Source organism: Advenella sp. FME57, assembly GCF_014897675.1.
Classification (GTDB): Bacteria; Pseudomonadota; Gammaproteobacteria; order Burkholderiales; family Burkholderiaceae_B; genus Advenella.
Window position 1 is genome coordinate 115,344 of the sequence record NZ_JABUXU010000007.1, and the last position, 57,671, is coordinate 173,014.

The window sequence follows — 57,671 nt, forward strand, 5'->3', positions numbered from 1 at the left end:
CGCTTGAATCTCTTTTGCAACGCAGTATGCAAAGCTCGTTTCACCCGGTACCGATCTATCGGGCCGGGGCCTCCAGCCGTTTTTTTGCCGTGGCCCAACTGCCTCCTGCCGGCTCCACTCAATTGTCCTTTCACCGCGCGTCATCCAAACCTTCGTCCCTGCCAGCACAGGACAAAGTGGCCGAGCCCGCCAATCTGTCTGCCAGAACCGGCAAGCAGGGCAGCATCGCCTGCGTTGAACTTGGCGACCCCGTCTTGCGCGAACAATTCGAACTGGCACAGCGCGTCGTCAGCAAGGCAGTTCCAGTTCTGCTGTATGGCGAGACAGGATCTGGCAAGGAAGTGCTCGCCCGCGCCGTTCACCATCGCAGTCCCCGCCGCGATGGCCCCTTCGTCGCCGTCAACTGTGCATCCCTGCCCGAAAGCCTGATCGAAAGCGAATTGTTCGGCTACCGCGCAGGCGCTTTTACCGGCGCCCAGCGCCAGGGCCGCAGCGGCAAAATACTGCAGGCTCACGGCGGCACGCTTTTGCTTGACGAAATTGGCGATATGCCTTTGGCATTGCAGGCACGCCTGCTGCGCGTACTCGATGAACGCAAGGTCACGCCACTCGGTGCAGAGGCATCGGTCGATGTAGATATTCAATTGATCAGCGCCAGCCACCGGAATCTGACAGATCTGGTAGCCAAGGGCCAATTCAGGGAAGACCTGTACTACCGACTCAATGGGGTAGAGATACGCTTGCCGCCACTGCGCGAGCGCCAGGATAAACACCAGCTTATCGAGGCCATCCTCCAGGAAGAAGCCGGCAAACCGGTAGTACTCAGTGACCAGGCGCTGAAGATTCTCATGCAATACGTCTGGCCTGGCAATTTGCGCCAAATGCGTCACGTGTTGCGCACCATGGCTGTCCTGGCCGAGGGCACAACCATTGGCCTGGAGCATTTGCCAGGGCCGCTGGCTGAGCTGCATGCGCAACCGGCAGGCAATGGCGCCGCGCCAGTCGGACTGACAGACTGCCTGGCAATGGGCGATGAGCACGAACCTGTCAACCCCTTGCAGGAAAGTGAAAGAATCACCCTGATCCAGTTGCTGGAAACCCATCGCTGGAACATCAGCGATGTGGCGCGAACGCTGGGTGTCAGCCGCAATACCCTGTATCGCAAACTGCACCGGCACAACATTACCCTGTCAACCCAGGGTAACCCCACCACCATCTGAAAAGCGGTACAATCAATTTACTGCACCGCAACACCGGCCCCTAAGGCCGGTGTCTTTGTTTTCCGCATGATCTGCATTACAAACCGGTCCCGGGTTTACCAGCCTGTCGGGCCTCCAGTCGGTTGCACACCCCTACATTATTCATACACTACTTTGCCGTGACTGGCTGTTGACGCGCGCCTTCAGCGAATGTGGCGCGGCGACCGATGCCGCACGATCATTTATCTCAAGGACTATTCATGATGCAGGCCATCGCCCGCCTGAGCCAATTCATTGGCAAGACATTTGTCATATGGGTATTGCTATTTGCAATACTGGCTTTTTTCAACCCTGCCAGCTACGCCTGGTTGGGCAAGTATATTGTTCCCCTGCTCGGCATCATCATGTTCGGCATGGGCCTGACCATTTCCAAAAACGACTTTGCCGAAGTGTTCAAGCGCCCTGGTACGGTCGCCATTGGCGTACTTGGACAATTCATTATCATGCCGGGGCTGGCCTGGCTACTGGCCACCGGCTTGAACCTGAGTCCTGAAGTGGCCGTTGGTGTGATTCTGGTCGGTTGCTGCCCGGGTGGCACCGCTTCGAACGTCATGACGTTTCTGGCACGCGGAGATATTGCCCTTTCCGTAGCGATTACGTCTGTCAGCACCTTATTGGCGCCTATCGTCACCCCCGGGCTGATCTATATCATGGCCAGCCAGTGGCTGGACGTGAGCGCGGCGGCCATGTTCTGGTCAATCGTACAGGTGGTGATTCTGCCCATCGGGCTGGGGCTGATTGCGCAAATGTTGCTCAAGGAAAAAGTGCAGGCCGGCGTGGCTCTACTGCCCCTGGTCTCGGTTGTGGCCATTGTCGCCATTGTTGCGGCGGTGGTCGCTGGCAATCAGGAAAAAATTGCAAGCAGTGGCCTGGAAATTTTTGCCGTCGTTATTCTGCATAATGGCCTGGGCCTGCTACTGGGCTACTGGTTAGCAAAATTGTCCGGGCTGAGCGTCGCACAGCGCAAGACCCTGTCTATTGAAATAGGCATGCAAAATTCCGGCCTGGGCGCCGCACTGGCGACGGCCCACTTCTCACCGGCAGCCGCTGTGCCAAGCGCGATTTTCAGCGTCTGGCACAACATTACCGGGCCCTTGGTCGCAACCCTGTACCAGCGTTTCAAAAACGATGGCGCAACCTGCGAAACGTCGGAAGATAAGAGTCATTCGGCGCCAGGCGCCACAGCACCGGAGCGCGATTAAACGGCCAAAACGACTAGGCCAATAGACAACAACCCGGCAGATAGCGACCATCAGTCAGGGCCGGCAATAGGTTGTTGCCATGTACCCGGCCCAGGCTGAGCGTGTTTTGCTCAGACTGGGCATTTGCAGGATTAACCACTGCCACCGGCTCTTTGTATTTCGCATGCTGGCAGTGGCTACGCACCCGCCAGCCGTGCTCATACGGCGCCGCAAGACATGCCTTCGGCTTTCATATTCAGAGTGTGCCCTGTACCGCAATCACGACTGTGATTACGCGTTCTCTTTGTACGCCCTCTACTTTACATCTCTACTTTACATCTCTACTTTACATCTCTTCTTTAGATCTCTTCTTTACACATCTTCTATCAGCCGCTTTCCCAGCACCACAACCTCTGCCTGCTCGTAGCCCAGCGTTCGATAGAAATCCTGCACGCCATTATTGTCGTGCCTGATCATCAATTGAATTTTCGGGCAACCTTTGCTGCGCAGCCTTTGCTCTGCCTGCTGCACCAGGCTTTTGCCCACGCCCTGCGATTGATACTGCGGCAACACGGAAAGATAATAAATCCAGCCGCGGTGCCCGTCATAGCCCGCCATCACCGAGCCCAAAAGCTGCCCGTTAAGTTCGGCCACAATAAACAGCTCTGGCTCCTGCTGCAGCTTGCGCTCGATATCTTTATGCGGGTCGTTCCAGGGGCGGGTCAGGCCACAAGCCTGCCATAGCGCCACCGTCTGTTCGGTATCATGGGGAAGAAATTGTCTGAATTGAATCTGCATGTGCCTTGCACTCACGATTATTGGTTTGCTTCTGAAACAAAAGAATATCATAAGCGCTGCCGTGATCACCGCAAGCTATTGGTCATCAACACAATACCATTGCCAGCGCGATTGCCGGCAAGCCGCGCTGCGGGATCGGACACATGCAGCTTACCCATCGTTGCCGACCGCTGGCCGAATCATCTTGTTTGTTGATTAGCCGGGTATCATATGGGACTGGTAACGTAAGGGTGAGCAAGACAAATGAGAAGATAAGCTCGCAAAAACAGGAACAGCAATAATGGGCCGGCTACCTACCAGCGTACGCGCGGCGGGTCTTTCCATTCGCTGGCCAGGCCCAGTCTGGCCGACTGGGTCGCCGACAATTTCAGCTGCTTGAACAATGCCAGGGAAGCACGTTCAAAGTCAAAAGAGCGATTTACAATTCGGGTTCTGATACGTTGAGATTTATTTGAATCCGACACAGTCTTTCTCCTGTACAACGTTATACAGTTACGGGTGGTAACCGGCAGCTGACCACAACATACAGCCAAAGCCTGCACTGGGTATAGCAGCATTCGGATGCCTGATTGAGTTTGGTCAATATAGCATTGTCAACGTCAGGGCATCAAGTGCCCAGCTGATAGAATTTAGCCATTATTCTTATATCGTTATTCGTAATTTTTATCATTTATTTTGAAGGCATTTGCCACTACCCGATGGCCGCAGTGTATTGACGGATACTGCACCACGAGTACAGATACAGATTCAGGAGCCCCGCTCGTACATCGCTGCGATGCAGCAAGCTTTTTGAGACCGAGAAATTTGCGCTCCGGACTGATATTGATCGCACAAAAAGCGAATGACGATCTCGATATCGCTGCGCAGCAAGACAATCACAGTTGTTATATTGACAGCCCCGGGTCCAAATGTCGGTCCGCTGATACGGTGCCGTCAGGGGACATATGGAACCGGCTGACACTCAATTGTAAACTGGCGCATATTGCAGGCTGCGAAAACGTCGAGAACGAATCCAAGCCGCTATCCTTTTGATTCCAGTTCCAGTTGTGTTTTATACCCGCCAAGATTTTTCTGCTCTTCCTTTTCCAGCTTCGGATAGTTCAAATCCAGCGATTGCAATGTCTGCAGCACGGCGTCGGCCACAGCCAGACGTGCGTAAGGTTTATCGTTGCCCGGAATCACATACCAGGGCCCGGCTTTGCTCGCCGTGTTTTTGATGGTTTCCTCGTAAGCGTGCATATATTCGCTCCAGAATTTTCGCTCTTCCAGATCAGCGCTTTCAAATTTCCAGTTTTTTTCCGGATTATCAAGCCGCTCCAGAAAACGCTTCTTCTGTTCCTCCAGTGAAATATGCAGGAAAAATTTCAATACCTTGGTGCCGTTGCGGTCCATATGCTTTTCGAAGTGACAAATATCTTCAAACCGTTCATCCCAGATATTTTCTGTCAGACAGGCCTTGGGCAAATGCTGGCCGTCGAGAATGGTGGGGTGAACGCGTACCACCAGTGTTTCCTCATAATAGGAACGATTGAAAACGCCGATATTGCCACGCTGGGGCAAGCATTTGCTGGTACGCCACAGAAAATCATGTCCCAGTTCCTCTTCCGAGGGGCGCTTGAACGAATATACTTCACAGCCCTGTGGATTGACGCCAGAGAGCAGGTTCTTGATTGTCGAATCCTTTCCTGCCGCGTCCATGGCCTGAAAAATCAATAGCAATGACCAGCGATTATCGGCGTAAAGAACATTTTGTAAATCCGCAATGCCTTCCACATATTCCTGCAGCCGCTTTTGCGCACTTTTTTTATCAGGTTCCCTGTCGGGATCTGTGCTGCATTTTTTGAGACTGAATTTTTTTCCATTGGTAATGCGAAATTGATCCGAGAAACCGGTTTCGGGCAGTTCAGCCATCAAATGCTCCTTGAGGATTATGCAGGTATACAAGCTACGGGATAAAATCTGATTCTACTGTAACATCGCTTGCACCACTGCTGCGTTCACGGTCTTGACCAAGAATGGCTGGTGCCGGCACTGCGGCTGCCATGTGTATAAGTGCAATTGATCAAATAGTGATCAGAAATCGAAAACACTTTCAATATCATGTACTTGTCGATGTTTTACAGAATTATTAAAATCCTATCCACATCATTCTCAACATATTCTGTTGATAAGCGAGACTTCTGTCCACACGAGGATAAAGTTGTGGGTAACATGTGGTCAACGTGTGATTAAGTATTGAATAACTATGGCAACCGTAATCAAGCTGCTTTTGATCGTTATCATCCTCTGGTGGATTGGACGATTTTTCAGTCCAGCCCTGAACCGGCTATGGTCTCGCAGTATTGGGGCTGGTTTTGTGTGGATCAGGCAGAACGGGTCGTTGATGATGCGCTGGATTGTTATCGCAGGCGTGTTATTGGCGGTGTTCATTATTTATCAGTGGCAGTAATCAGTCCTGCCCTGCTGATATTTGTTCTACGACAATGCGGCCATGGCATCGACCCCAAACTATAGTAATGGGCTGCACATAACGACAGGACCTGTTTTTGCTGCCGCAAGCGACAGCTTAGGCACGATCATCAGATCAGAAGGCTTGCTCATCGACATCCCCCGGATGACGATCATGGCGCATACCAGAATGCCGGCGTACCCGTGCAATACGATGCGAAGACCGTAGCCGATACCCACACGGACTCAAACCCAAGCTCTCCTGCCGTCTGCTTGCCCAGGGCCAGAAGCCTTGTCACGGGCTGGCGCATGCACGGTGAGCCACGACTGGCGGGCGACAAGCCAATCGATGCACTGACCGCTACTGCGCCGTGCCAGGCAGAAAAAAACCGTGCACCGGTTACACCGGGCACGGCTTTCTACTTATCAACAAGGTCAAATGTCTATAAAAGCTTTATGACCTTTGGTAACGCTATCAAACACCGCCACGTGAGGCACGTTTGCGTTCGTGCTCCAGCAGGTGGCGTTTGCGCAGACGGATATTTTTGGGTGTAACTTCCACCAGTTCGTCTTCGTCGATGAACTCGACCGCGTATTCCAGATTCAGCTTGATAGGCGGTACCAGGCGCACGGCCTCATCGGTGCCCGACGCACGTACGTTGGTCAGCTGTTTACCCTTGATTGGGTTAACCACCAGATCATTATCACGACTGTGAATACCAATGATCATGCCTTCGTACAGGGCTTCACCCGGCGACACAAACATCCGGCCACGATCCTGCAATTTCCACAAGGCATAGGCAACCGCGTCACCATTGTCCTGGCTGATTAGCACACCGTTGCGACGCTCGCCGATGCTGCCTTCGCGTACTGGCGCATACTCGTCAAAAATATGGCTCATCAGGCCAGTGCCGCGGGTCATGGACAGGAATTCACTCTGGAAACCAATCAGGCCGCGCGCAGGAATACGATATTCCATGCGGGTACGACCACGTCCGTCCGACTGCATATCCAGCAACTCGCCCTTGCGACGACCAAGCTCTTCCATCACGCCGCCCTGATGATCATCTTCCAGATCAACCGTCAACAGTTCCATCGGTTCGTGACGTACGCCATCGATTTCCTTGTACACCACGCGCGGACGTGAAACGGCAAGTTCATATCCTTCGCGGCGCATATTCTCAAGCAAAATCGTCAGATGCAATTCACCCCGACCCGATACTTCAAACACCGTATCATCACCAGTCTCGCGAACGCGCAACGCGACGTTCGATTTGAGCTCCAGGTTCAGGCGGTCACGGATCTGGCGGCTAGTGACAAATTTACCTTCACGACCGGCCAAAGGCGAGGTGTTGACCATGAAGTTCATGGTCAGGGTAGGTTCGTCAATTTTGAGCATAGGCAATGGCTCAGGATGATTAGGATCACACAGTGTGCAGCCAATGCCGATTTCTTCAATACCATTAATCAGTACGATGTCGCCGGCATCAGCGCTTTCGACCTGTTCACGCTCCAGGCCCTTGAATTTCAATACCTGGTTGACCCGGCCCTTGCTCTGTTCGCCCTCTTCACCGAAGCGGACCATCACTTCCTGGCCCGGACGAATCCGCCCACGGTTGATACGGCCGACGCCGATCTTGCCGACGTAGCTGTTGTAGTCCAGCGAAATGATCTGCAACTGCAGCGGCGCTTCCTTGTCATCGTTACGCTGAGGCACGTATTGCAAAATCGCATCGAAAAGTGGACGCATATCGCCTTCGCGGACATCATCGGTCAGACCGGCGTAACCGGTAAGCCCGGAGGCATATACGATCGGGAAATCAAGCTGCTCTTCGGTCGCGCCAAGTTTGTCAAACAGATCAAAGGTAGTGTCGATGACGAAATCGGGGCGTGCGCCAGGGCGGTCAATTTTGTTGACAACCACAATCGGCTTCAAGCCCAGGGCCAGTGCTTTCTTGGTCACAAAGCGGGTCTGAGGCATAGGGCCTTCGACCGCGTCCACCAGCAGCAACACGCCATCAACCATGGACAGTACCCGTTCTACTTCGCCACCGAAGTCGGCGTGTCCAGGGGTGTCAATAATATTGATGTGTGTCCCTTCATATTCAACGGCACAGTTTTTGGACAGGATCGTAATGCCCCGTTCCTTTTCGATATCGTTCGAATCCATGACGCGCTCAACAACCGCTTGGTTGTCCCGGAACGTACCGGACTGACGTAAAAGCTGATCGACCAGCGTTGTTTTCCCATGGTCAACGTGCGCAATAATCGCAACGTTACGGAGCGCTCGGCTCATAATGTATCTTCCTTTTGTCGTATATTGGACGGCAGCAGGCCGTCCGGTATTTCATTTAGCGGTATCAGAGGTGTCAGCCTGTTTTCCATCTGTTCGAGTTCGTCTATCGTCGTGGCGCCGGTCAGATCGAAAGGGCCGACACGCGTCCTGCGCAAAGCGGTCAAGTGGGCGAAACAGCCCAGTGCCCGACCGATATCCTGAGCCAGTGTCCTGATATACGTGCCCTTGCTGCAATCGACAGCCAGCACCATCGACGTTTCGTCCAGCGCCTGCACCTGAAGGTCGTGGATGACCACTGCGCGCGGCTCTCTTTCCAGCACTATTCCCTGACGGGCATATTCATAAAGCGGACGCCCGTCACGCTTGAGAGCCGAATGCATGGGCGGAATCTGTAGTATTGAACCGCGAAACTGTGGCAATACCAAGTCGATTTTCTCACGGGTCACTGATTCGGCTGTCAGCTGTGCCTCTTGTACAACAGTGCCGGTCAAATCACCTGAATCGGTTTCCGCGCCAAACTGCAATGTCGCAATGTAGGACTTGTCGGCATCCAGCATGGTCCCGCAAATTTTTGTCGCCTTGCCAAAACAGCAAACCAGCAAGCCGGTCGCAAATGGATCCAGCGTGCCAGTATGGCCCCCTTTTTTCGCATCCAGCATGCGACGCACGCGTTGCAGCGACTGGTTGCTGGAATATCCGAACTGCTTGTCCAGCAAAAGGACGCCGTCGATATCCTGCCCGCGTTTTCTTCCCATCGCCTGCCCTGATGTTACTTGCGATCGTCTTTGGTGTCCGGTAGCGGATCGACGCTGTCCGGATAGTCTTCCGGCCGGTTGGCGCGGTCGATCAGTTGTGTCATTTCAATACCGCGCGCCAGCTGATTGTCATGAAAAAAACGCAGTGTAGGAACGGTATGGATATGCAACATCTTGAACAACAGAGAATGCAGCCAGCCCGCTTTCTCGTTAAGCAGCGCAGCAGCCGTCTCCGGCTCAGCGCCAAGTACTGTAAACCATACCTTGGCGTGCGCATAATCGGCCGACAAATCCACGCCGGTCAGCGTAATCAGACCCGCGCGCGACATGTCAAGCTCGCGCTGAATCAGCACTGCCAGATCTTTCTGGATTTGCTCGGCCAGACGAACGTTTCGATTTGCGCCGGAGGATTTATGACGGTTCATAATATTTTACAGTGAGCGGGCAATTTCTTTGATTTCAAAAATTTCAAGCTGATCGCCAACTTCGATATCGGAATTGTTGCGCAGCGTGATGCCGCAATCGAAGCCGGATTTGACTTCCTTGACGTCATCCTTGAAGCGTTTGAGCGAATCAAGATTGCCTGTCCAGTGAACAACGTTATTACGCAACAGGCGTACCTGTGAATCGCGGCGGACCAGGCCTTCGGTGACCATACAACCGGCCACCTTACCGATACGGGAAATACTGTAGACCTCACGGATCTCAACCATACCGATCACTTCTTCGCGCTCTTCGGGCGCTAGCATGCCAGACATCGCGTTGCGAACGTCATCGACGGCATCGTAAATGATGTTGTAGTAGCGAACGTCAATATCGTTGGCCTCGGCCAGTTTTTTGGTACTCTGGTCTGCACGGACATTGAACCCAATCACCACCGCGTTGGACGCGATAGCCAGGTTGATGTCACTTTCGGAAATGCCACCAACTGCCGCATGCACAACCTGGACACGCACTTCGTCGGTTGACAGCTTGGTCAGGGACTGCACCAGCGCTTCCTGGGAACCCTGAACGTCGGTCTTGACGATCAGAGACAGTGTCTGCATGCCTTCGCCAATGTTGTCGAACATGGACTCCAGTTTTGCTGCCTGCTGTCTTGCCAGTTTGACGTCGCGGAACTTGCCTTGACGGAACAGCGCGATCTCGCGCGCCTTGCGCTCATCGACCAGCACCAGCACCTCGTCACCTGCCCGAGGCACTTCGGTCAGACCCTGGATTTCAACAGGAATGGCCGGGCCGGCTTTGGTAATAGGTTTGCCGTTCTCGTCAAGCATGGCACGCACGCGACCAAAGCTTGCGCCGGCCAGCAATGCATCGCCACGATTGAGCGTACCGCTTTGAACCAAAATGGTAGCAACCGGACCGCGACCCTTGTCAAGGCGCGCTTCGATCACGATACCCTTGGCTGGCGCATCTACCGGCGCTTTCAGTTCAAGAATTTCAGCCTGAAGCAATACGTTTTCCAGCAACTCGTCGATGCCCTTCCCTGTCTTGGCCGAAACCGACACAAAGGGAACGTCACCACCATATTCTTCGGGAACCACTTCTTCAGTAACCAGTTCCTGCTTGACGCGTTCGGGGTTGGCTTCGGGTTTGTCGATCTTGTTGACGGCCACAACCATGGGCACACCAGCCGCTTTCGCGTGATGGATCGCCTCTTTGGTTTGCGGCATCACGCCGTCATCGGCCGCCACAACGAGAATGACAATGTCGGTGGCCTTGGCGCCACGGGCACGCATAGCGGTGAACGCCTCGTGACCCGGGGTATCCAGGAAGGTCACCATGCCACCTTCGGTCTGGACGTGATAGGCACCTATATGCTGGGTAATGCCCCCGGCTTCGCCCGAGGCCACTTTGGCACGACGAATGTAATCGAGCAGCGAAGTTTTACCGTGGTCTACGTGACCCATAACCGTCACTACCGGTGCTCTTGGCAGCAATTCTGCATCTGCACCTGTATCACCGATATCCAGGAACGCTTCGGGATCGTCAAGCTTGGCGGCAATCGCATTATGCCCCAGCTCTTCGACCACGATCATGGCGGTTTCCTGATCCAGGACCTGATTGATGGTGACCATCTGACCCAGTTTCATGAGTTCTTTGATCACTTCGGCCGCTTTGACAGACATCTTGTGGGCCAGATCGGCCACTGTAATTGTCTCGGGCACATGAACTTCACGCGCAATAAATTCGGGTGTGGACGGCTGATTGACCTGAGCGTGATGATGCTTATTACGACCACGTGATCCACCACGACCACCGGACGAGCGCCAGCCGTCTTCCTTGCCTGCGGGGCCGGCGCGTTTTTCAGCAACGGCTTTTTTCCCACGGGACTGTTCGTCAGACCATTTCTTGTCTGTTTCGGCAGGCTTGTGCGCACCTGGAGCGGCAAGGGTTTTGACATCCTTTTTCCCGGCCTTTTTAGTGGCATCTGCCCCTTCGGCAGTAGGCGTGGCACGCAGCACTTTACGCGGCTTATTCAACATGTCGCGCAGGGCGGCAGCCTCGGCTTCAGCCTGGCGGCGTGCTTCATCGCGACGGGCATCGGCGGCTTCGCTACGCGCAGCCACAGGTTTACGGGCGCCCGTTGCGGCACGAGATGTGTCTGGCTGACGCGGTTTGGCCTGCTCGCTGCGAACCGTTTCCGGCTTGGCCTGATCCTGGCTGCCTGTGTTGCGCGCTTCGGCGGCGGCCGGTGCATTATTAGCTGGCGATGGTGTCGCAACCGCAGCGGTTTCTGCAGCCGCAGGCGTTGCTGTGCTTTGGACTGATTCAGGCTCAGCAGCCTTTGCCGGCGTCGCTGCCGCTTGGTCAGCGGCCGCCGGTGCAGTCGCAGCAGGCGCCTGCGCCGCTGCGGGTTGCGCTTCTTGCGCTTCCTTCGCTTTTTCGCCTACGGATGCCTGGGCTGGCTCGGGCTGCGATGCGGCCTGTTGGCTGGTTGCTGCCGTTTCGGGTGCTGGCGATGCATTTGCTTGGACCGGCGCAGCCGCAGCGACCTGGGCATCGGCAACAGCCGGTGCGACAACCTGCTCAGAACCGACAGCTGCCTCAGGCTCATTTGTTACAGGCGCATCGGCGGCATCGGGCTTGGCCTCAGTGACATCCCGTTTGACGAAGACGCGCTTTTTACGCACTTCGACCTGAATGGTCCGCGAACGGCCGGAGCCATCCGCCTGACGGATTTCTGATGTTTCGCGACGTGTTACGGTGATTTTTTTTCCATCTTTTGCACCATGCGCACGACGCAGCGAGTCCAGAAGTTTCGCTTTGTCGCTTTCGGTCACGACATCTTCCACCGATTTCAGATTCACGCCAGCCGAGCGAAGCTGTTCAAGCAACACATTCGCTGGCATTTTGAGTTCGACGGCAAACTGGTTTACGGTATTACTGGGCATTAAGTTCTCTCTTCCCTTACAACGTTTCAATAACTGGCTGATGGCCACTGAGCAAAGTGTGAACTTCGTTATTCAGGGCTGGATCGACAAAGCCGCTGGCGTAGTGTGCATCGCCTGCACGGTGGCCAACCATGCCACGATACACACTCAACAGTGCTACTGCGCAATCACTTCTCTTCGTCATCAAACCAGTGCGCCCGGGCGCGCATGATAATTTCGCTGGCCTGTTCTTCTGTCATACCCGTGATTTCAGCCAGTTCGTCGGTCGCAAGTTCGGCCAGATCATCAAGCGTTGCCACGCCGGCGTCACCTAAAGTGGTAACCAGTTCCGGGGTCATGCCCTCAAGATCCAACAAATCCTGCGCTGTTTCAACCCGCTCTTCCTGGGCAATGGCCTCGGTCAGCAGGGCAGTACGTGCGCGATTGCGCAATTCGTTGACGGTTTCTTCATCAAAGCCATCAATTTCCAGCAATTCCTGGATAGGGACATAAGCCACCTCTTCCAGTCCGGTAAAGCCTTCATCAATTAGAATGTCAGCCACCTGTTCATCAACATCCAGGCGCTCCATAAACATGGCGCGCTGGCCTGTGCGCTCTTCCTGCTGGCGGTTCTGATTTTCTTCCGGCGTCATGATATTGATCTGCCAGCCGGTCAGATCAGAAGCCAGACGCACGTTCTGACCACGCGAACCAATCGCTTTGGGCAGATTTTCGGCGTCGACAACAACATCCATGGCATGCTTGTCTTCGTCCACAACAATGGATTCGACAGCGGCCGGCGCCAATGCGCCAATCACGAACTCGGCCGGTTCGTCGGCCCACAATACGATATCGACCTGCTCTCCGCCCAGCTCGTTACGTACGGCGGTAACGCGCGAACCGCGCATGCCGACGCATGTACCGATGGGGTCAATACGCTTGTCATAGGCCACAACTGCAATTTTAGCGCGAAGTCCGGGGTCACGGGCCGCCGCCTTGATTTCAAGCAAACCCTGCTCGATTTCGGGAACTTCGTTCTCAAACAGTTCACGGATAAATTCGGGTGCGGTGCGGGACAGCAGGACCTGCTGCCCTCTCGCCGTACGGTCAACCTTGGCTACCCAGGCGCGAACCCGGTCACCGACGCGCAGATTCTCTTTGGGGATCATTTCGGAACGAGGCAGACGCGCTTCAATCTTGCCCGTTTCAATAATAGCGTCACCTTTGTCAAGCCGCTTGATGGTACCGGAAATAATGGTCTCGCCACGATCCAGAAAATCGTTCAGCACCTGTTCTCTTTCCGCATCACGAATTTTCTGGATAATTGCCTGTTTGGCAGCCTGGGCTCCGATACGACCGAACTCGATTGGCTCGAGCGGCTCTTCAAGATATTCACCCTCCTGGACACCAGGCTGGATTTCCTGCGCTTCAGACAACAATTCCTGACGGTCCGGCTCCTGCAGGCCCGCATCATCGGGCACCACAAGCCAGCGTCGGTAACCCTCATGCGAGCCATTTGAACGATCAATAACGACACGAATATCGGCGTCGTCCTTGAAGCGCTTTTTCATCGCAGAGGCAAGCGCATTTTCAAGCGCACCAAATACGACCTCACGCGATACGTTTTTTTCACGTGCCAATGCATCTACAAGCAGAAGAATTTCGCGACTCATCGCTTTTTACCCTTGAAATCAAGAACCGGATCCAGCTTTGCTTTTTCGATATCGTCGAAAGCAAATTCAATTGTCTGTGTCTCGTTCTTTTTAATGTCAAATTCCAGACAGAATGTCTCTGTTGGCGCACCATCTGAACTATCTTTATGCCGCAGAATGCCGGTAAATACCTTGCGATTGTCCTGCGGTTCCCGTAATTTTACTTCCACACGCGCCTGCTGCGCGGCAAACCGGTCAAAATCGCGGCGTGTGCGCAACGGTCGGTCCACACCAGGGGAGCCCACTTCAAGCCGTTTATATTCGATGTTTTCCACCTCGAATACGCGCGAAAGCTGCCGCGACACCTGTTCGCAGTCTTCGATCGTAATTCCGCCCTCGCGGTCGATCGTGACCCGCAACAGCCCCAGTGCAGCCCGCTCGACGTCAACGAGTTCAACACCAAGGCCGGCGATTGCCTGTTCGGTAAGTGTGTATAAATCAGTCATACAATAAAAAATGGGCCTTTTCCAGCCCATTGTTGATTACAGTTATGCGCGCAAAAAAAACCGCAGATGCAGCAATTTGCAGATGCAGCCATTTTTTGGCAGCCTACCCGACATTTCCACCTGGCCAGACCCATAAAAGCCGCTTGCCTGCAAAAATAAGGTATACATAGCTGTTTCTGGTTATTGTTTTGGTACCGGGCGCGCCACAGAAAACCTTGCCGTTGCCGCCCCTTCGGTGTTGCATCTGGCCAAAGACCGTGCAAATCTACCTTGCGGCTAAACCACTGCACACACTGTGCAAAACACGCCATTTATGATGCCCTAAAGACAACCCTTAAAAGGCAACTATAAGACAAAAAAAGCACAAAACATTAACCAAGCAATTAGTTAATCAGAAATTATAACAGAATAATCAATACTTTACTATTTATTCGGCATAACATCAATTTGGCCCGCGACAGGTGCTCACAACAACTAACCATACCGCAGACCATGCCGCATCCGCCTATCGTCCGTTACGATTGCGACCAATAAACCCCAGTTGAGATTCATGCGCAGATGGACCAGAGGGCTGCCATTCGTCACGACTACGCGACGACGTCTGGCGGGTATTGGAACGCCCACTGGCGTTGCCGCCACGCCCACCGCCTTTTCCATTACGGGGCTGCTCGTTCTTGTCGGCGGTTCTCGCGCGACCTTCGCCACGCCCTTCAGCCGGCCCGCCCTGACGACGATTATTGTACAACCCGGTACCGGCACGACCCGGACGGGGTGCCCCAGCGCCAGGCGCTGCGGCACCGGCGCGACCATTGCCATTGTTGCGCCCATGAGCCGGACGTGCGCCCGGCGCATGGGATCGCGTCTTGACCGGCGTCTCAAAGCCCGGAGGCATGGCGTTATCATGGGAAATAGGCTGGCGGGGCCGACGGTGGTCTGAGCTATCTTCCTCTTTGACCAATCCGGTTTGAATCATCAGCGCACTGACCAGCGCCGGATCCAATTCTTCCCAGCGACCGCGCTTCAGATTGCGAGGCAGCACGATGTCGCCGAAACGGGTGCGGATCAACCGGCTGACCGTAACGCCCACCGCCTCGAACATGCGCCGCACTTCGCGATTACGTCCTTCCTGCAAAGTGACCCGAAACCAGCGGTTACTTCCTTCGCCGCCAATAAATTCCATACTGGTAAAGGAGGCAGCCCCATCTTCCAGCACAATCCCGGTAACCAGGCTTTCACGCTGAGCGTCCGTCATCTCTCCCAGCACACGCACCGCGTACTCTCGTTCGTTGCCAAACCGTGGATGCATAAACCGGTGCGCCAGATCGCCCGAGGTGGTAAATATCAGCAAGCCTTCGGTATTCAAATCCAGCCTGCCCACAGAAATCCATTTGCCGGTGCGCATTTTGGGCAAACGCGAAAATACAGACGCGCGACCTTCGGGATCGTCATGACTGACAATTTCCCCGGCAGGTTTGTGATACAAGATAACGCGCGGCGGACGCTTGGCATTGGGCCGCATCACCAACTGACCATTAACACGAACCTGATCCTGTGACCCGACTCGCTGACCAATGTGAGCAGGCTCGCCATTGACCGACACGCGGCCGGCGATAATCAGCTCTTCCATATCCCGACGCGAACCGACGCCCGCATCCGCCAGCACTTTGTGCAGCTTGGGATTGACAGCGTCGCTGTTGAGAATTTTATTCAGCTTCTGCTCAAGACGCGCTGTGCCATCAAGATAGGCCAGTGCCTGATCAGCATCCTGTTCATCCTGGGCTGCGGTAAACGGGCTACTGGCCTGTTCCTTACGATCCGGGCGGGCCTGCGGCGTGCGTCCCTTGCCACCGGGAGCCCTCGCACCCGGCGCACGACGCGGGCGCGGCTGCGCTTTCTTCGCTGGCGCAGCGTTCACTTCGGCTACCACCTCAGGCTGTTCCGCCTTTTCCTGTACCGCATCGGCGCGACGGCGACGAAACGGCGTGCGCAACTTGCGCCCCTTGCCCTTCTGACGCGCCTCGGCCTCGGGCGCAGCACCCGTTTGATCGACTCCCTTAACGGTGATTACTCTGGCGACAGAATCATTGTCGTATTCGTTTGAACGGCTTGAACGCGTTTCATTTGAATTATTTTCCGCATCAACGTGATCCGAACTATTCATTATGTTGGTAACTCCAAAAAACTATGTTTTATTCTTTAAATCGTCGTTTTGATTATCACTCGCCTCCCGATCTGATGAAATTTCATCAGCAGGATCAACGCTATGATCGTCTGGCTGTTCATTTTGCGATGTCGAATCTGGACTAAACCCAGCCGGCATCTCTTGGGCGGCTGATGCTGTCTCGTCTGCAGCAGCCATCTCTTCGGTCACATCGCCGTGGGCAACGCGCTCTTGAGTCTCTCCGGTATTCTGCGCTTGCGCGCCGGCAGCAGGAACCAACCCGTCTGCACCAATCTTGATCTCATCTGATACTTCGCTGATTTCATCCGGCCTTGCATCGGCCAATTCCGCTACATCACTGGGCGATTCCGCTTCCACATCCGACAACCGATCCGCTGACTCGTCGGACAAAGCCTGGTCATCAGCATTCTCGCTATCAGAATCGGCCAACGCCGCCTCAGACGAGGCTAAATCAACCTGCGTCGAGCCGGCCGCATCGGGCGTTGACTCGTCAGGTGCAGACTCATCGGAAATCATCTCTGATTCTACCTGCTCTTGTGCAGGTTGTTCCGAGGCCGTGATACTCATATCCAGCCCGGATAAATCCGGCATGCCAGCTTCGCCACTCTCCAGCACAGGCAGGTCATCAAGCGCTTTGAGCCCAAGATCATCGAGGAACTGCTTTGTCGTGCCCAGTAACGCCGGACGCCCGGGGGCATCACGATGTCCTAACACGTCTATCCAGCCGCGCTCTTCTAACGTTTTGATGATTTGTGATGAAACCGTGACCCCGCGAATATCTTCTATGTCTCCGCGAGTGACAGGCTGACGCCAGGCAATAATTGCCAAAGTCTCCATGACTGCCCGTGAATATTTGGGCGGCTTTTCTGGATTCAGGCGTTCTAAATACTTTTGCATCTCGGGCCGACTCTGAAAACGCCAGCCACTTGCCAATTCTAATAATTCTAAACCTTTATCTGCCCATTCGTCTTGCAATACCTGCAACTGTTGCTTAATTACATCATTGTCAATTTCGTCCAAATCAGTAAATAACTTGCGCAAACCCCCTATTTTCATAGGTTCGTCGGCGCACAGCAAGGCGGTTTCTAGGATTTTTCGAGATAAATTCTGGTCCATGACATGTCGCTTTGTATTATCAGACTTGCATCATAACTCAAAATGGGCTAATATTCTTTTCTTACACAGACGCGGGGTGGAGCAGTCTGGCAGCTCGTCGGGCTCATAACCCGAAGGTCGTAGGTTCAAATCCTGCCCCCGCAACCAGTTTTAAAAAACGGCCCAAGTGCATATTAAAAAGCATTTGGGCCGTTTTCATTTTTTTGCCCGGCTTTTTTTAAGCTCACCGAGCTCAAAGTATATCGCGCCCAAGAGCCCCCAAGATACCGTACCGTATAGGTTCCGCGGCAAATGCGTTCTCCGTAACTTCGGCATTCAGACGGATCAATAATTCATTAAACATCAGTTTTGCATCAGAGATCCGCACGATTGCCGTGCCTCCCAATGTCTGTCCACGCATCATTAACTGTTTTTTCAAGCTCGATATTCTTAAGTCTGCTTGCCAGACCTTGGGCTATTTCCAGGCGATGCAATCGTCTGCCGAGTAGTTTGATGACCGAAATGGACATTGAGGCCCAGGCGATGTAGACGCAGCAGCCGCAGAAAAACATCTGGAACAGGATATCAATAAGCAGGCACGAGCTTCCAAAAAAAGCCACATTGGATTAAAAACTTGAGTAAGTTTGCAACAACATCATTCAATACGCCCCGCTGCCGGTAACGGAAGTGCTGTTTTGTAGCGTACCTGCTTGAGCGCAAAACTAGATCTTATTTTTTCTATTTCTGGCATCGGCGACAACTGTTCTATGATGAAATGCTCCAGCGACTCAATATCCGGCACGGCCACCCGAATCAGATAATCGGCGTCGCCGGACATCAGATAGCACTCCATGACCTCGTCCCGCGAACAAATCCGCGACTCGAACGCCTGCAGCGACGTGCGATCCTGGCGTTTCAAACTGACCGAGATAAAAACGCTTAAATGCAAGCCCAGCTTCTGCGCATCCAGCAATGCGACATATTGCCGGATGATCCCCGCCGAATGCAGGGCCTTGACGCGCGCCAGGCACGGGGATGGCGACAGATGCACCCGCTTTGCCAGCGCCACGTTTGAAAGATTGCTATCGCTCTGAAGTTCTTTCAGTATTTTCAGGTCAATATCATCAAAGCTCATTATGCCGCCATAAGTTAATTTAAAAACATTTAATGCCGAATATGCCGCAATATTACAGCATAATCAGTTAAATATATTGTCTTCTATAAATTATAATGTAGCTATAACGGAGACAATACGATGAACGATTCCAACCTTGCATATAATCCCCGGCACTTGAGCTCAGGCACAGACGAAGACCCACTTGAAACCCAGGAATGGTGCGACGCACTTGCGTCAGTGACCGCCGCCTCGGGTCCTGGTCGAGCAAAGCATCTGCTCAATGTCCTGCTCGAGGCGAGCCGAAACCTGAACATTCCATGGCAGCCTGCTATCGGAACGCCCTATATCAATACGATCCAGGCAAGTGACCAGGATCCATTCCCCGGCAATCTGGAAATCGAAGAGAAACTGGCGTCCATTATGCGTTGGAATGCGCTGGCCATGGTGGTGCGCGCAAATGGCCAGTTTGCCGATCTGGGCGGCCATATTGCCAGTTACGCGAGCGCCGCTGATTTGTTTGAAATCGGCTTTAACCACTTCTTTCGTGCTTCCCAAAGTGGCCAGGCCAGTGATCTTGTCTTTTATCAGCCTCACTCATCGCCCGGTGTGTACGCGCGCGCTTTCCTGGAAGGCCGGCTGGATGAGCGCAATCTTTTGCACTATCGCCAGGAAATAAAAGCAAAACGCGCAGGCGTCATGGGCCTGTCCAGTTACCCTCATCCATGGCTGATGTCCGATTTCTGGCAATTTCCCACGGGTTCAATGGGTATTGGTCCGATCAGCTCGATATACCATGCCCGGTTTATGCGTTATCTGCAACACAGAGGCTTGCAAAACTGTGATGGCCGCACTGTATGGGGCGTATTCGGTGATGGAGAAATGGATGAACCTGAAAGCATGAGCGCCCTCACCCTGGCCGCCAGAGAGCGTTTGGACAATCTTGTCTGGGTCGTCAATTGCAATCTGCAAAGACTGGACGGCCCGGTAAGAGGCAACGGAAGGATTATCGACGAGCTGGAAATGCTGTTTAAAGGCGCCGGCTGGCACGTCATCAAACTGGTGTGGGGCTCAGACTGGGACCCACTGCTGGCGCGCGACGACGAAAAGGCTTTGCAAAAAATCTTTGCAGAAACGGTAGACGGACAATTTCAGACCTTTGCCGCCAAGGATGGACGTTACAACCGTGAGCATTTTTTTGGGCAGAACGCAGAACTGAAAAAACTGGCGGACGCGCTCAGTGACGAACAAATTGACATGCTCAAACGCGGTGGCCATGATTTGGTGAAAATCCATGCAGCATATAAATCGGCCGTCAATCACCCAGGGCAGCCTACCGTCATTCTGGCCCAAACGAAAAAAGGGTTTGGAATGGGTGATACCGGTCAGGGGAAAATGACCACGCATCAGCAGAAAAAATTAACGAAAGACGCGCTTCTGGCCTTTCGGGATCGCTTCCGCTTGCCCTTGACAGACACCCAGACCGAAAATCTTGAATTCTACAAACCTGACAGTACTTCCGCGGAGATGCAATATTTGCAGGAACGTCGAAAAATGTTGGGTGGCAGCATGATGAAGCGCAGCAAAACGGCCGTGCCGCTACCTGTGCCTGCCATTGAAAACTATGGACAATTTGCCATTGAAGCCAACGACAAGGTAATGTCGTCCACCATGGCATTTGTGCGGATGCTTGGCGGCTTAATGAAGGATGCGAAATTAGGCAAGCATGTGGTTCCCATCGTGGCAGATGAAGCACGTACGTTTGGCATGGCCAATCTGTTCAAACAGGTAGGGATTTACGCCAGTGCTGGCCAGCAGTATGAACCCGAAGATATCGATTCAATCCTCAGCTACCGCGAAGCAAAGGACGGACAGATTCTCGAAGAAGGAATCAGTGAAGCTGGGGCAATCAGCTCGTGGGTCGCAGCAGCGACCAGTTATTCGGTGCATGGCATACCCATGCTTCCCTTTTATATTTTCTACTCCATGTTCGGATTCCAACGGATAGGAGATTTGATCTGGGCTGCTGCAGACCAGCGGGCAAGAGGCTTTCTGCTTGGGGCCACGGCGGGACGAACCACGCTTGGCGGCGAAGGCCTGCAACACCAGGACGGCAGCAGCCAGCTTATCGCATCGACCATACCGAATTGCCGGGCGTATGATCCTGCCTTCGCTTTTGAAGTTGCCGTCATTCTTGACCATGGCATGCACGAGATGCTCGATGAGCAGAAAGATGTTTTCTATTACATGTCCCTGATGAATGAAAACTATGCGCAACCTACCCTGCCGGACGGCGTGGAAAGCGGCATTATCAAAGGCATGTACCGGTTTTCAGAACAGAACGTCGGTAAACCTCGCGCAACAGTGACGCTGCTGGGTTCGGGAGCCATTTTGCCTGAAGTGCTGGCAGCAGCACAGCTGCTGGCCCAGGACTGGAATATCAAAAGTGAAATATGGAGTGTTACCAGCTTTACGGAACTGGCACGAGAAGCAAGGCAGGCAGAACGATGGACCCGCTTGCATCCAGACCAGCCAGCGCGGACGAGCTACGTGGCCGGCTGCATAAGCGGTGATAATCCGGCGATTGCTGCCACGGACTATGTTCGGGCGCTACCACAGCTTATTGCGTCGTATATAAATTGCCCATACATCGTGCTTGGTACGGATGGCTTCGGCCGCAGCGACACGCGAGCCAGACTTCGGGAATTTTTTGAGGTCGACAAATATTCCATAGCGGTCGCAGCGCTCGGTGCACTTGCACGACAAGGAAAAATAAGCAGAACACTATGCGCTGAGGCGCTGACACGCTATGAAATCAGCGTTACCGACATGGCCCCATGGGACTGTTAAGTGATTTAATCTACAGCGGAGTAAATTTCGTGGTTCAGGCGGATCATGGCCATGAAACCTGTGTTCAAAAACGGGAACACGACATTTCTCCCATACACCATGGCAGTCGTGAACCCTGCGCTTGCGTAGAAAACATGTATCCGACACAGCATTTTTCACATCTCTCCAATACTCGGAAATTTACGAAATTCGAGCCTATACTCCTGCCGGATTGCCCCCAATTGGCTAGAATGTGGCATTAGTTCCATATTGGCCCAACACATGACATACGCCGTAAAAGAAATTTTCAAAACACTGCAAGGCGAAGGGGCGCAAGCGGGCCGTGCGGCTGTCTTCTGCCGATTCGCCGGGTGCAATTTATGGTCTGGTCGCGAGATCGACCGTGCCTCGGCGGCCTGTACGTTTTGCGACACCGATTTTGTTGGAACAAACGGCGTTGGTGGTGGTAAATTTGCCACGGCGGTTGATCTGGCCGCAACACTGGCCAAAACCTGGGGACCTGACGGGGCTTCACGTTATGTTGTGTTTACCGGCGGCGAACCGCTGCTGCAACTGGATACCGCCCTGATCGACGCCGTTCATGCCGAAGGCTTCGAGATCGCCATAGAAACCAACGGCACTCTTGCCGCACCGGCGGGAATCGATTGGATCTGTGTGAGCCCGAAGGGGAACAACGAGCTGGTTCAAACGCAAGGCGATGAACTTAAACTTGTCTTTCTTCAATCCAATGCCCCGCCCGAGCGGTTTGAAGCATTGGCTTTTTCACATTTTTTCCTGCAGCCCATGGACGGGCCGAATCGCCTGGCCGCCACCGAACATGCAGTGCAGTACTGCATGGATCATCCCAAATGGCGTCTGAGCGTGCAAACTCATAAATACATAGGCATCCCATGATTACTGTGACTCGTGCCCTGCACTTTGATGCTGGCCACCGCATACCCGATCACAAAAGCCAGTGCCGCAACATGCATGGCCACCGCTACACGCTTGAAATCACGCTCTCTGGCCCCGTTTCAATGGTTGATGGCGCCCCCGACCGCGGCATGGTGTTGGATTTTTCCGATGTCAAAGCCATCGCCAAGGAGCTAATCGTCGACGTCTGGGATCATGCCTTCCTGGTCTATAGCGGTGATACGGTCGTACGCAAGTTTCTGGACTCGATGGCCGATCATAAGACCGTTGTGCTGGATCGAATTCCGACTGCCGAAAATCTGGTCCAGATCGCATTCGATACCTTGGCCGCTGCTTATCTGGCGCAGTACGGGGACCGGCTCAAGCTGACGCACGCCAGACTATACGAAACCCCCAACTGCTGGGCCGACTGTTATGGCTCCGAAGCTTAAGGCACCAGTGACAAACAGGTAAGCTGGCATATATACATCCGACGCCCCCTGCCGCAGCATCCACTGTTCGCCTCACCTTTTGTGCAAGCGCATACTATACAATGCTGCGCTTGCACCGACTGTTAATGACTTGTATTAAAACCAGAGCCCGCCCTTTCGGCAGACCGCAAATTCACCAAATAAATGATGCCGGCGGTTACAAACAGCATAGCAGTCACTCCCATTATCACCCCGATAAAGGCGTAGTCAAACGAAGCAAAGGCGATTGACAGTAGCTGTTCGGCCTGTTCAGGCGGCAGTTGCTCTGCAACCAGATGCGCCTGATCCAGGCTGTCGCGCGCAATACCCGGTAGCAAAAAATCGGTGGGCAGTACCAATTTCATCGTATAAATCACAGACATGATACTGCCGAAAATAGTCACGCCCATCGCACCACCCAGTTCATAGGCCACTTCTTCTATTGAAGCGGCCATTCCTGCCCGGCTAGCGGGAGCGTTATTGATAATGGCCGTGGACGCACCGGTAATGGCCGCACCCGCGCCAAAACCAAAGACCGCCAGAGCCACTGACCACCACAGTATGGCGCCATCGAACATGAACAGATACCAAAGCGAGCCGACACCCGAGACCAGCAGTGAAAGCCATAGCAGACGAGCCGTGCCCAGCTTTGGCTGCAACGATCCCATCAGCGGTCCGGCAAAAAAAGCGGCAAGTGGAATCGGCAGAATAAGCAAACCGGCCTGCAATGGCGAGTAACCGCTAACCAGTTGCAACCGCTGGCTAAAGACAAGTTCGAATCCAATAAGGGTCGCCGACATAACAGATGCAGCGATAACACCAAGCAGAAACTGTTTATTGCGAAACAAGCCAAAATCAATCAAGGGTGCCGCGCTGTGCTTTTGCCGACGTAAAAAAATGATCAAAGCGCCAGCGCCCAGCCCAAGCGCGATGACAAATGCAATCCAATCAACTTGCGGTTTTCCCAGCTCCTTGATCGTATAGGTCAGGAAAATCAAGGCAACCATGATTTGCCCGGAACTGATCAGGTCCCATTCTCGCGTTTTGTTACCCGGCCGCTTTTCCAGAACGCGTGCACCCACCAAAAAGGCGATCAGGACCACCGGCACGTTGATCAGAAAGACCGAACCCCACCAGAAAAACTCCAGCAAAATACCGCCGACCACCGGCCCGAACGCAGCGCCTCCAGACGCGACGGCCGCCCAGATGCCAATGGCAAAGGCTCGTTCCTTATCATCCTCAAAGGTCAGACGAATAATGGACAATGTTGCCGGCATCATCATGGCAGCGCCCACGGCAAGCAATACACGGCTGCCGATCAGCACTTCGGAGCTGGGCGCGAAAGCAGCAACCACCGATGCCATGCCGAACACCAGCAAACCGTTAAGAAAAAGTTGCTTGTGTCCCAGGCGGTCACCCAACGTACCCAGACCAGGCAGTAGACCGGCAACCACCAATGGATAGGCATTGATGATCCACAGCTTCTGTGAAGCACTGGCCTGCAGGTCATGCGTCAAACGCGGCAATGCGGTGTAAAGCACGGTCAGGTCAATGACAATAAGAAACAGAGCGCTGGAGACGATAGCCAGTATCAGCCATCGGTTACGTGAATGTTTGACGGTTGCAGTCATGATAAAAAATCCGTTCGCACCGACAGCCATGAGTAAAGGCTGGGCGTGTTGCGAGTCACATACCGGATAGCGTCAACGTAGGCGTGCGATCCTGATCGATATGTTTGCTCTGTATGGAATCAAATTATTCCTTGTGGGAATTAAGGGATGTACTATAATATAAATCCATACGTATGGAAAGTAATTATTGATATGAAACAAAACAAACCACAGACCGCGGGCAGGCCGCGGTCAATTGATCGTGAAAAGCTGCTGGAGATAGCAGAGAAAATTGTCGCACAACATGGTGTTGCCGGTTTGACGATGGACGCGCTGGCCAGGGCCGCGAACGTTACCAAAGGCGGCGTGCAGTATTGCTTCGGTAATAAAGAGGGCCTGATCAAGGCGATGATCATGCGCTGGAGCGATCATTTCGACGCCGAGGTTGCGCAGGCGGCAGGTGGCAAAACTGACGCGCTCGCGCATGTACGCGCCCACATAAAGGTTACCCGCGAGGCCGATGTACAGGATGAGTCGCGTTTTGCCGCCATGCTTGCCGGGCTGATTCCAAACTCCGACCAGTTGGCCGAGACTCGCGCCTGGTACGCCAGACAATTGCAAGGACTGGATTTTTCTACAGCACAAGGACGCAATGCGCGACTGGCCTTTATCGCCAACGAAGGCGCCTTCCTGCTTCGCAGTTTCAACTTCTTTGATTTATCGCCACAGCAATGGCAGGCGGTATTTGGAGATATCGAACGCCTGCTTGAACGACCTGATTGATGGGCTATGTCCTGTTTAATCGTTTATTATGGGAACGAAAAAGCGTTGGTTTTTTTTGCGATAGAACGTCATTGACGCAACGCGCACGTTCATTCAGGAAAAAAGTTGCTCGACAAGCAACAATACCGCACAGGCGCCGACCAGAACCGGCATAAAAACAAATGGAAAACCATAACCCTCCCATAACTTGGGCACGCCATAGGGTTTGGAAGATGTGTCGTTTATCATGCCAATTTCCTTATATTGACCATTATCTGAATTCACTATTGTAGCCCAACCCATTTTTCCTGGGCTTGATGCCGGACAATATTCAAGGCCAATCAGGTGAATGGATTGTTCAAATACAGGGGGTTGCCGCCTCCCTTTGCACCAGACGCCTTTTTTCGAAAGCGCCTGTTCAACGACGGTGCCTGCCAAATAAAAAATAGGTCCTGTTGGAGGCTGCGCACTAAAACTGCCTGACCAATATAGGTGCTCACCTTTTCTTGCAGAAGTACACGAGTCAACGCGGCCGTTTTTTTTCTGGCAAATGCCATGGTTTATTATCGTGTCAGATCGGGCAGACGCGAGCACAATTGACTGGAAAAAGGCGCAAAAAAAGCCCGTCTTGTCAAACGGGCCTTATACAGCAGTGCCAGGCATTCGAAATTTAGCAGTTGCCTTTTTTGGCTTGTCCTGGGGGACAGAAACGGCCACCACCACCGCCCCGATAATGACCGCCCCCATCATAGCCATATGGATAAATACCGCCTGGATCTACTGAAACAGAGGGCCCCCGGGCCGTACAGCCAGTAAGGAAAACGACAGAAAGGCCAAAAAACGCAATCATTTTTTTCATTTTGGATTCCCGATGGATTAGATACGGTCATATTACCGACGAACCTGCAGCTATTGATATCATAACTGTAAATTTGATTTCACTTAGATACAATTGCCAATTTTAGGGTGAAAAAGCCACTATCGATCCGTTTTCATTATGAAAAAGCCCGCAACGATTGGGTTCATGTGCGTGAACTCCACCTGCGGGCAAGCGCCCTATCGTCAGCAGCGATGCCTTCCGGCGCACGCACCAGAATCACCACTCACGGGAAATCCCCTGCCAATAACGGACGACAGGAACCGTTGCATAGCCTTACCCTGACTACCAGGCCACATTAAAACCGGCAGCTGCGCCTATGCCACCAGCAGAGTCCCATGAGGTGTTCAGGCGGAGATTGCTGTTTTTTCCCGTTCTGAAGGTAACACCAGAGGCCAGTGCTACTTGATTCCTGTACGTTGCCATCGCCATTCCAAAAGAGGTGTTGGCATTCGCCGGTGGTGGCGTTAAGGTGGTCATTGCCATTGCGCCGGAAATACCCGCATTGGACCGTCGGCGGAATTTTTTTATTTGCGATTGCAATTGACCGACGCGCCGGTCCGTATATTGCCTGGACAGCTCAACGGCATTGTCCTGGGCCTGCTGGCTGCGAAGCTCTGTAAACGCGTTCGCCCTGGACAGGACTGCACGCCCTACTTTTTCGCTGTACAAATTGGCATTTTCCAGTGTGGCCTGGTTTTCTCGATCCGAGTACGATTTTGCCAGCGACAACAGCTTTGTATCGTGCTGCGCCCGCCCGGCTGCCACGATCTGCTCCACATGCTTTTTACCCTGAATAATGGTTTCGTTTTTTACTGCATCGCTATATGCGTTGGCGGCAGCAATGGCCTGATTCTTGGACAGATCGGAATAGGCCTTGGCTTGCGCCAACACCGGCGAGCCGGCCGGATCGATCATCCTGAGCAAATCATTTTTTACAGTATCGGTATAGGCTTGCGCCGCTTTTATTTGACGCATGGTGACGGCCTCGTCATCGCTTACACCATCGCGCAGTCCCGACAGTGTACGGGAACCAAAATTGACGTCGCCGGCACTATGCGATTGTGAACCCGCTCCTATGGCGATGCCACCATCTGAGGCAAAGGTTGTGGCAGGACCGATTATTTGAACTTTGGAACCAATTGCGATGCTATCTTTTCCGCGAGCGTTTGCGCCCCAACCGATGGCCACGGCGCCATCGCCAATGGCCTCGGCCTCGTGACCCAGCTGGGTGGAGCGCGATTCGCCCTGCTCTGCGCCCGCCTGCTGGCAAAATAGCAGCATGGAAGCAAGCGTGATTACGGTCACTTGCGGTAGAGTTCTCTTGAGTCTAAACATACAATCTTTCTCTCTCATTGAATCAATATATACGCCAGCGTGCCGATAACTGATCCGGCAATCGGATGCCGGATTCAGGTCTGGCAGCAGCAAAAATATTCTAGAGATTTGGAACAGATCAAAAAATCCGTAAATGCCGAAAGACGCGTACATTTACCCTGGAGAATCAGGATGTAATGATCACAATGACGTTGTCACATCACCGCCACAGAACCATGTCTCCCGCGGGCTCGGCTGTCAGTACGATCACACGCACGTTTGCCAAATCGGGAATCCGGTTGCCCGGCAGCGCTGCCGGTCATTAATTCAACGCCATCCGAAAGCAGGCCGCTTGCCTGTGCAATACATTGGTTATCATGTACACAAAACACTTTTTGCGCGGGAGCCTTCGCCCGCTCACCCCTCTAAAAGGAAATAAACTATGGCAGATGCAATGGAGCTTGATTTACGCGCACTGTTGTTCGATGTTTTTGGAACGGTCGTAGACTGGCGCAGCGGTGTCATCGGCGAAGTGACTGAGTTTGCACGCAGGCATGCACTGACAACCATTGACCCAGCGACTTTTGCCGACGTCTGGCGCAGTCATTATTCACCGTCAATGGAAGAGGTTCGCAGTGGCAGACGCCCCTTTACAAGGTTGGATGTGCTGCACAGGGAGAGTCTGGAGAAGACGCTGGCAACGTTTGACGTGCCCGTCGCCAGTTTGCCTGCGGATGCACTGGCCCAGCTTAATCTGGCTTGGCACCGGCTGGATCCGTGGCCCGACTCCGTGCCAGGGCTCACCCGGCTAAAAGGCCGTTATATTATTGCGCCGCTATCGAACGGCAATATTCGGCTGATGCTTGATATGGCCAAACGGGCCGGCCTGCCCTGGGACGCCATTCTTGGCGCAGAAACTGCCCAGGCATATAAGCCGGCACCGCAAGCCTATTTACGCACGGCAGAGATTCTGGATTTGCCGCCGGAACAAATTTGCATGGTCGCGGCGCACAACAATGATCTTGCCGCAGCACGCCTTTGCGGTATGCGCACGGCTTTCATTCCCCGTCCTACCGAGCACGGCCATCAGCAAACAAAAGACCTTGTGCCCGACCAGGATTGGGACGTCGTGGCGCGGGATATGCTTGACCTGGCGCAACAGTTCGGCTGCTCGCAGGAATGATCAGTCGCCATGCAAATAAATGAAACAGGCCGATGAGGCGTGCAATGAGACGTACTGATGAACCTTTGCAAATGAAACGCACAAATGAAACCCGGGCACGCACTCACGACATTATTGCGGATTCTTGTAACTATTTATATTCGGCCTTTATACACCTGCATTTGTGTCCCGCCTGGCAACACCGAAATCTGCAGCACGCCTTTGTATACCAGGGGTCTTCAGATTTCTGCATCAAACACAGTTGGAATAGCCACTTTTCCCGGATATATGCACTGCTATCGCGACCTTTTACCGCGCGTTACATCCATGACAGTTAGCATGCCATGGCGCATGCTACGCTAAAGACTCAAGTGATCAGAGTGCCAAACACTGATTTTCACATTAACTGAAACAGGAGCAAAGTATGAATAAAGATATTGCAGCCGGTAAATGGGAACAGGTCAAAGGCTCTGTGAAGCAGACATGGGGTGAGTTGACTGACGACGACGTCGCCCAGGTCAATGGCAGCGCCCAGAAACTGGCAGGCATCCTGCAGGAAAAGTATGGCCGCACCAAAGAGGAAGCAGAAAAGCAAGTGAGTGACTTCTGGTCTCGCCACAACAACGACCTTTGATCCGGCCTGCCCTGTTCGCTGATATACGCATCGCCCAGAAGCCATCGGCCTCAGTGGCCTGACGTGGTTGAGTTACTTGATGTTTAAATTACGTGACGTTGAGCGGCTTGGGCGTTCACAGGCTGCGTAGCAACCCACAGCAGCGAATAAACACGTTCAAGTAAGATACCGCATGCTTTGCCGCCGAGTAACTGGCGGTGTAAAGCGTGCGGTCATTTATTTTATAGCCCGTTTTATTGCTGGCCGATGCCCAAACCCATGGCGTGCTCTGCTGAAAAAAACATCGACAACATGCAGCCGCTTACTGTAGCGTTAAAATGCAACGATCAAGCCAAGCGATACAACAAAACAATGACGTGAAACAATAAAGCGAACCGGCCCAGTTGAAGCGATACATCAAAAGATCAATTAAAGCGAACACGCTCCGCACATGTGCGCTTGTCAGCAAATCGAAGCGAACAACTGCCTGAGCGAAATTATATAACGCACACTACGATCAAGCCTGGTGGTTATACCCGATAAAAATCCTCTGCCTGTGGCAATCCCGCGTGTTCCGAAGCGCCATCAAGAAACAGCACCATTGCAGTCCGGTCCTGCTCTTGCGCAGCCCGCAACCGCTGGGCGGGATATCGCTGTGCATGTACGATATTGAAAAGATACAGACCTGGATCGTCAACAAAGCGCAACAACGCCTTGGCCCTGATCAATGCTGCTCCCAGCCTGGCGAGCATCGCCTCCAGCGCCTGATTGAACACGCTGCGCCGCAGTGGTTGAGTAAACTCAAGCGTCACAATCCCTATGGCCGAATGCGACTGCACCGGTCGCAGCACTGACTGCGGCTTTTGTCGCTGAAGTCCCAGGTTTTGCGCCAGAGTCTGGTGGTCGGTATGGCTGACGCCGGCAAGCGAGCCTGTCAGGAAATTGGAAAACCCTGCGCCCTGCCTTGGCGATACCTGCAGTTTTGACAGCATATCTAGCGGATTTTCATTCGCAAAAAATTGCGGTAGGGTCATGGCCGGCGCATCAGTAACAGTTGATATATATTGCGCAACGCCAAGCGCCTGGTCACCTGCAATGCTATCTGTTCTGGACAGCAGGACCAGATCAGCCTGCACCAGTTGCCGGGACCATTCAACATAAGTGCTCTGTTTGTCGGCATTGACAACATCCACGATACAGATGCAGCCGTTGTAAAAGAAACGCTCCTTGAGAAAAAAATCACTATGCAATGTAAAACGCAATGCCGAGGGGTCTGCCAGACCGCTGGTCTCTACGATGATGCGATTGAAGCGGGGAATGGTTCGCGCCAGGGCATCGGTAAACAGACGCTGCAATGTCGCACTCATGGAGCCCTGCATCTGGCAGCACAGACACCCGCCTTCTAGTAGAATAGTGGAAGGCTGCACGAATGACCAGTTTGCCTGGTCAATCCCCAGTTGGCCGATTTCATTTACGATCACAACCGTATTGGCCATATCGGGTTGCTGTAACAGCTGGTTGATATAGCGGGTTTTTCCGCTACCCAGAAAGCCGGTAACAGCGGTAACGGCAACCCTGTGGTCGGAATCAAAAGCAGTCGTAGTCATACAAGGAGTCTGAAGTGGTGGTGGCAATAAACGGTGGTATGCAGTGTCATCTGAAGACGTAAACAACATGCAGGTGGAACTCCTGCACTCGCTGGCTGATCTGCCGGACTTTGACTGGCGTGCCTGGTCCAACGATAATCCGTTTATCTCTCCGGCATTTTTACGTGCCATGGAAAATACCGGCTGCGCCAGCGAGGACACCGGCTGGCAACCATGTCACCTGATTCTATACGATCAGCGTCGGCAGCCGGCCGGTTTCATGCCGATGTATCTGAAAACCCATTCCCAGGGCGAATTTGTCTTCGATATGGCCTGGGCCCGGGCTTTCAGCCAGTATGGCCTTGAGTACTATCCCAAACTACTGTGCGCGGCTCCGTTTTCACCGGTCACCGGCCCCCGCCTGATCGGACGCAACGCTCAGGCCAGGCGGGTGCTCGCCCAGGCGGCGATTGAGGTCGCCCGGCGCTTGAAAGTCTCGTCCATTCATGTACTGTTTCCCGAACAGGACGATCTGGCCGTGCTGCGCGAGTCCGGTTACATGGTACGAGAGAGTGTCCAGTTTCACTGGAACAATGCCGACTATGCCGATTTCGATGCCTTCCTTGCCAGTCTCACTTATGACAAACGCAAGAAAATTCGCCAGGAAGCACGCAAGGTGGCCCAGGCCGATATCACGTTTGAATATAAGCGCGGCAAACAGATTACCGCTGAAGATCTTTCGTTTTTCTTTTCCTGCTATTGCAATACTTATTACGAGCGTGGTCGCCAGCCCTATCTGTCAGAGGCATTCTTCAGCCAGTTGCTGCAGCATGCGCCGGACAGCCTGCTGCTTGTGATTGCGCAACGCCAGGGAGCCCCGGTTGCCTGCGCCATGAACATGATCGGCAACAATAAAATGTACGGTCGTTATTGGGGTGCGCACGAATATATACCCGGGCTGCATTTTGAAACCTGCTACATGCAGGGTATCCGCTATTGCATCGCCCACGGCATTGCCTTATTTGAGGGCGGGGCCCAGGGTGAGCATAAACTGTCGCGCGGGCTGCTGCCACAGGCGACCTATTCGGCACACTGGATCGCTCGACCCGAGTTTGCCGATGCCATACATCGCTTTCTGGATGAAGAAACAGTGCATGTTCAGGCCTATCTGGACGAGCTGCATGAGCATTCGCCATTCAGGAAACAGGACAGCACTCAAGTACGGCCTGCCCCACCGCTGCCCGAGTAGCTATCCGGTACCGGGGAAGGCTCGGCCCGCCTTGCCGGACCGTAGCCACAACGCATGCCAGGCAGCCATGTTCTGACACCCTGGCCTCTGGCTCGCATGGCACAAATAATGGCAGCTAGCCCCTGGGGTAGCCAGCGAGCTGCCCGCCCGCCTTCTTATTTGTCTTCTTTATCTTTGTCTTTGGCGTTGTCGTTGTCGGCCGGATTGAACGGAAAACCACCGAATATATTGCTGGTCTGGTTCTGCATCTGCTCCTGCATCTGCACGAACATGTTCTTGGATTGCTCAACGTAATTATTCATCATGTTGTTGAGCAGCGGCGCCTGAATATTCATGAATTGCGACCAGGCTTCGGCACCAAATTGCGGCGTGTAGACACCTTTTGACTGCTCGGCCAGTTTGTCCTGAATATCTACAAAGGCCTGCATGTTCTTTTCAAGATAGGAACCCATGACACCCTGCATGGCGTGTCCGTAGAAACGGATGATATGCGCCAGCATGGTGGAACTGAACATGGGCACGCCGCCAGATTCCGCTTCAAGGATAATCTGTAGCAAGATGCTACGCGTGAGCTCTTCGCCCGATTTGGCATCCAGCACCTGAAAACGGACATTGTCCAACACCAACTGTCTCACATCCTGCAACGTAATATAGGTGCTGGTCTGCGTATCGTAGAGCCGACGATTGGGATATTTTTTGATTGTGCGGACGGCGTCCGTGTCAGTTGCTTTTGCCATTACCTGTTTAACCTTTAAATAACTGTCTTTGTCCGGTTGAAGGACTTAACCCATATGCAGGCCACCATTGACCGAGAAGTCGGCGCCGGTGGAAAAGCCGGATTCGTCTGAAGCCAGCCATGACACAATCGAGGCAATTTCTTCGGGCGTGCCCAGACGACGAACCGGAATGGTGCCGACGATTTGCTCGAGCACCTCGGGACGGATTGCGCGTACCATGTCGGTTCCGATATAACCCGGGGAAACCGTGTTGACGGTGACCCCGCGACTGGCCACTTCCTGCGCCAGGGCCATGGTAAAGCCATGAATACCTGCTTTGGCCGTGGAATAGTTGGTCTGGCCAAACTGTCCTTTCTGTCCGTTGACCGAACTGATATTAATGATACGCCCCCAACGCTTTTCATACATATGTTCAATAACCTGTTTGGTCACATTGAACAGACTGTTCAGATTGGTGTCCATGACTGCACGCCAGTCATCAATGGACATTTTGCGAAAAACCCCATCACGCGTAATTCCGGCATTGTTTACCAGAACGTCCACGGGACCGTGTTCGGCCCTGACCTTTTCGAACGCAGTGACGGTGGAATCCCAATCGGACACGTTGCCTGCCGAGGCATAGAATGTATACCCCTGTGCTGCCTGTTCGTCAATCCACTGCTGGGCATTGCGTTGCGGACCGCAGCCGGCGATAACCGTGAATCCATCTTTGTGCAGGCGCTGACAGATGGAGGTCCCTATACCTCCCATCCCACCCGTAACATATGCTATTTTTTGTGTCATTTTGAACTCCTTAGGCTACTTTCACGGTAATAAAACGATGCATTGACCCGATCAGGCTTTGACTTTGACGTACTGCCCCGGCGCCGGAGCCAGCGGCGGGTAGGCGGCATTTCCCTGCGTTGCTTTGGCCTTTACCTTGCGCCCGCTGTGCCCTGCAAGCCAGCCGGTCCAGTCGGGCCACCAGCTGCCAGGCACCGATTGCGCATTTTCCAGCCATTGCCGGGCATCGGTCTGCTGCACCTGAATGGTATCACTGGACCAGTAGTTGCGTTTGTTCTTTGCCGGCGGATTGATCACACCTGCAATATGACCGGAAGCACCCAGGATATACCGGACATCGCCCGAGAGCAGGCGCGCCGAGGCGAACGAGGCATCCCAGGGAACAATGTGGTCTTCTTTCGAGCCATAAACGTACGCAGGCATGTCCAGATCGGCAAGATTTACCGCTTCAGCGCATATTTTCAGTGCGCCCGGACGGCACAATCTGTTTTCGAGGTACATATTCCGGAAGTACCAGGTGAAGAACGGGCCCGGCAGATTGGTCCCGTCTGAATTCCAGTACAACAGGTCGAATGCAGGCGGTGCTTTGCCTTTCAGGTAATTGCTGACGACATAGTTCCAGACCAGTTCATTGGGCCGCAGAAACGAAAAGGTGGTGGCCAGCTCTTTGGCAGTCATCATTCCCCCCTGCCCCAGCAGCTGTTCCCGATAGGCTACATGCGCCTCATCGACGAACACATCAAGTACGCCGGTATCTTCAAAATCGAGCAGCGTGGTCAGCAGCGTCACACTGGCCACCGGGTTCTCGTCGCGCGCCCGCGCCACCGCCAGCGCACTGGAAAGCATGGTGCCACCTACGCAAAACCCCAAGGCATTGATTTGCGGCTGGCCGGTAATCTGGCGGACTGTTTCAATCGCGGTCAGCACACCCTTTTCGATGTAATCGTCCCAGGTTGATTTTTGTATGCCATCAGTATCTGCCATGGTCGGGTTGCGCCAGGAAACCATGAACACGGTAAAACCCTGGCTGACTGCATACTCCACCAGGGAATTGCCTGACTGCAAATCCAGAATGTAATATTTGTTGATGCATGGCGGGACCATCAGCAAGGGCCGTCGGTACACGGTTGGCGTTTGCGGCGCATACTGCAGCAACTGAAACCAGGGGTTTTCAAATACCACGGAACCGGGCGTCGTGGCCAGATTACCTCCCACTTCGAATGTCGAGTCGTCTGTCTGAGAAATCTGGCCGCGGCGCAGATCGCCCAGCAGGTTCAGAAACCCCTTCTGCAACGATTCACCGTGGGTGTCCGAAAAGGTTTTGAGCACGTCGGGATTGGTCAGAAAATAGTTCGCGGGCGACATAGCATCGTTCCACTGTTCAACCGAAAACCGTAGCCGTTCCCGCACATTGTCGGGCACTGGCGCCTGATCGACCATTTTCTGCATAATGCTGGTCGATAGCAAATAGAGGTGGGCCATCAGCAGATGCTGCGGGCTTTCCAGCCAGGCCGGACTGCTGAACCTTCTGTCGGTCAGCGGTGGCAACGTACCTTGCTGTCCGGCGGCGGCAATCTGCTGCCATTTGGCGAGGAACTCGGCCTGCAACGGCGCCGGGAAGGCTGCATCCTGCGCCGGAGCGGCCTGGGCTGCCCATGCTTGATCAGTCTCGTTGGTCACTCGTCTCTCCGGCTGTGGTCTGATTTTCATTCGTGGCATGCTCACCGTGTACAAATCATTCTATATAAAAACAAACAGTACGTCAGACGGTATCTACCCCACTAAGGGAAACCCTGAGCGCCCATCCGCCCTGGGTCTGCATCGTCACCCACAGCACGGAACAATCAGGGCTCGATCCAGATAACCGTGGCCAATCTGCCGGTCGTCTGGCTGCGCCGGTAGGAATAAAAAAGGTCATCCTGCAGATACGTGCACAGGCCACTTTGTTCAACGTGCCGGATTCCCATCGCGGACAGCCGATGGGCCGCAATGCCTGAAAGATCGGCCAGCCACTTGCCGGCATTGTCCGGATGCGGCATGAAGCAGAAGGCCACCGTGGGATCAACATCCAGGAACGCCTCGCGCACTTGCGGACCAATTTCGAATACCCGGTAGGAAATGGCAGGGCCAATCCAAGCGTAATCGGGCAGTTTACCGCAGGCAGTATGCAGTTTTTTGACAGTATTCTCCAGCACCCCCGCCGCCAGGCCACGCCAGCCTGCATGAGCCGCCGCCACCCCCTTGTCCGAGGCAAACACCACTGGCAGGCAATCGGCGGTCAGAATGGCCAACACCCGACCTGGCGTCGTAGTCATGCTGGCGTCAAACGGTCCCACGGCGTGCGCCCCTGCCACATCCGCATCCAGTACGCTGGTGCCGTGTACCTGGTCAAGCCAGACCGGGTCTCCCGGCAAAAAAGCACGCAGCCGCTGCCGGTTTTCCCATACCGCTTGCGGATCATCCTTGACATGCAGCCCCAGATTATTGCTATCGTAGGGAGCCCGGCTCACGCCGCCATGGCGCGTGGTTGTGAAATAATGCACGCCTGGACAGCGCTGCCCGGTCACCTGTAACGGCTTCATTTTGATGTCCATTCAATTGCCGCCATTACCTGTTCCATATCATCAGGACGGGCCGCGTCAAATGACCGGGGCTGATCCGAGGCCGGATCAATAAAAGTGAGACGACGCGCATGCAGCATCTGGCGCTGCGCCTGACCTAGCGGTTTACCGTTGTACAGGGTATCGCCCAGCAGGGGATATCCCAGCGCATGCATATGGACCCGGATCTGGTGGGTTCTGCCTGTTTCCAGCCTGCACTGCACATGGCTGACGGGCGCCTCGTCGATATAGCCGAAAGCCAGGCGCTCATAATGGGTAATCGCTTCTTTGGCAGCAATTGGCGTCACGGTGGACATACGCACCGGCACATGGCGATCGCGACCGATAGGCAGGGTGACGCTTCCGCTGGCAGGACTATGCCCCATCACCAGCGCTTCATATTCCCTGCCCATGGTGCGCGCCTGCAATTGTCTGACAAAATGCGTCTGGGCCGATTCATTGCGCGCCACCACCAGCAAACCATCAGTATCCTTGTCCAGACGGTGCACAATGCCTGCCCGCGGCACATGAGCCAGTTCGGGATATCGGTAGAGCAGGCCGTTTAACAGCGTACCCGACCAGTTTCCGGCACCGGGATGGGTAACCAGGCCGGCGGGCTTATTGACCACAATCCAGTCTGCGGAATCGGCCACGACCATGAAATCCACTGGTTCCGGTGTAAACGCCGTCTGTTCGGGCGCCTGCTGCATCGTCACCAGCAGCAGATCGTCGGCACCAACGTTCTGGCGGATTTTGCCGGGTACGCCATTGACCAGCACATGCCCTTGTTCTATCCATCCCTGCAGCCTGCTGCGTGAATGTTCAGGTATGAGCGTAGCCAGAACCTTGTCCAGGCGTTCGCCGGTCATCGTCATGGGAAGACGGAATTGCCGCTGCTCATTGTCGGGAATTTCGTCGGCATCCTGTAAAGTTGGGTCTGACATCGATAGAAAACACTGTAAAATCATATAATGTTCTTATAATAACGCGGCAATGCTATTATCAGATTGCTTTTTGAACTTTAACTAACAGTCACTTCCAAATTATGCATAAACGTTTGCTTCGAACTTCTCTCATTGCGCTGGGCTGCCTGACTATTGCAGGTTGCAGCAGCATGATGACCCGAGAAGCTGACAGAACAGCCGGTATGTCAGCGCCCCAGTTATATCAGGAAGCTCGCGACAACGTGCGCAGTAATGACTACAAAACCGCACGCACCTATCTGGAAGCCGTCGAAGCCCGTTATCCCTATTCCAGTTTCGCGCAGCAATCGCTAATCGATCAAGCCTATGTGAACTGGAAGGACAACGATCCGGAAAAGGCCGTGGCTGTGATTGACCGCTTCCTGCGCCTGTACCCCAGCCATCCGGGCACCGATTACATGCTGTATCTGAAAGGTCTGGTTACGTTTACGCCACCCAGCTCCTATCTGCGCAGCCTGACCGGACAGGATCCCAGCGAGCGTGATCCCAAGGGGCTGCGCCAGTCGTACGACGCTTTCAATGAGCTTGTCCAGCGCTTTCCGGAAAGCCGATACAGCCGCGACGCCAGGCAGCGCCTGACGTGGCTGGTCAGCACCATTGCCGACAACGAAGTCAATGTGGCCAAATACTATTACACACGTCATGCCTATGTTGCCGCCATCAACCGCAGCCAGTCTGTCCTGAAAGACTTTTCCGGTGTGGCCGCTGCCGAACCTGCGTTGTATATCATGATGCAGTCGTACCAGCAGCTTGGCATGCCCGATCAGGCCAATGATGCAAAACGAATTCTGGATCAGAACTACCCTAACAGCAAATACTATGAACAAGGCCTGGAGGGCAGCGGTGGCTGGTTTTCATGGATCAATCCGTCACGCGTCTTCAATTAAAACAGACCGGACAGATACCTTCAGGTAAAAAGCAGGGCGGCCCATGGGCCGCCCTGCTTTTTACTGCACCTGTTGCAAACGAATTTACGATACTGCGTCGTCGCCTGTGGGCAGCGCAATATCCTTTGCATGGGTTTTCAGAAACGCGGTGGCCTCGTCAAGCTTGCGCGTGCGACGAAACGGCGGCAGACCACGCCACAACAGTTTTCCGTAAGGTTTCTCAACCAGTCGCCGGTCCCCGACCACCAGCAGCCCCCAATCCTTTTCGGTGCGAATCAGTCGACCTGCACCCTGCTTCAGGGCAATCGCCGCACTGGGCAATTGATACTCAAAAAACGGGTTACCGCCCGACTCGCGACAGGCTTTGATGCGCGCTTCAAGCACCGGATCATCGGGTGGTGCAAAAGGCAATTTGTCAATCGCCACCAAGGTAAGCATATCGCCCGGCAAATCAATCCCTTCCCAGAAACTGGCGCTGCCTACCAGCACCGCATTCTTTAACTGACGAAACTGTTCAAGCAATGTACCTCGCGAGCTTTCTCCCTGACGCAATACCGGCCGCTCGATGAAATGCGTATCAAAGGCCTCCAGAAGCATGGCGGACAGATTGTCGACGGCACGCAAAGTTGTGCACAATACCAGCACACCACCCGGGCTGGCCTGGATCAACGGGATCAGCGTTGTCACAAACTGCTTCTGGAAATCGGGTGACTGCGGTTCGGGCAAATGATCAGGCACATACAGCATGGCATGGTCCTGATAATCAAAGGGCGACTCCCATCTTTCGGTACGGGCGCCATAGAGTCCGAGCTGACGGGTATAGTGCGAGAAATCCTTGTAGACCGATAGCGTCGCAGAGGTAAAGATCCAGGCCTGATCCTTGCGCCGCTGGCGTGAGAAAGCATCGGCTACCGACAGCGGCGCCATCTGCAGGCGAAAATGATGCAGCCCTACCTCGACCCAGCGAACCAGTTGCTCGGCCACGACGTTGCCAGCTTTGGATACAGCTGGCGGTACTGTCTGCTGCGCCGTATTCGCAGCCAGGTTAGCGCTGTCACGGGTAACGCCTTCAGGCAAAATGACCGGTTGCGACCAGCGGTACAGCCGTGCACACAGCTCTGTCCCCGACTTTGCCGCAGTCGCCAGATCGGGATGGCGCTCCTGCACTGCAGTCAGCATGCCGGTCAGCGTGACCAGTTCATCGTAAAGCTTGTTCAGAATCTCAAAAAAACGGTCAGCTTCGGGAATCTGCTCGAACGTGGCCTTGCGTCCGGGCATTTTTTCTATGGGTGCCGCCACCAGGCGCAGATCTTTCACGTAATAGGACACGCGCTGGCAGGCTTCAGTCCATTTGGCGCTATCACGCGCATACGCCAGCGCCGCCACTTCAGCGGATTTCAGAAAATCGGTAATGGTGCCCGAATAGACCACATCGCCCATAAAGCGGGTAGCAGTCTCAGGCAACTGGTGCGCTTCATCGAATACCACCGCATCGGCGGCCGGCAACAGGTCGGTAATGCCTTCCTCCCGCAAAACCAGATCGGCAAAAAACAGAGCGTGGTTAATTACCACCACATCGGCTTCCTGCGCCTGCCTGCGCGCCTTGAGCAAAAAGCACTCCTTGACGTTGGGGCAGTCCTGGCCAAGGCAGTTTTCGCGGGTGGACGTAACCCGGTTCCAGATATCGGCTTCTTCCGGCACCTGGCCACAGTCGGTTTTGTCACCGGAGCGCGAGCGTGTTGCGAATACACGGATCTGCCGCAACTGGGAGATTTCATCCCTGGACTTGAGCGCGCGCTCGTCCTGCTCCAGCCGGTCCAGGTGGTAATGACAGACGTAATTGCTTCGCCCCTTCAGCAGCGCAACCTGAACCGGCAGGGCCAGGGCATCGCGAACCCGTGGGACATCCTTGGTAAACAGCTGATCCTGCAAGGTCCGGGTCCCGGTGGAGATAAGCACCTTGCCGCCCGACAGGAACGCCGGAATCAGGTAGGCCCAGGTTTTACCGGTCCCGGTGCCTGCCTCGGCTACCAGCACCGAATGCGAGGCAATTGTCTCATCCACGGCCTGCGCCAGCTGAATCTGCGCGTCGCGCAGCGTATAGCCGGGCACCGCTGCCGCCAGCGGTCCCTCCTGATCAAACCAGTCGGAAATATCAAAATCAAGTACTCGCACAACGTTTCCTACGACCTCGCCTTGCGGCATTTACATGTGGCATCATACTCCAGTTCTGCTGCGCCAACCGCGATGCTTATGGCACAATGTCGCGTTAAGTTTAATTATCACCGTTAAGTATGAACGCATCCTCTTCTTCTGTTACCGCCTCGTCCCCGCTGGTTGACCCGGCGCGCATTATTGCATTGCTGGCTGCCGAACTCAATGTTCGTGCCAGCCAGATCGAAGCCACCGTTTCGCTGCTTGATGACGGGGCGACCGTCCCGTTTATCGCGCGCTATCGCAAGGAAGCCACGGGCGGCCTGGACGATACCGTATTGCGTAACCTGGAAGTGCGACTGGCTTATGTCAGGGAACTGGAATCGCGCCGCGCCGCCGTGCTCGAATCCATTTCCGGTCAGGGCAAGCTCACGCCCGAACTGAGCGAAGCCATCGCGGCTGCCGACACCAAGCAGCGCCTGGAAGACCTGTACGCGCCGTTCAAACCCAAGCGCCGTACGCGCGCCCAGATTGCCCGTGAAGCAGGACTGCAACCGCTGGCCGACCTGTTGCTGGCCGAGCGCAATGCCGATCCGCTCGTTGCTGCCCAGGACTACGTCAATGAAGAGCTTGGCGTCAAGGACACCCGCGCCGCGCTCGATGGCGCACGGGACATTCTGGCTGAACAGTTCTCGGAGAACGCGGACCTGGTTGCCGATATGCGCGGCTACCTGGGCCAGCATGGCTTTCTGTACTCTAAGGTCATTGAAGGCAAAGAAGCAGAAGGCGCCAATTTTCGCGACTGGTTCGATTTTCGCGAGTCCATCCGCAGTCTGCCCTCGCATCGCGTGCTGGCCCTGCTGCGCGGTCGCCAGCAAGGCGCGCTTGATTTGCGCATCGGCCTGAGCGACGAACAGGATGCGCTGGTGCCCCATCCCTGCGTTGAACGCATCAGCCGTTTTCTGGAACTGGATGCCGATTATTCGCCAGCAGCCAGTGCCCGCGGCAAATGGCTGGCCGACGTAGCGCGCTGGACATGGCGCGTGAAAATGCTCACCGCCTTCGAATCGGAGTTCATCACAAAACTGCGCGAAGAGGCCGAAGCCGAAGCCATCCGCGTCTTTGCCGCGAACCTCAAAGACCTGCTGCTGGCAGCACCGGCCGGCCCCAAATCGGTGCTGGGCCTGGACCCGGGCATCCGTACCGGCGTCAAGGTGGCCGCCATCGACAAAACCGGCAAAGTGCTCGATACCGCCACCATCTATCCCTTTGAACCGCGACGCGATCGCAACGGGTCGCTGGCCACGCTGGCGGCCCTGGTCAATAAACACAAGATCGAACTGATTGCCATCGGCAACGGCACGGCCTCGCGCGAGACCGAAAAGCTGGCAGCCGAACTGATCGAAGCCCTGCCCAACGCGGGACTGCGTAAAATCGTTGTTTCCGAAGCTGGTGCTTCAGTATATTCAGCCTCGGAACTGGCAGCCAAGGAATTTCCCGATATGGATGTGAGCCTGCGTGGCGCGGTTTCCATTGCCCGCCGCCTGCAGGACCCGCTGGCCGAACTGGTTAAAATTGAGCCCAAGGCAATTGGTGTCGGTCAGTATCAGCACGATATCAACCAGCGGGAGCTGGCGCGTTCGCTCGATACCGTTATCGAGGATTGCGTGAATGCGGTGGGCGTCGATGTGAACACGGCCTCTGCAGCCCTGCTGTCACGGGTATCGGGCCTGAATTCCACCCTGGCCCGCAATATAGTCGATTGGCGTGACCAGAATGGTGCGTTCCCAACGCGTAAAACCCTGATGGATGTCTCGCGTTTCGGCGCCAAGTCCTTTGAACAGGCGGCAGGCTTTCTGCGCATCCAGAACGGTGATAACCCCCTGGATGCCTCTGCCGTCCACCCGGAAGCTTACCCCGTGGTCGAACGCATCCTGGATAAAATCCGCAAGGACGTCAAAACAGTCATGGGTAATAAGGAAGCGTTAAGCGGCCTGTCTCCGAGCGAGTTTACCGACGAACGCTTCGGCCTGCCCACTGTGAAAGATATTTTCTCGGAACTGGAAAAGCCAGGGAGAGACCCCCGCCCTGAATTTAAGACCGTCACCTTCCAGGAAGGCGTCGAGACGATCAAGGATCTGTCGGAAGGCATGATTCTGGATGGCGTGGTCACCAATGTCGCCAATTTCGGCGCATTTGTGGACATCGGCGTGCACCAGGACGGCCTGGTGCATATTTCCGCCCTGTCCGAAACGTTTGTGAAAGATCCGCGGGATGTGGTCCGCGTCGGCCAGACTGTCAAAGTCAAGGTACAGGAAGTTGACGTGGCGCGTAATCGTATCGGCCTGACCATGAGGCTCAATGACGATACCGGACCTGCGGCGCGACGCGATTCGCGACCGGGTGCTGCTGCTCCACGGTCAAACGGTGGCGGACGACAACCGGCGCGCAATCAGGCGCCGGCCAGCACGTCCATGAATGCCATGGCCGCGGCATTTGCCAAACTCAAAAAATAGAAGATAGAAGATAGAAGACTGCAGCCCGTTTCCATAACGGGCCGCAGTCTGATGGGTTAGTTGGCGCTTACGCCCAGTTTGGTGATCAGGGCGCCCCAGCGATCAACCTCTTCATTGATGAATGAGCCAAACTGCTCGGGGGTCATACTCTGCGGAATGGCGCCCAGGTTAGCCAGTTGTTTCTGAACATCGGGCTTGGCAACCACTTTGAGAATCGCCTTATTGAGCAGGGCCACGTCTTCCTTAGGCATGTCGGCCGGCGCCAATACGCCGAACCACGACGAAATATCAAAGTCCTTGAAGCCTTCCTCGATCATCGTAGGCAATTGCGGGGCCACCGCCGATTTCTCCTTGCTGGTCACGGCCAGCGCCTTGAGCTTGCCGGCACTGATAAACGGCCAGGCCGACGGCATATTATCAAACTCCATCAGCACATCGCCAGCCATCACCGCTGTCAGGCCTGGCGCACTGCCCTTGAACGGGACATGCAGAATCTGGGTGCCGGCATCCTGATTGAGTTGCTCGCCGCACAGGAACTGCGAGGAGCCGATACCTGAAGAAGCATAGGTGGCCTTGTCCTTGTTATTTTTGATGTATTCAACCAATTCCTTCACATTGTTGACCGGCAGCTTGGGATTGACCACCAGTACGTTGGGCACTTTGGCGATGAGGGCGACCGGTGCAAAGTCCTTTTTCAAGTCATAGTTCAGCTTCTTGAACAGCGTGGCATTGACTGAGCTGGCAATGGTCGTGACGATAAGCGTGTAGCCGTCGGGTTTGGCGCGAGCAACGTCGGTCATGGCAATATTATTGCTGGCGCCCGGTTTGTTTTCCACCACGAAACTCTGCTTGAGTTCGTCGCTCAAGCCCTTGGCAACAATCCGCGCCACCAGGTCTGTGGTGCCACCAGGCGTATACCCAACCAATACCTTGACCGGCTGTGCATCCGGATAGGCTGCGCTGGCACTGCCGGCAATCCCCAAAGCCAGAATCATGGCACCGACTGTTTTACTGAAATTTATCATCCTCGTCTCCGTTGTTGGCGGGCTGCATGCCCCCGTTGTGTTTGTCTAACTGGTTATTGCAATAGTAATAACTGCGCCCGGTTCAATGTCACGCCTGGCCACCCGCCTGGATCCAGCACGGCGCCCCGCGCAAACCGCAGCACCTGATGTCTTCCATTTTTCGTTTGCTTTCCCGTATTGCCATTGTGCCCGCCGGATGTTGCAGCCATCCTATCGGACAACGGGTAATGACACACCTGCGTGAACCGATAGTAAATCAAGCGCAGCTTTCCTGCTGATTCTCCGCCAGCTGGCTGTTCCCCCAGGTAGCCAATTGACGGGCAACCGGCCCGACCTGCTGCGCCTCATTTTCAGTCAGGCCCGAGAACATCGGCAAGATCGGCCCCATATCGGCAATACCAGCCAGTGTGACGCCATCGTGCAGGACCCGGATCGGATTGATGCCATCGCGCAGCGCTTCAAACGCCATATAGTGCGCACGCAACGTTTGCGCCGTAGCCGTGTCGTTCGCCTGCATTGCGCGCAACAAGCCCATCGAGCCGGCGGGCGCCAGGCAAACCGAACCGCTGGTAAAGGTTTTCAGGCCAAAATGCGCCATATGATCAATGGCCGGCGTCTCGCCAATGCCACTGACAATCAGCTCCGGGCTTACGCATGAAAGAATGGATTGCAGATACGGGTCATCGGTGGGATCAGGTCGCACCACAGCGTATTTGAAACTTACAATCCTGCCTTCTTCGACCAGGCTGGCCATGGTTTCGGCAGGAAGATAATTATCAGACTTGATATAGACCACGATTTTGTCGCCGAATGCATCAGAAAAATAACGAATGCCATCGGCCAGCCCCTGCTGTGTATAAGGAAACGTCATGGGCAGAAGCATTGCCGTGGGAAAATCGAAGCCTCGCAAAATGGCGGTCTGATCTCTCATTTTCCCAAAATCGGGGCCAACCGAAGGTAGCACCCACATATCGGACTGAGCCAGATCGGCCAGTTGTGCCACCGTATCGGCGTAGTCATTGACGCCCAGATGATAGAAATTGGCATTGCCACCGTACATCACCGTCCGCACGCCACCCTCATAAAGATGGGATAACAAGGCCCGATTCGCTGACTTGTTCAGACGATATTCCGTGTCGCGCGCCAGAGGTGGCACTGCAATCACGGAGCGTTGTAGATCCTGGGATGAAACTGGCGATGTTTTCATTTGAAATCCTGCAGTAGATAAGTGACCCGTAAGTTGGTTTGATATTTCATTTGACTTTATATCGATGAATAAATATAGTTGTCATACAAGTATAAATAACATCAGACATCTTATCTTAACAGAATAATATTGACGGAGACAGAACGTATGATTGAAAAAGTGATCGCGGGTGCGCTTGCAACTACACTGATGGTAGCGGGACCGGCACTGGCAGCCTATCCGGACAAACCAGTAAGAATCATTGTGCCCTTTGTGCCGGGCGGATCTTCTGATATTACCGCACGCGCCATCGCACCGGGGATGGAAAAAGTGCTGGGCCAGACGGTGATCGTCGAAAACAAGCCGGGCGCCAACGGCGCTATCGCCGCACAGGAACTGAAAAACGCCAAGCCTGACGGCTACACGTTGATGGTCGGCTCTATCGGCACCTTCGCCATTAACGAAGGACTTTATAAAAAATTATCCTACAAGCCCAGTGAAGACTTCGATTACGTCAGTCAACTGGTGCGCAATCCGAACGTGCTGGTCGTATCTTCAAAAATTCCGGTCAAAACCGTGGCCGAACTGATCGAGTACGCCGGCAAACATCCCGACCAGATTTCCTATGCGTCTTCCGGCACCGGTTCGTCAGATCATTTGTCTGCAGTGATGTTCCGGCAACGCAGCAATACCACGGGCATCGATGTCCCCTATAAGGGAGGCGCAGCAGCCATTGCCGATCTGCTGGGTGCACAGGTCGATGTGTCATTCCAGAACCTGGGGGCTGTGCTGACACACGTGCAAAGCGGCAAACTCAGGGCGCTGGCGATTACCGGTGCGCAGCGCTCGCCCGAGCTGCCCGATACACCAACCATGGCTGAATCGGCAATCAAGAACATGGTCGTGTATTCCTGGCAAGGGGTTGCCGCGCCAACAGGCACGCCCAAAGAAGTCATAGACAAACTGCACCAGGCAGTAAGCGAAAGCCTGAAGCAGCCGCGCACACAGGAAACCATGAAAAAATTGGGTTTCACCGTAGTAGGCAATAATCCTCACCAATTTTCCCAGTTCCAGAAGGAAGAAGTGAGCAAGTGGAAAGAGGTAATCAAGTCTGCCGGGCTGAGCCAGTAGAGGTCAAATAGCAGATGCAATAGCATCGTATATTGCATCTGCATTATCAGTTCACATCCGCAAAGTTAATGTCGCTTGGCCGGCGCGGCTGACGTGTTGGATCAGCCATCCTTCACATGCATGGCATCCGCTGTGCCAGCTCTCACCCGCGCAGTGCTTCTGAATCGACCAGCACCGCCAATTTGCCGGACCAACCCTGCCGCCATGCCCAGGTGCACTGCCGCCCCGCTATTCAGACATCCGTGCCTTCATCGCTTGCGGCAAACTGCATGGCCCACATACGCGCGTATACACCATTGGCCTGCAACAGTCGGACATGAGATCCCTGTTCGACCACCCTACCCTGGTCCATGACCAGAACCCGGTCGGCGTCCACAATCGTGGACAAGCGGTGGGCGATAATCATGGTGGTGCGGCCTTTGGTGATTTTGTACAGTTCATCCTGGATCGCTCTTTCGGTGCGCGTATCCAGTGCACTGGTCGCTTCATCCAGCACCAGTATGGGCGGATTTTTCAGGATGGTGCGGGCAATGGCCACGCGCTGCTTCTCGCCGCCAGACAATTTCAGACCGCGCTCGCCCACCTGCGTATCATAGCCCTCCGGCAGCGACATCACGAATTCGTGAATGCTGGCAGCCCTGGCAGCTTCCAGCACTTCGTCCCGTGTCGCATCAGGACGCCCATAGGCAATGTTGTAATAAATACTGTTATTGAACAGGACCGTGTCCTGTGGCACGATCCCGATATGCTGGCGCAGACTCAGTTGCGTGTACTCCCGGATATCACGACCATTGATCGTGATTCGTCCTGATGTGACATCGTAGAAGCGAAACAGCAGCCGCGACAGCGTGGATTTGCCGGCGCCCGAGGTCCCAACAACGGCGACCGTCTCGCCCGCACCAATGGCAAAGCTCACGTCGTGCAGTATCTGTCTTTCCGGCTCATATGCAAAACCCACATGTTCAAAGCGGATTTCTGCATTGCGCGTATCCATCGGCACGCTTTGTGACGTGTCTTCAATTTCCTGGTGCTGATCAAGAATACCGAACATGCGCTCCATGTCCGACAGGGAGTTCTTGATTTCTCGATAGATGAATCCGAGAAAATTGAGCGGCGCATACAGCTGCGTCAGGTAGGCCGAGATCAGAACAATATCTCCCACCGTCATCTGACCGGTAGTTACCCGGCTGGCTGCCATCCACAACAATACCACCATGCCAAACGTGATAATGACGCCCTGACCGGCATTCAGCAAGTTCAGCGAGATCTGGTTTTTGACCGCCGAGTCTACCCAGCCGCCCAGATTGGTATCGTAGCGATTGATCTCGTACGATTCGTTATTGAAATACTTTACCGTCTCGTAATTGATCAGGGCATCGATCGCCTGCGTGTTGGCCATACTGTCCAGGCTGTTCATACGCCGGCGCATGACCATGCGCCGCTCCGTTACCACAAGGGTGAACACGATATAGGCGGCGATGGTGGCCAGGATGACAACCGCAAACCAGATGTCATAGCGAACCAGCAGAATCACCATGACCATGGTCAGCTCAAGCAGGGTCGGCAGAATGTTGAACAGGGTGAAGTTGAGCAGAAAACCGATTCCCTTGGTGCCCCGATCCATGTCGCGACTGAGGCCACCGGTCTGCCTGTCCAGGTGATAGCGAATGGACAGACCGAAAAGATGCGTAAAGATTGTGGTGGCAATACGTTGTATCGAGCCCTGCGTGACTTTGGCAAACAGGGCGTCACGCAACTCAGAAAAGACACTGCTGGAGATACGAGCAAAACCGTAGGCCAGCAGCGCGGCAACCGGCAACATCAGCGCCGTTCCGGGCAGGCTGAGCTGGTCGACAATATCCTTGAGATACACGGGCAGCATGACGCTGGCCACTTTGGCGATCACCAGACAGGCAAGCGCGGCCATGACCCGCCATTTGAACATCCAGATATAAGGCAGCAATGAAACAATGACGCCAAATCCTTTTTTTCTTGCTGCACGTGCGGCGTCTGCCTGCGTTTTGTTATTTTCCATCGGGTTCATCATGATCGTAACGGTGGCACCGGACACTATGCATCGGCGTTTCTGTGGATATGGGTTTGAGCTGTTGCTGCTGTTCACATCCCTGCTTGCGAAAAGCGCAACGATCCAGGAAAAAGCAGCCCGTTGGCAACACGCGATTGCCCGGCAATTCAGGAATGGCCTGCACCCCTCTCTCTGGCAATGGAGCGCCCAGCTCCGGTACCGCATCCAGCAATAGCCGGGTGTAGGGATGGCGCTGCCGGGCGAGCACCTGGGCGGTATCTCCCAGTTCCACGATCTGCCCCAGATACATGACCGCAATACGGTTGCTCATATGCCGGATGACCGAAACATTGTGTGAAATCAGGATATACGTGAGCTGGTGTTCCCGCTGCAAAGTGAACAGCAGATTGATAATCTGCGCCTGGACTGAAATATCAAGCGCCGAGGTCGGCTCGTCGAGCACGATCACATCCGGATCGGACGCCAGTGCCCGGGCAATGGCAATGCGCTGGCGCTGGCCCCCCGAAAATTCATGCGGATACCGGTTCAGATAATCTGGCGACAGACCGACCTGTACAGCCAGCCGGGCAGCGCGCGCCCGCATGGCCGACTCCTGGGCTTCGCCTTTGACGTAAGAAGGTTCGGTGATGATTTTCCAGACGGGCAAACGCGGATCAAGCGAGGATTGTGGATCCTGGAAGACAATTTGTACATTGGGCTGGCCACGGTCATTATTCCAGCGCAATTGACCTTGCGACGGCTGTTGCAGGCCGATCAGCACCTGAGCCAGGGTCGTTTTGCCGCAACCTGATTCGCCCACCACACCCAGCGTTTCGCCGCGCGCCACGGTCAGGTCCACGCCATTGAGCGCATGTGCCCAGGTTCGGGCTTTGCCGCGCCAGTTGCGTTTTACGGGAAAGCGGACATGAATGTCGTCAAGTGTCAGGACAGCTTCAGACATTGTGCTCCTCCCGGACCGTCATCCAGCAGGCAGCAGCATGCCCGGAGGAACCGGCCACCGGCGTGAGCGCCGGAATCTGGCTACAGGCCGCAGCCTGCAAATTGCAGCGGTTACGAAAAGCACATCCTTCAGGCAAAGCTGCCAGGTTTGGCACTTGCCCGGCAATAGCGAGCAGCGGCGCGCCCGGGCTGGCGTTTTCTGGCAACGCGCCAAGCAATCCTCGGGTGTATGGATGGCTTGGCCGATTAATCACATCGGTGGCTGCGCCCTGCTCTACCACGCTACCTGCGTACATTACGTAAATCCGTTCACAGAATTGCGACACTACTGCCATGTCATGCGTAATAAGCAAAATAGCCGTTCGGGTTTTTTTTGCCCGTTCGCGCAGCAGCATCAGGACTTGTTTCTGCACCGTGACATCAAGGGCCGTTGTCGGCTCATCGGCGATCAGCAACGACGGATCACAGGAAAATGCCAACGCAATCATGATCCGCTGGCGCATTCCGCCGGACAGTTCGAAGGGATAGGCATCGAACACATGCTCCGGGTCGGCAATATGCATGTCCCGCAGCAGCGAGATGGCACGTTCGCGCGCCTGTTTCGGTGAAAGCGCAGTATGCTTCCTGATGACATCTGTAATCTGGCGGCCAACCCTCATGGTCGGGTTCAGCGCAGTCATGGGCTCCTGAAAGATCATGGCCATATCGCTGCCGCGAATCTGGCGCATTTGCTTTTCCGAAGCCTCCAGTATGTTCTTTCCTGATTTATGAATACTGCCCTTGCGAACAATATAATCTTGTTGCGGTATCAGGCGCATGCTCATCATTGCGGTAACAGACTTTCCCGAGCCCGACTCGCCGACAATACCAACGATTTCACCCGGCTGCACCCGAATGGTCACGCCATTGAGCGCCCGCACAGCACCCCGGTAGATTGGAAATTCAATATGCAGATTATCTATGTCCAGTACAGGCGGGATGCTGTCCCGCCCGGCTGCCGGCGCCACAACGTGCCGCTGCGTATTGGGCTGACTGTTCGGCGTCATTATTTCACCTTCTGTTTCGGGTCCAGCATATCACGAACACCATCGCCCACAAGATTGAACCCAATGGCGGTGATCAGGATCGCAACACCAGGAAACGTCGAATACCACCACTGATCCAGCAGGAAATTACGGCCCGAGGCAATCATTGCCCCCCATTCGGCGGTTGGCTGCTGCGCGCCCAAACCGATAAATCCGAGCGCGGCCGCCATCAGGATGGCATTGCCGATATCCAGCGTCATTTGCACAATTATCGGCGGTAATGCATTGCGCAACACATGCCAGCGCACGATATGTCTTTTGCCGGCGCCGAATGTCCTGGCAGCCTGCACATAAGCCATCTCGCGAATGCTCAGCGTCTGGCCGCGCGCCAGCCGCACATAATAGGGAATACGCACGATCGTAATGGCAATCATCGCATTGAACAGGCTCGGTCCCAATGCAGCGGCCAGCGCCATCGTCAATACCAGCGATGGGACCGACAGCACGATATCCATTGCACGCATGATAATCGTGTCTACGGTCCGGCCGATTACACCGGAAAAGCAGCCTATCACCGAACCGATAGCGCTGGCCACGAATGCAACGAAAACGCCGACGCCAATGGATTGGCGCGCACCGTACAATACCCTGCTGAACAGGTCCCGCCCGACTTCGTCTGTCCCGAAAAAGTGCATGGCCGATGGTGGCAACAGCCGACTGCCCAGGTCAACGGCATTCGGATTGTGCCCGGTAAGCAGTGGCGCCAGCAACGCGGCAAGACACATGAGGACAATCAGCACAAGCCCGAGCAGCATCATGGGACTGCGACGCAGCTGATACCAGAAATAAGAGAGCGAATAGGACAGTTGCGAAGTTGCGGTAATGGCAGCCATCAGCCTGCATCCTTGATACGTGGGTCCAGTATGCTGTACAGCAGATCAACCAGCATGTTGAGCAGGACATAGACAAACGAGACCAGCACCGCAAATCCCATCACTGCCGGAAAATCCAATGCCTGGATGGATTCGACTACATACAGACCCATGCCGGGCCAGCCAAAGACCGTCTCGGTCAGCACCGCGCCGTAAAGCAGATCACCCATGGCCAGGCCCAAAACGGTCACGGACGGGATCAGGGCATTGGGAAGCGCATGACCCAGGATGATTTTCCAGCGGCTCAACCCATAAGCCTGGGCGGTACGTACATAATCTTCGGATAGCTGCTCCAGCATGGAGGAGCGGATCTGCCGGGCTACAACGCCCAGATGGACGAAACTCAGGGTAAAGGCCGGCAGCACCAGGTGCTCAACGGTGCTGACAAACAAATCCCAGTCCCCGGCAATAAGCGAATCAACCAGGAAAAAACCGGTGACAGTCGGCGGCTCACCCAGCAGGCTGTCGATACGGCCGCCGGAAGGAAACCAGGACAAATGGCCGTAGAAAATAATCAGCAAGCCCAGCCCCAGCCAGAATGCCGGCATGGAAATACCCGTCACGGCCAGGGTGCGCGCCAGCTGGTCAATCCAGGAGTTTTTGTATACTGCCGACAGAACGCCCAGGGGAATGCCAAGCAGCATGGAAAAAATCAGCGCCACAATGGCCAGTTCGAGCGTAGCGGGGAAAAAAGCGAGAAGATCGTCGACAACCGGGCGGCCTGTGCGGATGGACGTGCCCAGATCCGCGTGCAACAGCCCTTTCAGGTAGACCCAGTACTGCTCGTAGAGCGGCAGATCCAGTCCAAGCTTCTGCCGGATGCCGACCACGATTGCTTCGGTCGCCCGATCACCGGCAATCAGCCGTGCCGGGTCGCCGGGAATCAGATGAGACACGATGAAAGTGATCACTGATACACCCAGCATGACCAGAATGAGCCAGGGCAGGCGCTTACACAATATCTGGAAAAACAAAACAGGCCCTTTCGTAAATTGGTGTCGGTATCTTGTCAAAGGCAAGACGAGCCCTTCACCCAGTTGATCAACCTACGACAAGCGCTTACGATCAGAAGACTCTCGCACAGGCTGGGTTTCTTGCAAAATAGCCGTAAAGCGCCACCGACATCGCGCAAAGGCAGGCAATAGTCACGGCGTCTATAGCATTGCTTACGGCTTGAAAAAAGCGAAACGCCACAGCCTGGCACACATGGCCGTTGCCAGGTCGCTTTATGGCGCTGCCGGCTGCATCAGTGGCAATGTTGGGGCCACATGCACACCCGGCATTGCCTGTTGATGTCAGTCTTTAGAAATATCCGCTACATTGTAGACGTCATGCAGCATAGGATTATATGCATAGCCCTTGACATTGTCGCGCAAACCCATTTGGTTACTGTGCTGGAACAGATAGACATAGACGTAATCTTTCACAACCTGCTTTTGCGCCTGTTGGTACAGATCGGTTCGTTTGGCCTGGTCGGTTTCCTGGGCAGCCTGGCGCACGAGTTTGTCCACTTCAGGATTGGCATAGAACGAACGGTTGCCGGGTAGCCCTTGTTTGGACGAATCAAACCAGTAATTCATGAACATGAACGGGTCAGCAAAATCCGGAGACCAGTTGCCGATCGAGATATCAAAGTCGCCTTTGCCAAGACGGTCGCGCATGGTGGCATTGGCCAGTTTTTCCAGCTTCACTTTGACACCGACCGCCTGAAGACTGGCCTGGACCGACAGTACAATGGGCTCCCAGTACGGCTCTTTGGTGGAGTACAGCAAGGTAAGCGGCTTGGCCGGCGCTTCGCTGCCTATGCTTGCCTTGGCCGCCGCCACATCGGTTTTGAAAGCAGGCGCAGCATCGTCATGCGCCCACATGCCCTCTGGGATAGGGCCATTAAGCGGCTTTGCTTCGCCATTCATAATGCCGTTGATCATGCCACTGTAATCGACGGCCTGGGCAATCCCCTTGCGCAGTGAAACATTAGTCAGAGGGCCGGTTTTGTTGTTCAGATACAGATACGAAACCAGTAGCGACGGCACTTTTTTGAATACCACGCCGCTGGCATTTTCCATGGCTTTGACCTGATCAGGCTGGATGCTGCCTACGATGTCCAGATCGCCATTTTGCAATTGCAGCCGCCGCGCCGATGCTTCGGGCACGATTTTAAACGCGACTTTTTCAAGTGCCGGCTCGCGCCCGCCGTAATGCGGGTTGCGCTCCAGGATCAGACTCTGGCCTTTGTTCCATTTTGCCAGTTGATACGGTCCTGAACCGGCCGTATGCCCGGCCAGGTATTTGTCTGCACCGCCCGCCTGCTGTTCTACGGCAGGATTGACAATGCCCGCGCCGTTGTTGGCCAGAATATTCAGAAATGGAGCAAAGGGTTTATCCAGTTTGAACTCGACCGTCATGGGATCCTTGACCGTGACCTGCAACCCGGAAGGGAACGGCTCGGACGGGCCTTGCTTCATTTTCATGAGGCGATCAAAACTGTATTTGACAGCCTGCGCATTAACGGGCGTGCCGTCACTGAACTTTTGCCCGTCATTCAGGGTAAAGGTCCAGGTCAGCTTGTCTGCAGAGGTCGTCCAGCTTTTTGCCAGTTCCCCTTCGACTTCGGTAGCGCCGCCGCCCTTGTATTTGATCAGGCGCTGATAGCTGGGATAAGTAATGGACCAGTCATTATTGTCCATGGTAACGGCAATATCCAGCATTTGCGGATCGGCATTCTTGGAGATGACCAGCATGTTCTTGGGTGTGGCCGCCTGCGCGGCAACGCCGACAGACAATCCCAGGGTGGTGGCACAGGCCACCATGAATGCGTTTCTTATAAACGTACGGCGAACTGACATGGTAAGACTCCGGTAGATTGTCCTGATAACAGGCACCCGGCCCGATCGCCGCTACCCAGGCGGGCTTCACCAGAGTGTAGCGGTCGACAGGCACTGGCGACAATGACTGGAATGCAGGTCACTGAATTGACACGCAAGCTGCACATGAAGGACAGATCTTAGCAAATGTAATTGGAATAGGAAATAGTCATATATCCCTATACCAGGATCGCTATACCGTTACCAGCGTACTTTCGATGACCGGGTAGGCACCTGAGTTTGGCAATTCGTAATGCCACCATTCGGACTTGATGCCCCGAAATCCCGCATGCAGCATGATGCCCAGCAATAGCAGCCGGTTTTTCTGCACCGATGCGGGCAGATCTGCATAATCGTGGTGCGACGCATCTTCCATGGCGTCAAAGCCCGTGCCCATATCCAGTTCGATACCGTGCTCGTCCAGCAAAGTAACGTCCACTGCCGTGCCGCGCGAGTGATGCGATCCCTGTGACGGATCCGCAACATACTGGGCATCGGGCAACGCCGACCAGAAGATATGCTGCGCTGCAGGCGGTCGGTAGCAATCGAAGACCTTGAGAGTATATCCAGCGGAACGGGCCAGCTGCGATGCCCTGAGCAATAATGGCGCGGCATCCTTGTGCAATGCGCACAGGGCGGTCTGATACACAATGCGCCCTGCGATGTTGTTGCTACTGGCATAAACCAGATCAATGACAACGCCATACTGTGCTTCATTGATGATAAGCAAATCCTGATCGGTCACCCGGGTATCCATATGCTGACTCTGTTAGAAAAATGGGGGTAATATTGCCATTGCGTAATGTCGAGTGCCACAAGCCTTATCCGGCAAGCGGCGCCCGGCAACCAGGATAGTAGCAGCAAACCCATGCTTGCATGCGTTTGCTGCTACTGCCAGGCCATACGGCCGAGCGACTAAGCGTCGCCGGCAGGCGCCAGCGACTCGACAGCCTGCAACAAACGCACAATCAGCGCTTCGCGCTCCATATCCGATTGCATGGCCGGGCTCGAACCCACCGCCTGCTCGTCCAGCACGACAGTGACGCTGTAGTCGGGATTGCGGTGGATCAGCGAGCGCAGATCCAGTGACAGCAGTTGCGATGCGAACTGCCCGGCCTGTTTGGGCTCAGCATAGGCGCCTGACAATAGCAGCGTATCGCCATCGGCCGAAACCAGACGACTGCGGAAGGCACCGTCTTCATCACGAAAACTGATAAATCGGGCCGTTTTGCCATTTTTCTTTTTCACTGGCGCCGCGCTTTTTACGCGTGTCCCATTGCGCAAGCCTACGGCCTCACGAATTTGCTGCATGAACGGGACTGCCAGTTTGCGCGCCTTGGCAGCGCCCGCCTGCAAAACATCTTCAATCCGCTCGGGGTTGTCCATCAGCGCGACATACTGTTCGCGCATCGGCGCCACAATGGTTTCCAGATGTGCTGCCAGTTTTTTCTTGGCATCGCCCCAGCCCATGCCATCAGCCAGTTCGCGCCGGAAATTTTCTGTGTCCTGGGGTGTTGCAAACGCCTTGTAAATCAGAAACAGATGGGAAGCATCGGCGTCCTTGGCTTCACCAGGCGCGCGTGAGTCAGTCACGATCCGCGAAATGGCGTTTGACAATGCCTTGGCGCCGCCCTCGAAAAGCGGAATGGTGTTGTTGTAGCTCTTGGACATTTTACGGCCGTCCAGGCCGGGCAGCGTCGCCACGTCTTCGTCAATCTGTACATCGGGCAGCACAAAATAATCCCGCCCTGCCCCGTACTGGTGATTAAAGCGCTGTGCGATATCGCGCGCCATTTCCAGATGCTGGATCTGGTCACGACCGACCGGCACGCGGTTGGCATTGAACATCAGAATATCGGCGGCCATCAATACGGGATAAGAGAACAGCCCCATATTCACCCCGTCATCAGGTTCAACGCTGCGGGCCACATTCTGATCCACCGATGCCTTGTAAGCATGGGCGCGATTCATCAGGCCCTTGGGCGTAATGCACGTCAATATCCAGCTTAATTCCGGAATTTCCGGCACATCCGACTGTCGATAGAAGGTGACCTTGTCGGGATCCAGCCCTGCCGCAAGCCAGGTCGCGGCAATTTCTAGGCGTGAACTGGCCACGCGTAGCGGGTCATCACATTTGATCAGTGCATGATAGTCGGCCAGAAAAAAGAAGGCATCGACATTGAGCTGGCGGCTGGCCGCAACGGCCGGCCGGATCGCGCCCGCATAATTGCCCAGGTGCGGTGTTCCGGATGTGGTAATGCCCGTCAATACGCGCACATTCCGGCTTGCGCCATTGGTCGGGGAAGTTTGTTCAGCACTCATATTCTGTTTCCAACTGCAATAGTATTAAAGTTTCACCGACAATCGTCTTTCTGACTCAAGATACTCTTTGGACTGCATTTCGGTAATACGGGACACGGTCCGATGAAATTCATTGGCCAACACGCCTTCGGTATACAGTTCCTCGGGAGGACATTCGGCCGACATGATCAGCTTGACATGGTGATCATACAGGACATCGATCAGCCAGGTAAAACGCCGGGCCTCGGACGAGTGCCGGGGCATCATGCGGGGCACGCCGGAAAGAATGATCGTCTGATAGCGATTGGCCAGTTCCAGATAGTCATTCTGTGACCGCGGTCCGCCGCACAGTTCCGCAAAACTGAACCATACCACCGATCCGGCGACCGCCACGGCCCGGATCATCCGGTTCTCGATATGCAGATGCGTATCCTGGGGCGCCGTTTCGGCCAGACTGTCAAACGCTTGCTGCAATTGCGCCTGGATCTCATCATTGAGCGGCGTCAGGTACATGCGTACCTGTTCCAGCGTCCGTTGACGGTAATCGATGCCCGTGTCCACATTAACCACATCCATGCGTTTCTGGATCAGGGCAATGGCCGGCAGGATCCGGTCACGGTGCAAGCCGTCGGGATACAGTGTCGATGGCTCATAATTGGAAGTCATGATAAAGCTGGTGCCATTGTCAAACAGATTGAGCAGCAGCTTGTATAGAATCATGGCATCTGCAATATCCGAGACATGGAACTCATCAAAACAGATCAGCTTGTACTTGTCGCTGATGATGCGCGCCACTTCGTCCAGCGGATCGCTCTTGCCACGCAACGCCTGCAACTGGTGGTGGACGCTGCGCATGAACTCATGAAAATGGATCCGCGTCTTTTGCTCGATCTGAACCGTCATGAAGAACGAGTCCATCAGAAAGCTTTTGCCGCGACCGACCCCGCCCCACATGTACACGCCGCGCGGTGGCTCGGGCTTGCGAAAAAACCGTCGGAAGGGTTTGCCCAGCTCCTGCTGATAGGCAACCAGTTCGTCGGCAAAAACCTGCAGACGAGCAATGGCCCGCTGCTGGGCCTCATCGGCCCGATAGCCGCGCTCAGCAAGGGTCTTTTCGTAATATTGCAGTACGTTCATGAAGCAGGTCGATTCGAATCAATTCGGATTGATGGCAGGCCAGACAGACCGATAGGATCGTACCGCAGGAACAGGCCGGGGTGCCAGTGGCACCCCGGATTGCCCGATACGGATATATCAGACTGACGGCCGGCACCGGTCAACACGGGTGCCCTTGCCGTATTCAACATGGTGTGCCGATCAGAAGTTCAGGGCACGTTTATCAACGGCCAGTGCGGCTTCCTTGAGCGCTTCGGACAAGGTGGGATGTGCATGGCAAATACGCGCGATATCTTCAGAGGCGCCTTTGAATTCCATGATGGTGACTGCTTCGGCAATCAATTCCGAAGCCATGGGGCCGATAATATGCACGCCCAGCACCTCGTCTGTCTTGGCAT

50 protein-coding genes and 1 tRNA gene (2 of these 51 cut by a window edge) are annotated in these 57,671 nt (G+C 54.5%); 14 read left to right on the forward strand and 37 right to left on the reverse strand.

Annotation, left to right across the window (positions count from 1 at the left end; all coding sequences use genetic code 11):
• Together INT32_RS10050 and INT32_RS10055 are read left to right on the forward strand one after the other, a co-directional pair.
• Positions 1 to 1,220: the 3' portion of a sigma-54-dependent Fis family transcriptional regulator gene (locus INT32_RS10050; RefSeq protein WP_193088596.1), read on the forward strand. 814 nt of this gene lie to the left of the window's left edge; only the last 1,220 of its 2,034 coding nucleotides appear in the window; the start codon falls outside the window, past its left edge; the stop codon is at positions 1,218 to 1,220.
• 242 nt (positions 1,221 to 1,462) lie between these two features.
• A complete protein-coding gene (locus tag INT32_RS10055; RefSeq protein WP_193088697.1) occupies positions 1,463 to 2,461 on the forward strand; it encodes a bile acid:sodium symporter family protein in 999 nt (332 codons plus the stop codon).
• Between the two features lie 351 nt (positions 2,462 to 2,812).
• On the opposite strand, the gene INT32_RS10060 is transcribed toward INT32_RS10055, so the two are convergent.
• The 3 genes from INT32_RS10060 to INT32_RS10070 all read right to left on the reverse strand — a co-directional run bounded on the left by INT32_RS10060 (position 2,813) and on the right by INT32_RS10070 (position 5,149).
• A complete protein-coding gene (locus INT32_RS10060) occupies positions 2,813 to 3,238 on the reverse strand; it encodes a GNAT family acetyltransferase (RefSeq protein WP_193088597.1) in 426 nt (141 codons plus the stop codon).
• 293 nt (positions 3,239 to 3,531) lie between these two features.
• A complete protein-coding gene (locus INT32_RS10065; RefSeq protein WP_193088598.1) occupies positions 3,532 to 3,702 on the reverse strand; it encodes a hypothetical protein in 171 nt (56 codons plus the stop codon).
• A gap of 556 nt (positions 3,703 to 4,258) precedes the next feature.
• A complete protein-coding gene (locus INT32_RS10070; protein WP_193088599.1) occupies positions 4,259 to 5,149 on the reverse strand; it encodes a polyphosphate kinase 2 family protein in 891 nt (296 codons plus the stop codon).
• 324 nt (positions 5,150 to 5,473) lie between these two features.
• On the opposite strand from INT32_RS10070, the gene INT32_RS10075 reads away from it, so the two are divergent.
• Positions 5,474 to 5,752, forward strand: coding sequence for a hypothetical protein (locus INT32_RS10075; protein ID WP_193088600.1), 279 nt, complete (start codon positions 5,474 to 5,476; stop codon positions 5,750 to 5,752).
• Between the two features lie 107 nt (positions 5,753 to 5,859).
• Here INT32_RS10075 and INT32_RS10080 read toward each other — a convergent pair whose 3' ends face one another.
• The 10 genes from INT32_RS10080 to scpB form a co-directional block, all read right to left on the reverse strand.
• The gene (locus INT32_RS10080) at positions 5,860 to 6,099 is read right to left on the reverse strand and encodes a hypothetical protein (protein WP_193088601.1); all 240 of its coding nucleotides are present in this window, start codon (positions 6,097 to 6,099) and stop codon (positions 5,860 to 5,862) included.
• 62 nt (positions 6,100 to 6,161) lie between these two features.
• A complete protein-coding gene (gene typA, locus INT32_RS10085) occupies positions 6,162 to 7,982 on the reverse strand; it encodes a translational GTPase TypA (protein WP_193088602.1) in 1,821 nt (606 codons plus the stop codon).
• Positions 7,979 to 8,737 (reverse strand): tRNA pseudouridine(55) synthase TruB, encoded by a 759-nt coding sequence (truB, locus tag INT32_RS10090; protein ID WP_193088603.1) that lies wholly within the window; start codon positions 8,735 to 8,737, stop codon positions 7,979 to 7,981. The genes typA and truB overlap by 4 nt, the downstream gene beginning before the upstream one ends.
• A gap of 14 nt (positions 8,738 to 8,751) precedes the next feature.
• A complete protein-coding gene (rbfA, locus tag INT32_RS10095) occupies positions 8,752 to 9,162 on the reverse strand; it encodes a 30S ribosome-binding factor RbfA (protein WP_193088604.1) in 411 nt (136 codons plus the stop codon).
• 6 nt (positions 9,163 to 9,168) lie between these two features.
• Positions 9,169 to 12,132: a translation initiation factor IF-2 gene (gene infB / locus INT32_RS10100; protein WP_193088605.1), complete on the reverse strand. Its 2,964-nt coding sequence runs from the start codon at positions 12,130 to 12,132 to the stop codon at positions 9,169 to 9,171.
• 16 nt (positions 12,133 to 12,148) lie between these two features.
• On the reverse strand, positions 12,149 to 12,316 hold the full coding sequence (locus INT32_RS10105; protein ID WP_193088606.1) for a hypothetical protein: 168 nt from the start codon (positions 12,314 to 12,316) through the stop codon (positions 12,149 to 12,151).
• Positions 12,300 to 13,784: a transcription termination factor NusA gene (gene nusA / locus INT32_RS10110; RefSeq protein ID WP_193088607.1), complete on the reverse strand. Its 1,485-nt coding sequence runs from the start codon at positions 13,782 to 13,784 to the stop codon at positions 12,300 to 12,302. Before nusA ends, INT32_RS10105 begins: the two co-directional genes overlap by 17 nt.
• On the reverse strand, positions 13,781 to 14,269 hold the full coding sequence (gene rimP / locus INT32_RS10115) for a ribosome maturation factor RimP (RefSeq protein ID WP_193088608.1): 489 nt from the start codon (positions 14,267 to 14,269) through the stop codon (positions 13,781 to 13,783). The genes nusA and rimP overlap by 4 nt, the downstream gene beginning before the upstream one ends.
• Before the next feature lie 505 nt (positions 14,270 to 14,774).
• Positions 14,775 to 16,430: a 23S rRNA pseudouridine(2605) synthase RluB gene (rluB, locus tag INT32_RS10120; RefSeq protein WP_226816857.1), complete on the reverse strand. Its 1,656-nt coding sequence runs from the start codon at positions 16,428 to 16,430 to the stop codon at positions 14,775 to 14,777.
• Positions 16,431 to 16,451: 21 nt separating this feature from the next.
• Entirely contained in the window at positions 16,452 to 17,567 is a 1,116-nt protein-coding gene (scpB, locus tag INT32_RS10125) for an SMC-Scp complex subunit ScpB (protein WP_193088609.1), read from the reverse strand.
• Positions 17,568 to 17,637: 70 nt separating this feature from the next.
• Here scpB and INT32_RS10130 point away from each other — a divergent pair.
• Positions 17,638 to 17,714: transfer RNA gene (locus tag INT32_RS10130), tRNA-Met, on the forward strand.
• Between the two features lie 487 nt (positions 17,715 to 18,201).
• On the opposite strand, the gene INT32_RS10135 is transcribed toward INT32_RS10130, so the two are convergent.
• A complete protein-coding gene (locus tag INT32_RS10135) occupies positions 18,202 to 18,681 on the reverse strand; it encodes an Lrp/AsnC family transcriptional regulator (RefSeq protein ID WP_193088610.1) in 480 nt (159 codons plus the stop codon).
• A gap of 120 nt (positions 18,682 to 18,801) precedes the next feature.
• Here INT32_RS10135 and mdeB point away from each other — a divergent pair, with 120 nt between their 5' ends.
• The 3 genes from mdeB to queD all read left to right on the forward strand — a co-directional run bounded on the left by mdeB (position 18,802) and on the right by queD (position 22,853).
• The gene (mdeB, locus tag INT32_RS10140; RefSeq protein ID WP_193088611.1) at positions 18,802 to 21,510 is read left to right on the forward strand and encodes an alpha-ketoglutarate dehydrogenase; all 2,709 of its coding nucleotides are present in this window, start codon (positions 18,802 to 18,804) and stop codon (positions 21,508 to 21,510) included.
• Between the two features lie 261 nt (positions 21,511 to 21,771).
• Positions 21,772 to 22,404: a 7-carboxy-7-deazaguanine synthase gene (gene queE, locus INT32_RS10145; protein ID WP_193088612.1), complete on the forward strand. Its 633-nt coding sequence runs from the start codon at positions 21,772 to 21,774 to the stop codon at positions 22,402 to 22,404.
• Positions 22,401 to 22,853 carry a 6-carboxytetrahydropterin synthase QueD gene (gene queD, locus INT32_RS10150; RefSeq protein ID WP_193088613.1) on the forward strand — a complete coding sequence of 151 codons (453 nt, stop codon included), beginning with the start codon at positions 22,401 to 22,403 and terminating at the stop codon, positions 22,851 to 22,853. The genes queE and queD overlap by 4 nt, the downstream gene beginning before the upstream one ends.
• A gap of 122 nt (positions 22,854 to 22,975) precedes the next feature.
• Here the strand turns inward: queD and INT32_RS10155 are convergent, their stop codons facing one another.
• Positions 22,976 to 24,502 (reverse strand): MFS transporter, encoded by a 1,527-nt coding sequence (locus tag INT32_RS10155; RefSeq protein WP_193088614.1) that lies wholly within the window; start codon positions 24,500 to 24,502, stop codon positions 22,976 to 22,978.
• A 192-nt stretch (positions 24,503 to 24,694) separates the two neighbouring features.
• Here INT32_RS10155 and INT32_RS10160 point away from each other — a divergent pair, with 192 nt between their 5' ends.
• A complete protein-coding gene (locus INT32_RS10160) occupies positions 24,695 to 25,264 on the forward strand; it encodes a TetR/AcrR family transcriptional regulator (RefSeq protein WP_193088615.1) in 570 nt (189 codons plus the stop codon).
• A gap of 93 nt (positions 25,265 to 25,357) precedes the next feature.
• Here the strand turns inward: INT32_RS10160 and INT32_RS10165 are convergent, their stop codons facing one another.
• The 3 genes from INT32_RS10165 to INT32_RS10175 all read right to left on the reverse strand — a co-directional run bounded on the left by INT32_RS10165 (position 25,358) and on the right by INT32_RS10175 (position 27,458).
• The gene (locus INT32_RS10165; protein WP_193088616.1) at positions 25,358 to 25,681 is read right to left on the reverse strand and encodes a hypothetical protein; all 324 of its coding nucleotides are present in this window, start codon (positions 25,679 to 25,681) and stop codon (positions 25,358 to 25,360) included.
• A gap of 232 nt (positions 25,682 to 25,913) precedes the next feature.
• Positions 25,914 to 26,102, reverse strand: a complete 189-nt coding sequence (locus tag INT32_RS10170; protein WP_193088617.1) for a hypothetical protein — start codon at positions 26,100 to 26,102, stop codon at positions 25,914 to 25,916.
• Between the two features lie 303 nt (positions 26,103 to 26,405).
• Positions 26,406 to 27,458, reverse strand: a complete 1,053-nt coding sequence (locus INT32_RS10175; protein ID WP_193088618.1) for a YadA-like family protein — start codon at positions 27,456 to 27,458, stop codon at positions 26,406 to 26,408.
• Between the two features lie 421 nt (positions 27,459 to 27,879).
• Here INT32_RS10175 and INT32_RS10180 point away from each other — a divergent pair, with 421 nt between their 5' ends.
• Both INT32_RS10180 and INT32_RS10185 read left to right on the forward strand, forming a co-directional pair.
• Positions 27,880 to 28,620 (forward strand): haloacid dehalogenase type II, encoded by a 741-nt coding sequence (locus INT32_RS10180; RefSeq protein WP_226816859.1) that lies wholly within the window; start codon positions 27,880 to 27,882, stop codon positions 28,618 to 28,620.
• A gap of 403 nt (positions 28,621 to 29,023) precedes the next feature.
• Positions 29,024 to 29,233 carry a CsbD family protein gene (locus INT32_RS10185; protein WP_193088619.1) on the forward strand — a complete coding sequence of 70 codons (210 nt, stop codon included), beginning with the start codon at positions 29,024 to 29,026 and terminating at the stop codon, positions 29,231 to 29,233.
• Positions 29,234 to 29,742: 509 nt separating this feature from the next.
• Here the strand turns inward: INT32_RS10185 and INT32_RS10190 are convergent.
• The gene (locus INT32_RS10190) at positions 29,743 to 30,819 is read right to left on the reverse strand and encodes a GTP-binding protein (RefSeq protein ID WP_193088620.1); all 1,077 of its coding nucleotides are present in this window, start codon (positions 30,817 to 30,819) and stop codon (positions 29,743 to 29,745) included.
• Between the two features lie 43 nt (positions 30,820 to 30,862).
• On the opposite strand from INT32_RS10190, the gene INT32_RS10195 reads away from it, so the two are divergent.
• Positions 30,863 to 32,047, forward strand: coding sequence for a GNAT family N-acetyltransferase (locus tag INT32_RS10195; protein WP_370540208.1), 1,185 nt, complete (start codon positions 30,863 to 30,865; stop codon positions 32,045 to 32,047).
• A gap of 155 nt (positions 32,048 to 32,202) precedes the next feature.
• Here INT32_RS10195 and phaR read toward each other — a convergent pair whose 3' ends face one another.
• From phaR to INT32_RS10220, 5 genes are all read right to left on the reverse strand, one after another.
• Positions 32,203 to 32,784, reverse strand: a complete 582-nt coding sequence (gene phaR, locus INT32_RS10200; RefSeq protein ID WP_193088621.1) for a polyhydroxyalkanoate synthesis repressor PhaR — start codon at positions 32,782 to 32,784, stop codon at positions 32,203 to 32,205.
• A gap of 45 nt (positions 32,785 to 32,829) precedes the next feature.
• A complete protein-coding gene (gene phbB, locus INT32_RS10205) occupies positions 32,830 to 33,567 on the reverse strand; it encodes an acetoacetyl-CoA reductase (protein WP_128394728.1) in 738 nt (245 codons plus the stop codon).
• Between the two features lie 51 nt (positions 33,568 to 33,618).
• Positions 33,619 to 35,277, reverse strand: a complete 1,659-nt coding sequence (locus INT32_RS10210) for a PHA/PHB synthase family protein (protein WP_370540209.1) — start codon at positions 35,275 to 35,277, stop codon at positions 33,619 to 33,621.
• Positions 35,278 to 35,411: 134 nt separating this feature from the next.
• The gene (pgeF, locus tag INT32_RS10215) at positions 35,412 to 36,149 is read right to left on the reverse strand and encodes a peptidoglycan editing factor PgeF (RefSeq protein ID WP_370540210.1); all 738 of its coding nucleotides are present in this window, start codon (positions 36,147 to 36,149) and stop codon (positions 35,412 to 35,414) included.
• Positions 36,146 to 37,111, reverse strand: a complete 966-nt coding sequence (locus INT32_RS10220) for an RluA family pseudouridine synthase (protein WP_193088624.1) — start codon at positions 37,109 to 37,111, stop codon at positions 36,146 to 36,148. The genes pgeF and INT32_RS10220 overlap by 4 nt, the downstream gene beginning before the upstream one ends.
• A gap of 101 nt (positions 37,112 to 37,212) precedes the next feature.
• Here INT32_RS10220 and INT32_RS10225 point away from each other — a divergent pair, with 101 nt between their 5' ends.
• On the forward strand, positions 37,213 to 38,037 hold the full coding sequence (locus INT32_RS10225) for an outer membrane protein assembly factor BamD (protein WP_193088625.1): 825 nt from the start codon (positions 37,213 to 37,215) through the stop codon (positions 38,035 to 38,037).
• 84 nt (positions 38,038 to 38,121) lie between these two features.
• Here INT32_RS10225 and INT32_RS10230 read toward each other — a convergent pair whose 3' ends face one another.
• Entirely contained in the window at positions 38,122 to 40,212 is a 2,091-nt protein-coding gene (locus INT32_RS10230; RefSeq protein WP_370540211.1) for an ATP-dependent DNA helicase, read from the reverse strand.
• A gap of 119 nt (positions 40,213 to 40,331) precedes the next feature.
• On the opposite strand from INT32_RS10230, the gene INT32_RS10235 reads away from it, so the two are divergent.
• Complete coding sequence (locus INT32_RS10235) at positions 40,332 to 42,707, forward strand: Tex family protein (protein WP_193088627.1); 2,376 nt, start codon at positions 40,332 to 40,334, stop codon at positions 42,705 to 42,707.
• 56 nt (positions 42,708 to 42,763) lie between these two features.
• Here the strand turns inward: INT32_RS10235 and INT32_RS10240 are convergent, their stop codons facing one another.
• The gene (locus INT32_RS10240; RefSeq protein WP_193088628.1) at positions 42,764 to 43,732 is read right to left on the reverse strand and encodes a tripartite tricarboxylate transporter substrate binding protein; all 969 of its coding nucleotides are present in this window, start codon (positions 43,730 to 43,732) and stop codon (positions 42,764 to 42,766) included.
• A gap of 256 nt (positions 43,733 to 43,988) precedes the next feature.
• Positions 43,989 to 44,939, reverse strand: a complete 951-nt coding sequence (locus INT32_RS10245) for a dihydrodipicolinate synthase family protein (protein ID WP_193088629.1) — start codon at positions 44,937 to 44,939, stop codon at positions 43,989 to 43,991.
• Between the two features lie 147 nt (positions 44,940 to 45,086).
• Between INT32_RS10245 and INT32_RS10250 the strand changes: the two genes are divergently transcribed.
• Complete coding sequence (locus INT32_RS10250) at positions 45,087 to 46,049, forward strand: tripartite tricarboxylate transporter substrate binding protein (protein WP_193088630.1); 963 nt, start codon at positions 45,087 to 45,089, stop codon at positions 46,047 to 46,049.
• Positions 46,050 to 46,281: 232 nt separating this feature from the next.
• Here INT32_RS10250 and INT32_RS10255 read toward each other — a convergent pair whose 3' ends face one another.
• The 10 genes from INT32_RS10255 to lpdA form a co-directional block, all read right to left on the reverse strand.
• Positions 46,282 to 48,084, reverse strand: a complete 1,803-nt coding sequence (locus tag INT32_RS10255; protein ID WP_226816861.1) for an ABC transporter ATP-binding protein/permease — start codon at positions 48,082 to 48,084, stop codon at positions 46,282 to 46,284.
• Positions 48,074 to 49,036, reverse strand: a complete 963-nt coding sequence (locus INT32_RS10260; protein WP_193088631.1) for an ABC transporter ATP-binding protein — start codon at positions 49,034 to 49,036, stop codon at positions 48,074 to 48,076. The genes INT32_RS10255 and INT32_RS10260 overlap by 11 nt, the downstream gene beginning before the upstream one ends.
• A complete protein-coding gene (locus tag INT32_RS10265; RefSeq protein ID WP_226816863.1) occupies positions 49,029 to 50,081 on the reverse strand; it encodes an ABC transporter ATP-binding protein in 1,053 nt (350 codons plus the stop codon). The genes INT32_RS10260 and INT32_RS10265 overlap by 8 nt, the downstream gene beginning before the upstream one ends.
• Positions 50,081 to 50,953, reverse strand: a complete 873-nt coding sequence (gene ddpC, locus INT32_RS10270; RefSeq protein WP_193088632.1) for a D,D-dipeptide ABC transporter permease — start codon at positions 50,951 to 50,953, stop codon at positions 50,081 to 50,083. Before ddpC ends, INT32_RS10265 begins: the two co-directional genes overlap by 1 nt.
• A complete protein-coding gene (locus INT32_RS10275) occupies positions 50,953 to 51,903 on the reverse strand; it encodes an ABC transporter permease (RefSeq protein ID WP_370540212.1) in 951 nt (316 codons plus the stop codon). The genes ddpC and INT32_RS10275 overlap by 1 nt, the downstream gene beginning before the upstream one ends.
• A gap of 384 nt (positions 51,904 to 52,287) precedes the next feature.
• Complete coding sequence (locus tag INT32_RS10280; protein WP_226816865.1) at positions 52,288 to 53,838, reverse strand: ABC transporter substrate-binding protein; 1,551 nt, start codon at positions 53,836 to 53,838, stop codon at positions 52,288 to 52,290.
• 211 nt (positions 53,839 to 54,049) lie between these two features.
• Entirely contained in the window at positions 54,050 to 54,613 is a 564-nt protein-coding gene (ddpX, locus tag INT32_RS10285; protein ID WP_193088633.1) for a D-alanyl-D-alanine dipeptidase, read from the reverse strand.
• A gap of 158 nt (positions 54,614 to 54,771) precedes the next feature.
• Complete coding sequence (locus INT32_RS10290) at positions 54,772 to 56,178, reverse strand: tryptophan--tRNA ligase (protein ID WP_193088634.1); 1,407 nt, start codon at positions 56,176 to 56,178, stop codon at positions 54,772 to 54,774.
• Positions 56,179 to 56,202: 24 nt separating this feature from the next.
• A complete protein-coding gene (zapE, locus tag INT32_RS10295; RefSeq protein ID WP_193088635.1) occupies positions 56,203 to 57,294 on the reverse strand; it encodes a cell division protein ZapE in 1,092 nt (363 codons plus the stop codon).
• 180 nt (positions 57,295 to 57,474) lie between these two features.
• A protein-coding gene (gene lpdA, locus INT32_RS10300) for a dihydrolipoyl dehydrogenase (RefSeq protein ID WP_193088636.1) crosses the window boundary here: on the reverse strand, positions 57,475 to 57,671 show its 3' portion. Its footprint extends 1,234 nt past the window's final position; only the last 197 of its 1,431 coding nucleotides appear in the window; the start codon falls outside the window, past its right edge — the gene reads right to left on this strand; the stop codon is at positions 57,475 to 57,477.

What these genes read in the sequence shown, in the direction of transcription:
- INT32_RS10055 (WP_193088697.1), top strand. Translation starts at nt 1,463, where the DNA reads ATGCAGGCCATCGCCCGCCTGAGCCAATTCATTGGCAAGACATTTGTC.
- INT32_RS10060 (WP_193088597.1), bottom strand. Translation starts at nt 3,238, where the DNA reads ATGCAGATTCAATTCAGACAATTTCTTCCCCATGATACCGAACAGACG.
- INT32_RS10070 (WP_193088599.1), bottom strand. Translation starts at nt 5,149, where the DNA reads ATGGCTGAACTGCCCGAAACCGGTTTCTCGGATCAATTTCGCATTACC.
- typA (WP_193088602.1), bottom strand. Translation starts at nt 7,982, where the DNA reads ATGAGCCGAGCGCTCCGTAACGTTGCGATTATTGCGCACGTTGACCAT.
- truB (WP_193088603.1), bottom strand. Translation starts at nt 8,737, where the DNA reads ATGGGAAGAAAACGCGGGCAGGATATCGACGGCGTCCTTTTGCTGGAC.
- rbfA (WP_193088604.1), bottom strand. Translation starts at nt 9,162, where the DNA reads ATGAACCGTCATAAATCCTCCGGCGCAAATCGAAACGTTCGTCTGGCC.
- infB (WP_193088605.1), bottom strand. Translation starts at nt 12,132, where the DNA reads ATGCCCAGTAATACCGTAAACCAGTTTGCCGTCGAACTCAAAATGCCA.
- INT32_RS10105 (WP_193088606.1), bottom strand. Translation starts at nt 12,316, where the DNA reads ATGACGAAGAGAAGTGATTGCGCAGTAGCACTGTTGAGTGTGTATCGT.
- nusA (WP_193088607.1), bottom strand. Translation starts at nt 13,784, where the DNA reads ATGAGTCGCGAAATTCTTCTGCTTGTAGATGCATTGGCACGTGAAAAA.
- rimP (WP_193088608.1), bottom strand. Translation starts at nt 14,269, where the DNA reads ATGACTGATTTATACACACTTACCGAACAGGCAATCGCCGGCCTTGGT.
- rluB (WP_226816857.1), bottom strand. Translation starts at nt 16,430, where the DNA reads ATGAATAGTTCGGATCACGTTGATGCGGAAAATAATTCAAATGAAACG.
- scpB (WP_193088609.1), bottom strand. Translation starts at nt 17,567, where the DNA reads ATGGACCAGAATTTATCTCGAAAAATCCTAGAAACCGCCTTGCTGTGC.
- INT32_RS10135 (WP_193088610.1), bottom strand. Translation starts at nt 18,681, where the DNA reads ATGAGCTTTGATGATATTGACCTGAAAATACTGAAAGAACTTCAGAGC.
- mdeB (WP_193088611.1), top strand. Translation starts at nt 18,802, where the DNA reads ATGAACGATTCCAACCTTGCATATAATCCCCGGCACTTGAGCTCAGGC.
- queE (WP_193088612.1), top strand. Translation starts at nt 21,772, where the DNA reads ATGACATACGCCGTAAAAGAAATTTTCAAAACACTGCAAGGCGAAGGG.
- queD (WP_193088613.1), top strand. Translation starts at nt 22,401, where the DNA reads ATGATTACTGTGACTCGTGCCCTGCACTTTGATGCTGGCCACCGCATA.
- INT32_RS10155 (WP_193088614.1), bottom strand. Translation starts at nt 24,502, where the DNA reads ATGACTGCAACCGTCAAACATTCACGTAACCGATGGCTGATACTGGCT.
- INT32_RS10160 (WP_193088615.1), top strand. Translation starts at nt 24,695, where the DNA reads ATGAAACAAAACAAACCACAGACCGCGGGCAGGCCGCGGTCAATTGAT.
- INT32_RS10170 (WP_193088617.1), bottom strand. Translation starts at nt 26,102, where the DNA reads ATGAAAAAAATGATTGCGTTTTTTGGCCTTTCTGTCGTTTTCCTTACT.
- INT32_RS10175 (WP_193088618.1), bottom strand. Translation starts at nt 27,458, where the DNA reads ATGTTTAGACTCAAGAGAACTCTACCGCAAGTGACCGTAATCACGCTT.
- INT32_RS10180 (WP_226816859.1), top strand. Translation starts at nt 27,880, where the DNA reads ATGGCAGATGCAATGGAGCTTGATTTACGCGCACTGTTGTTCGATGTT.
- INT32_RS10185 (WP_193088619.1), top strand. Translation starts at nt 29,024, where the DNA reads ATGAATAAAGATATTGCAGCCGGTAAATGGGAACAGGTCAAAGGCTCT.
- INT32_RS10190 (WP_193088620.1), bottom strand. Translation starts at nt 30,819, where the DNA reads ATGACTACGACTGCTTTTGATTCCGACCACAGGGTTGCCGTTACCGCT.
- phaR (WP_193088621.1), bottom strand. Translation starts at nt 32,784, where the DNA reads ATGGCAAAAGCAACTGACACGGACGCCGTCCGCACAATCAAAAAATAT.
- phbB (WP_128394728.1), bottom strand. Translation starts at nt 33,567, where the DNA reads ATGACACAAAAAATAGCATATGTTACGGGTGGGATGGGAGGTATAGGG.
- INT32_RS10210 (WP_370540209.1), bottom strand. Translation starts at nt 35,277, where the DNA reads ATGAAAATCAGACCACAGCCGGAGAGACGAGTGACCAACGAGACTGAT.
- pgeF (WP_370540210.1), bottom strand. Translation starts at nt 36,149, where the DNA reads ATGAAGCCGTTACAGGTGACCGGGCAGCGCTGTCCAGGCGTGCATTAT.
- INT32_RS10220 (WP_193088624.1), bottom strand. Translation starts at nt 37,111, where the DNA reads ATGTCAGACCCAACTTTACAGGATGCCGACGAAATTCCCGACAATGAG.
- INT32_RS10225 (WP_193088625.1), top strand. Translation starts at nt 37,213, where the DNA reads ATGCATAAACGTTTGCTTCGAACTTCTCTCATTGCGCTGGGCTGCCTG.
- INT32_RS10235 (WP_193088627.1), top strand. Translation starts at nt 40,332, where the DNA reads ATGAACGCATCCTCTTCTTCTGTTACCGCCTCGTCCCCGCTGGTTGAC.
- INT32_RS10240 (WP_193088628.1), bottom strand. Translation starts at nt 43,732, where the DNA reads ATGATAAATTTCAGTAAAACAGTCGGTGCCATGATTCTGGCTTTGGGG.
- INT32_RS10245 (WP_193088629.1), bottom strand. Translation starts at nt 44,939, where the DNA reads ATGAAAACATCGCCAGTTTCATCCCAGGATCTACAACGCTCCGTGATT.
- INT32_RS10250 (WP_193088630.1), top strand. Translation starts at nt 45,087, where the DNA reads ATGATTGAAAAAGTGATCGCGGGTGCGCTTGCAACTACACTGATGGTA.
- INT32_RS10255 (WP_226816861.1), bottom strand. Translation starts at nt 48,084, where the DNA reads ATGGAAAATAACAAAACGCAGGCAGACGCCGCACGTGCAGCAAGAAAA.
- INT32_RS10260 (WP_193088631.1), bottom strand. Translation starts at nt 49,036, where the DNA reads ATGTCTGAAGCTGTCCTGACACTTGACGACATTCATGTCCGCTTTCCC.
- INT32_RS10265 (WP_226816863.1), bottom strand. Translation starts at nt 50,081, where the DNA reads ATGACGCCGAACAGTCAGCCCAATACGCAGCGGCACGTTGTGGCGCCG.
- ddpC (WP_193088632.1), bottom strand. Translation starts at nt 50,953, where the DNA reads ATGGCTGCCATTACCGCAACTTCGCAACTGTCCTATTCGCTCTCTTAT.
- INT32_RS10280 (WP_226816865.1), bottom strand. Translation starts at nt 53,838, where the DNA reads ATGTCAGTTCGCCGTACGTTTATAAGAAACGCATTCATGGTGGCCTGT.
- ddpX (WP_193088633.1), bottom strand. Translation starts at nt 54,613, where the DNA reads ATGGATACCCGGGTGACCGATCAGGATTTGCTTATCATCAATGAAGCA.
- INT32_RS10290 (WP_193088634.1), bottom strand. Translation starts at nt 56,178, where the DNA reads ATGAGTGCTGAACAAACTTCCCCGACCAATGGCGCAAGCCGGAATGTG.
- zapE (WP_193088635.1), bottom strand. Translation starts at nt 57,294, where the DNA reads ATGAACGTACTGCAATATTACGAAAAGACCCTTGCTGAGCGCGGCTAT.